The organism is Mangrovibacterium diazotrophicum, from assembly GCF_003610535.1.
GTDB classification, from domain to species: domain Bacteria; phylum Bacteroidota; class Bacteroidia; order Bacteroidales; family Prolixibacteraceae; genus Mangrovibacterium; species Mangrovibacterium diazotrophicum.
Window position 1 is genome coordinate 2,652,885 of sequence record NZ_RAPN01000001.1, and the last position, 57,671, is coordinate 2,710,555.

General features: G+C 46.6%; 31 protein-coding genes and 1 tRNA gene (2 of these 32 cut by a window edge). 8 read left to right on the forward strand and 24 right to left on the reverse strand.

Annotation, left to right across the window (positions count from 1 at the left end; translation table 11 throughout):
* On the forward strand, positions 1 to 644 hold the 3' portion of the coding sequence (locus tag BC643_RS10540; protein WP_120274237.1) for an alanine dehydrogenase. The gene continues 565 nt to the left of window position 1, outside the view; the window shows 644 of its 1,209 coding nt (coding positions 566-1,209); its start codon lies off the left edge, out of view; the stop codon is at positions 642 to 644.
* Between the two features lie 9 nt (positions 645 to 653).
* Here BC643_RS10540 and pulA read toward each other — a convergent pair whose 3' ends face one another.
* The 7 genes from pulA to BC643_RS10575 form a co-directional block, all read right to left on the reverse strand.
* The gene (pulA, locus tag BC643_RS10545; protein ID WP_120273050.1) at positions 654 to 2,591 is read right to left on the reverse strand and encodes a type I pullulanase; all 1,938 of its coding nucleotides are present in this window, start codon (positions 2,589 to 2,591) and stop codon (positions 654 to 656) included.
* Positions 2,591 to 3,130: a hypothetical protein gene (locus BC643_RS10550; protein ID WP_120273051.1), complete on the reverse strand. Its 540-nt coding sequence runs from the start codon at positions 3,128 to 3,130 to the stop codon at positions 2,591 to 2,593. Before BC643_RS10550 ends, pulA begins: the two co-directional genes overlap by 1 nt.
* Before the next feature lie 87 nt (positions 3,131 to 3,217).
* A complete protein-coding gene (locus tag BC643_RS10555) occupies positions 3,218 to 3,967 on the reverse strand; it encodes a LytR/AlgR family response regulator transcription factor (protein ID WP_120273052.1) in 750 nt (249 codons plus the stop codon).
* A 6-nt stretch (positions 3,968 to 3,973) separates the two neighbouring features.
* Entirely contained in the window at positions 3,974 to 5,014 is a 1,041-nt protein-coding gene (locus BC643_RS10560) for a sensor histidine kinase (protein ID WP_120273053.1), read from the reverse strand.
* Positions 5,015 to 5,020: 6 nt separating this feature from the next.
* A complete protein-coding gene (locus BC643_RS10565; RefSeq protein WP_120273054.1) occupies positions 5,021 to 5,722 on the reverse strand; it encodes a LiaF transmembrane domain-containing protein in 702 nt (233 codons plus the stop codon).
* Between the two features lie 73 nt (positions 5,723 to 5,795).
* Positions 5,796 to 6,197 carry a hypothetical protein gene (locus BC643_RS10570; protein WP_120273055.1) on the reverse strand — a complete coding sequence of 134 codons (402 nt, stop codon included), beginning with the start codon at positions 6,195 to 6,197 and terminating at the stop codon, positions 5,796 to 5,798.
* Positions 6,198 to 6,366: 169 nt separating this feature from the next.
* Positions 6,367 to 8,064, reverse strand: a complete 1,698-nt coding sequence (locus tag BC643_RS10575) for a glutamine--tRNA ligase/YqeY domain fusion protein (protein ID WP_120273056.1) — start codon at positions 8,062 to 8,064, stop codon at positions 6,367 to 6,369.
* Between the two features lie 264 nt (positions 8,065 to 8,328).
* Here BC643_RS10575 and folB point away from each other — a divergent pair, with 264 nt between their 5' ends.
* The 3 genes from folB to BC643_RS10590 all read left to right on the forward strand — a co-directional run bounded on the left by folB (position 8,329) and on the right by BC643_RS10590 (position 14,827).
* Positions 8,329 to 8,682: a dihydroneopterin aldolase gene (gene folB / locus BC643_RS10580; RefSeq protein ID WP_120273057.1), complete on the forward strand. Its 354-nt coding sequence runs from the start codon at positions 8,329 to 8,331 to the stop codon at positions 8,680 to 8,682.
* Positions 8,683 to 8,746: 64 nt separating this feature from the next.
* A tRNA-Cys gene (locus BC643_RS10585) sits at positions 8,747 to 8,817 on the forward strand.
* A gap of 472 nt (positions 8,818 to 9,289) precedes the next feature.
* Entirely contained in the window at positions 9,290 to 14,827 is a 5,538-nt protein-coding gene (locus BC643_RS10590; RefSeq protein WP_120273058.1) for a PKD-like domain-containing protein, read from the forward strand.
* A gap of 110 nt (positions 14,828 to 14,937) precedes the next feature.
* On the opposite strand, the gene BC643_RS10595 is transcribed toward BC643_RS10590, so the two are convergent.
* The 13 genes from BC643_RS10595 to BC643_RS10655 form a co-directional block, all read right to left on the reverse strand.
* The gene (locus tag BC643_RS10595) at positions 14,938 to 15,942 is read right to left on the reverse strand and encodes a PorP/SprF family type IX secretion system membrane protein (protein WP_120273059.1); all 1,005 of its coding nucleotides are present in this window, start codon (positions 15,940 to 15,942) and stop codon (positions 14,938 to 14,940) included.
* Positions 15,942 to 16,973 (reverse strand): T9SS type B sorting domain-containing protein, encoded by a 1,032-nt coding sequence (locus BC643_RS10600; RefSeq protein WP_120273060.1) that lies wholly within the window; start codon positions 16,971 to 16,973, stop codon positions 15,942 to 15,944. The genes BC643_RS10595 and BC643_RS10600 overlap by 1 nt, the downstream gene beginning before the upstream one ends.
* A 264-nt stretch (positions 16,974 to 17,237) precedes the next feature.
* Positions 17,238 to 17,495: a hypothetical protein gene (locus BC643_RS10605; protein WP_120273061.1), complete on the reverse strand. Its 258-nt coding sequence runs from the start codon at positions 17,493 to 17,495 to the stop codon at positions 17,238 to 17,240.
* Between the two features lie 175 nt (positions 17,496 to 17,670).
* Entirely contained in the window at positions 17,671 to 18,756 is a 1,086-nt protein-coding gene (locus BC643_RS10610; RefSeq protein ID WP_120273062.1) for a hypothetical protein, read from the reverse strand.
* Positions 18,757 to 18,906: 150 nt separating this feature from the next.
* Positions 18,907 to 19,989 carry a hypothetical protein gene (locus BC643_RS10615; protein WP_120273063.1) on the reverse strand — a complete coding sequence of 361 codons (1,083 nt, stop codon included), beginning with the start codon at positions 19,987 to 19,989 and terminating at the stop codon, positions 18,907 to 18,909.
* Positions 19,990 to 20,196: 207 nt separating this feature from the next.
* Complete coding sequence (locus BC643_RS10620; protein WP_170154522.1) at positions 20,197 to 40,257, reverse strand: HYR domain-containing protein; 20,061 nt, start codon at positions 40,255 to 40,257, stop codon at positions 20,197 to 20,199.
* 668 nt (positions 40,258 to 40,925) lie between these two features.
* Positions 40,926 to 41,927: a PorP/SprF family type IX secretion system membrane protein gene (locus tag BC643_RS10625; protein ID WP_120273065.1), complete on the reverse strand. Its 1,002-nt coding sequence runs from the start codon at positions 41,925 to 41,927 to the stop codon at positions 40,926 to 40,928.
* 3 nt (positions 41,928 to 41,930) lie between these two features.
* The gene (locus BC643_RS10630) at positions 41,931 to 42,974 is read right to left on the reverse strand and encodes a T9SS type B sorting domain-containing protein (protein ID WP_120273066.1); all 1,044 of its coding nucleotides are present in this window, start codon (positions 42,972 to 42,974) and stop codon (positions 41,931 to 41,933) included.
* A gap of 333 nt (positions 42,975 to 43,307) precedes the next feature.
* A complete protein-coding gene (locus BC643_RS10635) occupies positions 43,308 to 44,318 on the reverse strand; it encodes a hypothetical protein (protein ID WP_147377195.1) in 1,011 nt (336 codons plus the stop codon).
* A gap of 169 nt (positions 44,319 to 44,487) precedes the next feature.
* The gene (locus BC643_RS10640; protein WP_170154523.1) at positions 44,488 to 48,537 is read right to left on the reverse strand and encodes a G8 domain-containing protein; all 4,050 of its coding nucleotides are present in this window, start codon (positions 48,535 to 48,537) and stop codon (positions 44,488 to 44,490) included.
* Positions 48,538 to 49,309: 772 nt separating this feature from the next.
* A complete protein-coding gene (gene tpx, locus BC643_RS10645; protein WP_120273069.1) occupies positions 49,310 to 49,822 on the reverse strand; it encodes a thiol peroxidase in 513 nt (170 codons plus the stop codon).
* Positions 49,823 to 50,035: 213 nt separating this feature from the next.
* The gene (locus BC643_RS10650) at positions 50,036 to 50,647 is read right to left on the reverse strand and encodes a hypothetical protein (protein WP_120273070.1); all 612 of its coding nucleotides are present in this window, start codon (positions 50,645 to 50,647) and stop codon (positions 50,036 to 50,038) included.
* Positions 50,648 to 50,870: 223 nt separating this feature from the next.
* A complete protein-coding gene (locus tag BC643_RS10655) occupies positions 50,871 to 51,446 on the reverse strand; it encodes a peptidylprolyl isomerase (protein ID WP_120273071.1) in 576 nt (191 codons plus the stop codon).
* A gap of 134 nt (positions 51,447 to 51,580) precedes the next feature.
* Here BC643_RS10655 and BC643_RS10660 point away from each other — a divergent pair, with 134 nt between their 5' ends.
* From BC643_RS10660 to BC643_RS10675, 4 genes are all read left to right on the forward strand, one after another.
* Entirely contained in the window at positions 51,581 to 52,414 is an 834-nt protein-coding gene (locus BC643_RS10660; protein WP_120273072.1) for a UDP-2,3-diacylglucosamine diphosphatase, read from the forward strand.
* Positions 52,415 to 52,455: 41 nt separating this feature from the next.
* On the forward strand, positions 52,456 to 53,490 hold the full coding sequence (locus BC643_RS10665) for a glycosyltransferase family protein (protein WP_211338036.1): 1,035 nt from the start codon (positions 52,456 to 52,458) through the stop codon (positions 53,488 to 53,490).
* Positions 53,491 to 53,535: 45 nt separating this feature from the next.
* Complete coding sequence (locus tag BC643_RS10670) at positions 53,536 to 54,093, forward strand: SRPBCC family protein (protein WP_120273073.1); 558 nt, start codon at positions 53,536 to 53,538, stop codon at positions 54,091 to 54,093.
* A gap of 108 nt (positions 54,094 to 54,201) precedes the next feature.
* Positions 54,202 to 55,209, forward strand: coding sequence for an SRPBCC family protein (locus BC643_RS10675; RefSeq protein ID WP_120273074.1), 1,008 nt, complete (start codon positions 54,202 to 54,204; stop codon positions 55,207 to 55,209).
* Positions 55,210 to 55,522: 313 nt separating this feature from the next.
* On the opposite strand, the gene BC643_RS10680 is transcribed toward BC643_RS10675, so the two are convergent.
* The 4 genes in view from BC643_RS10680 to crtD are tightly spaced (at most 14 nt apart) and all read right to left on the reverse strand, a layout consistent with a single transcriptional unit that may run on beyond the window.
* Entirely contained in the window at positions 55,523 to 56,239 is a 717-nt protein-coding gene (locus BC643_RS10680) for a hypothetical protein (RefSeq protein WP_147377196.1), read from the reverse strand.
* 14 nt (positions 56,240 to 56,253) lie between these two features.
* Complete coding sequence (locus BC643_RS10685) at positions 56,254 to 56,952, reverse strand: fatty acid desaturase (RefSeq protein WP_120273076.1); 699 nt, start codon at positions 56,950 to 56,952, stop codon at positions 56,254 to 56,256.
* Entirely contained in the window at positions 56,952 to 57,596 is a 645-nt protein-coding gene (locus BC643_RS10690; protein ID WP_120273077.1) for a carotenoid biosynthesis protein, read from the reverse strand. The genes BC643_RS10685 and BC643_RS10690 overlap by 1 nt, the downstream gene beginning before the upstream one ends.
* Positions 57,589 to 57,671: the 3' end of a 1-hydroxycarotenoid 3,4-desaturase CrtD gene (gene crtD, locus BC643_RS10695; protein ID WP_120273078.1), read on the reverse strand. It continues 1,384 nt past the right edge of the window; only the last 83 of its 1,467 coding nucleotides appear in the window; its start codon lies off the right edge, out of view; its stop codon occupies positions 57,589 to 57,591. Before crtD ends, BC643_RS10690 begins: the two co-directional genes overlap by 8 nt.

Here is a 57,671-nt window from a genome sequence, read left to right on the forward strand (position 1 = left end):
TCGGTGGTGTCACCGGGATTTCACCAACTGAACTCGTTATACTGGGAGCGACGACAGCCGCAGAATTCGCGGCCCGTGCTGCAATTGGCCTCGGAGCTCACGTCAAAATCTTCGACAACAATATTTTCAAACTTCGCCAATTGGAGGAACAACTGGGGCACCAAATATTCACCTCGGTTTTGTACCCAAACGTGCTGAAGAAAGCATTGAAATCAGCTGATGTGGTACTTGGCGCGATGTCTGTGAATACCAAACCTTCGTTCCGCGTTTCGAAGGAAATGGTGGCTAAAATGAAAAAAGGCTCGGTCATTATCGACCTTAACGTCAGCCAGGGTGGCTGTTTCGAAACCAGCCGATGTACCGACCTCAACAACCCGACCTACAAGGTGAATGATATCGTTCACTATTGCGTCCCGAATATTTCGTCACTCGTAGCCCGCACCGCATCTATTGCCTTAAGTAATGTGCTGTCGCCGATTATTATTTCGGTTGGAGAAATTGGCGGAATACCCAATTACATCAAATCCACCAAAGGCTTCCGGAAAGGGATTTATATTTACAATGGAATTCTGACCAATTCGGATTTGGGCGATAAACTGAACCTGCCATCGAAAGATATTGACCTGCTTTTAGCGATTTTCTGACGCGGCAGATTACTGCACCAGGATCATCATCGAAACCGGGGGAACAATCACAGCATGTTCCTCCAAAGTCCGCACTCCTTCCAAATCGATCGTTCCACCTTCCGCGATGACTTTCCATCCGTTGTTGTTGGGCAGATCGAATTGAAAGTCTTCTTTGCGCGCATTGAAAACAAGTTGCATGGTTTTCCATCGTTCTTCGCCGGGGAAGTCGGTAATCTGGTAGGCCACAACACCCATGTTGTAATCAGTCGAAAATTTAAGATGTTCGCGGATTAAATCGGAACTTCCCATGCGAAATGCAGGAACTGACTTCCGTAGCTTCACGAGCTCTGTAAAATAGCTGAAAACATCCTCAAATTCCTTCTTCCGCGACCAGTCGAACTGGTTCACGCTATCGGGCGATTTGTAGGAGTTGTGATCGCCGCCTTTAGTTCGGCAAAACTCTGAACCGCCATGCAAAAACGGAATACCCTGCGATGTCATCACCAAGGCAGTCGCGAGTTTCTGCATTTGTTTCAAGGTTTCGGTATCCGCATTGGGGCAACTAAGCGAAAGCTTATCGAATAGCGTGTAATTATCGTGACAGGACGCATAATTGACCGTTTGCCAGGGGTGACGTGCCCAGGCGAAACCCGAACCGCCAACGTAGCTGTATACAATTTGAGGATGATAGCAGGCCGCTACTATTCCAAACTTGATTGCTTCCTCGTGGAAAACCTTTCCGCTGACAAATCCTTCGCCCGAACCATCAAAATTATTTCCTTTTAAGGCATCACGGAAGTCGTCGTTAAAACAGGCCACCCGCTCCAACTGCGAAATGTTCCGTTTCACCGCACGCTGGTTTTCATCCATCGGACTACGGTCGGCCGTCCAGCCTTCTCCGTACATCAGAATGCCAGGCCGAAGCTTGTCCAGGGCCAACCGAATCGCGTACATGGTTTCCAGATCGTGGATTCCCATCAGGTCGAAACGAAAGCCATCCAAATGAAACTCTTCAGCCCAATACAAAAGCGAGTCAATCATGTATTTGTGGGCCATGGCCCGTTCGGATGCAAATTCATTTCCGCAACCACTGGCGTTGGAAAAACTCCCCGAACGTGTTTGCCGGTAATAATATCCAGGCACCGTTTGATTAAACCAAGAACGACGGGTTAAGCCGGTGTGGTTATAAACCACATCCATCACCACGCCGATTCCGGCTTTGTGCAAAGCCATCACCAACTGCTTGAACTCCGTAATCCGAGATGTTGTATCCGGATCTGTTGAATAGCTTCCTTCGGGCGTGTTGTAGTTCAGAGGGTCGTAGCCCCAATTGTATTTTGTCTCCGGCTTCGATTCGTCAACTGTCCAGTAGTCGAACACCGGCAATAAATGAACATGCGTAATTCCGAGTTCCTTGAGGTGATCAATACCAGAGGCTAAACCTTCCGGGGTGATTCTCCCTTCTTCTGTAAAAGCCAGGAATTTTCCTTTTTGGTGCATCCCCGAATTCTCAGCAATTGAGAAATCACGAACATGCACTTCATATAAAATGGCATTCACGGCATTTTCAGTCGGTATCGGTTTATCATCCGACCAGCCTTCGGGATTGGTTTTCTCCGGATGAAAAAATAATCCCCTGCGCCCGTTGGTACCGGTAGCTCTCACATCCACGCCAGGTGTTTCATTTAACCAATCGCCGTCATTCACCCGAATGGTGTAGTACAATCCGTCAAAATCACCTTCGGTATTTAAAACCCAGCAACCGTGATTTTCAGCATGCAACCAATACCGGTGCGTTGTCTTTCCTCCATGACTGTGCTTGTAAACCAGAAATTCTACTTTACTGGCATTAGGAGCCCAAACTTTAACCTGAAAACCGGTTTCAGTCAATCTAACTCCTAGGTCATTTCCACTGTACCAAGGATAAGTTGAAAAATCGATATGGTGAAATTTCCAGTCCCGCATTAAGAAACTAAGCTTTTACGTAAGGTGATGTAATTTGTGGAATAAGTTAGTCCACTTGTATCTTTCAATAAAACGCGTGCCCAATAGTAGGAACGCAGGCTTGAATCGTGTTTATGAAAAACATCTAACTTAATGTGAAGTTCATGCGTTTTACCCGATTCGAGGTACAATGGATAAATTTCTGCCCGATTTATACCTTTCAGCTTAAATTTTCGCACCGACCACAGCTTTCTGATAATTAAAACGGGCGATTCCAGGTCTACAGCGTTCGTCCGTTTGTTGTGAACAACAAGGGTCAACACATCCGGGCGATATTTTCGGTTCGGAACCAGTTCAACTTCAACCTTGCCCTTTCGAAACCATTTGCGGAAACTAAGCTTTCCCCGCTTTCGCACGGCAAACACCAAATAAAGAATTAGCGGTACGCCAAGGATAAATGCAATGGCCAGGTAGAGGAAATAGCTGTCGGGGCCTACTTCAGTTTGTCCGAAGCACAAAAAAGGAATGCAAAAAAATAGAAGCAATAAAACTCGAGGCATAAAAATGTCTTATACTTTCAAAAGTACGAAAAGAAGAAATGCAAGAGCTGAATTATTCCGAATTCTAAGCCTGATGTGAAACCGAGGTTAAAAGTCCAGGACTTCTTTCAGATTCTTATAACCTGACTTACTCACCTTCAGCTTCGTTTTGTCCTTCAAAATAACAACGTATGACTCTTTCTCATACTGCTGAATCTCTTCAATTTGAGAAACACCAACAATGTACGAACGGTGAATTCGGATAAACTCGTGCGGATCAAGATGCGTTTCGAAGAACTTCATGGTATTTTGTTTCATGTGCCGCCCCTCGTTCGTGTAAATCAGCACGTAGTCATCCATCGACTCGATGTAGCGAATGTGGGAAGAAAGAATGATATGAATTTTGTGACGGTCTTTCACCACTACGCGATCCAGATACTCGCCTGTCGCGTACTCGCTCAACCGACTAATCTTTTCCGAGGGACTTTCCTGGTTGCCTTTTCGCTCCAAAGCTTTCTCAACAGCCGACAAAAAGCGGTCTTTTGAAAATGGCTTCAACAAATAATCAACCGCATTAATTTCGAAAGCTTTCAACGCATACTGGTCATAAGCCGTTGTGAATACGATATCCGGTTTGTGATCGAGCAATTGCAACATTTCAAAACCGGTGATCTTGGGCATCTGAATATCCAGGAAAACCAAATCAGGCTGGAGTTCGTTGATCTTTTGCACCCCCTCAAAACCGTTCTCACATTCGCCCAAAAGGTTAACCGAAGGATGATCCTTCAGGTACGATTTCAACAGGTCGCGTGCCAGTTCTTCGTCTTCAACAATCAATACGTTTAGCTTTTCACTCATAACATTTTACTTTTGAGGGAGCAATAATTCAACTTTAAAGCTGGTTTTCAAATCGGTAATCTGCAACAGATTCGGATTACCGTAAATCAGTTCCAGGCGTTGCCGTATATTCATCAGTCCGATCCCTTCACCTTTATTATTAATGGTTCCGGCATCGTATTCGTTCTCAACTGTAATTCGAAAATAATCAGGATCGGGTTTGCAGCGAATAACGATATTCACAGGTTCAGTTGCCTCGTACACCCCGTACTTGATGGCATTCTCCAAAAGCGGCTGCAAAATCATGTTGGGAATCCGGGCTTTCAAACAATTCTCCTCAACTTCAAAAACCGGGTTTAATTTCTTCCCAAACCGAATCTTCTCAATCCCAAGGTACAACTTAATATGATCTAACTCGTCCTTCAGACTCACGGTCTCTTCCCGGCTGTGTTGCAAAGAATAGCGCATAAACGACGACAGGTTGATCACCATTTCCTGCGCTTTTTCCGGGCGGCTGACTGTCAGCGATGAAATGCTGTTCAAACTATTAAACAAGAAGTGCGGGTTGATTTGCGACTTTAAAGCACTGAGTTCCGCATCGCGGATCAGCATCTTCATCTCCGACTCCTTCTTAATCTTATCCTTCAACGAATTGTAGTAATTAACGGCGTAAAAGAAAACTACATAACCGGCATACAACAAGTAACCCGTCAGTACTTTCGACGGCAGCGACCTCCGGATAAATTCAATATGACTTTCAGCAACAACCTTCACTAAAACATAGCTTAAATAAAGCCAGATCATATTCATGATCGTCGCCGCAACAAAGTGGAAAAGAATATTTTTCACCCAATCATTTTCATCCAAACGGTTGTATTGAATGATGAACCAGATGCTCGACCCCATTATGGGGTACAAGCCAAAAATGACAACCGATTCGATCAGGCCAACACTGATGTCCATATCGTACCAAAAGACCTGGATCACGAAGTTAATCAGCCCAATGACGAGCCAAAAAACGACGTAATAAAGGCTTAGGATTCGGTTATTAATGAATGGGTGTTTCATGCCGCGCTACACATGTTTGATTTCCACTCCGCCAAACAAGGTGAGCCCTTTAATAACCACAGTTTTGCTCGGGTCGAATTGTCCGCGCTGAAAGGTATCACCACGCTTGTCAGTGAAAGCGCCGAAGATGGTTGTGACCTCATTCTTCACATTCCAATCCAACGGAACTTTTAATCCGGTGCCTCCAAACAGGCAGGTACAATCAATCACCGCGCCCTGAGGCGACAGACTCGCTTGCCGAAGATCGTACTCAATGCCGCCGAACACGGAAGTTGTTCTTCCGCCCTGCAGTTGTTTGGATGTGATAAAAATTTCGCGGCCGCCAAAAATGACAAAGTCGTCGAATATATCGAAGTTCTTTCCTTCAACGCTTTCATGCATGTGCGGAATTGCTGCCCGTTGCCGGTAAACCATCGCCACACCAACCAGCACTAAAAGCCCCGGCCAGTAAAGACGTCTCACCTCATACGGAACATCAAAGAAATCAGGCAAAATGAAAAAAGTTCCCAACCCAATCAGGATAATCCCCATCACCCGGTTGCCCTTCATCAATGACAATGCACCGATGGCAATCAGCAACATCTGCCAGGAAATCAGGACATCCGATAAACTCCCGGGAATCAGATTCAGTCGCTGCAATATCAGGATTGCTCCGATGGCGATAAAAATTACGCCCAAGTAAAATCCTTTATTCCCTCTTCTTTCCATATTTTTTCATTTAGAAAATTTCAAACTTCAGATTTTCCCTATAACGAATATAAATTAATTCTTTCAAATTGACTTACAATATACTTTTGATCAGCAGAATCCCGACAATGATTAACAACAACGGGAAAAACATGACCATCAGAATACCCGGAACAACAATCCCCGGAATAAAAACCAGCAGGGCAATCAACACCAGCAGCCCTCCTACCCGACGCCTTCCGCTCACCAACAACAAACCGGTTACCAACAACAAAATCGGCAGCAGTAGATCGCCCAGTTCGACACGCAGGAACGAAAACGTTTCCCAAATGCGATCGCGGAAAAATTCCCAGCCCGGCAAATGAATAAACCATCCCGTCTCTCTTAAAATCCAATATATCCCAACCACGATCAAGATAACGCCCAAAACCGATCCTTTGTGTTTCTTTTCCTTCGGACATTGATTCGTTGTTTGATGCCAATCATTCGTATTCATTGCGCTAAAATTAAAATCCAATTCAAATGTAGGTTTTGATTCTTATTAACCGCACGAAAGATCGGTTAACGGAAGCCATGAATCGGCGAAAGTCACGAAACAAAAAGAACGAAGCCTGAATTAAGCTTCGTTCTTTTCTATCTTTGAACGTAATATTCTTCGTATTGGGCTATTGGCCTTTAACTTTGGACCAGGTATCCCGCAATTGAGCTGTACGGTTAAACACGATGTTATCCGCTGTACTGTCCGGATCTACATTGAAATAGCCCAAACGCTCAAACTGGAACGAATCCAAGGCTTTGGCTTGCTTCACAAAGGGCTCAACGTAACAGTTGGTCAACACTTCCAACGAATCCGGGTTCAGAAACTCCAGGAATTCTTTATCCTTGTGTCCGTCCGGCTCTTCATCGGTAAACAGACGATCGTACAGGCGAACTTCTGCCTTCACGTTTTCGGTAACCGAAACCCAGTGCAAAGTCGCTTTTACTTTACGTCCATCGGGCGAGTTACCTCCGCGCGATTGCGGATCGTACGTACAATGCAATTCAACAACTTTACCGTTTTCATCCTTAATTACATCGGTACAAGTAATGAAATAGGCATAACGCAAGCGCACTTCAGCTCCCGGTGACAAACGGAAAAATTTCCGTGGCGGGTTTTCCATGAAGTCATCCTGCTCAATATAAATCTCTCGGGTAAACGGAACGGTACGCGTTCCGGCATCCGGGTTTTCCGGGTTGTTCACTGCTTCCAGCTCTTCAACCTGACCTTCCGGGTAGTTTGTAATCACAACTTTCAATGGGTTCAAAACCCCCATCACACGTTGCGCGTTTTTATTCAAATCTTCGCGGATGCTGTGTTCCAACAGCGCCACGTCGATAATTCCATCAACTTTAGTCACCCCAATACGATCGGAGAAATTACGAATTGAAGCCGGTGTGTAACCACGACGACGCAAACCTGAAATGGTCGGCATCCGTGGATCATCCCATCCGTTCACGTAATTCTCTTTAACCAATTGCAACAACTTGCGTTTACTCATCACCGTGTAGGTGAGATTCAAACGGGCGAACTCAATCTGACGAGGGCGATAGTCCGTGTCTTTCAACTGGTCGATGAACCAGTCGTAAAGCGGGCGGTGAACTTCGAATTCGAGCGTACAAACAGAATGCGTGATTCCTTCCCAGTAGTCACACTGTCCGTGTGCAAAATCGTACATCGGGTAAATACACCATTTGTCGCCGGTACGGTGGTGCGGTGTTTTCATGATCCGGTAAATAATCGGATCGCGCATATGCATATTTGGCGAAGCCATGTCGATTTTCGCGCGCAATACGCATTGACCTTCGTTGAACTCGCCAGCCTTCATGCGTAAGAACAAGTCCAAATTCTCTTCAACCGTACGTGAACGGCTCGGACTTTCCACCCCGGGACGAGTCGGTGTTCCTTTTTGGCTACTGATTGTCTCCGCACTTTGATCGTCCACATAAGCTTTTCCTTCCTGGATCAGCTTCACCGCAAACTCAAAAAGTTTCTCGAAATAATCCGATGCGTAAAACAAGCGGTCTCCCCAATCAAATCCCAACCAACGAACGTCTTCCATAATCGAATCAACGTATTCAGTATCTTCTTTCGATGGGTTCGTGTCGTCGAAACGTAAATTGGTTATACCATTGTATTTCTGAGCAGTCCCGAAGTTCAGGCAAATTGATTTTGCATGCCCAATGTGCAAATAGCCATTGGGTTCCGGGGGAAAACGAGTATGTACTACTCCTCCGTTTTTTCCCGCATTAATTTCTTCTTCAACTATTTGGTGAATGAAATTCTTCTTAATCACCACTTCTTTCTCAGGACTATTTTCACTCATATTAGTCTTTCTTAATTCTCTCTTTTACAAAAATAAAAACCTAGAACAAAAGCTGAATGCTTCTGCCTCACCCTTTCGCGTGATTATTTCAGGATTCAGCCAATCCCCAACCCCATTTAACGAGATGGCCCCGGTAGATTAAGGACAAAAGTATAAAATGATTCCGCACGAAAGCTTTTAACTTTTCACAAAATCAACAACTAAAAAAGAAAAATTAATTTTACACTCCAAATACATCAGTCATATTCAACTAAAAAACAAAGCATGCCGGGAATTATTGAATTAGAAGGAATGGAATTTTATGCTTACCATGGTCATTATCAAACCGAGAAACAGGTAGGAGCCAAGTTTATTGTGGCGGCAACCATTCATACCGATTGCACCAAGGCGGGAGAAACCGACCAACTGGATGATGCACTAAACTATCAAAAAATTTACGACATTATAAAAGAAGAAATGGCGATCCCTTCGGCCTTACTCGAACATGTGTGCACAAGAATTCTGGATCACATATATCGTTCATTTCCAACGATCGAAAAAGCAACGATCAAACTTTCGAAAATGAATCCCCCCATGGGCGGACAGTTAGAAAAAGTTAGTGTTCTGCTTAGTCGCTGATAAAATCGTTCATTCGCTGTTGCACAGCTAAATATTTTGTATAAATTTGCAGTCCGAAAAACAAGGTCGGTTGGCCGAGTGGCTAGGCAACGGTCTGCAAAACCGTGTACGGCGGTTCGAATCCGCCATCGACCTCCGTTTTATTAGAAACCGTTTATAATGAAAATTGTAAACGGTTTTTTCTTTTAATCCATAAGAACTGCAAAACCGCTCTCAGATATCCCTGCAACTGCCATTCCTCAAAACATCCGGAAAAACATTTCGATAAAAATCAATATAACAAAATATTTTTCAAGAAACAGGGTCACCTATCTCCACTTTTCCAGATTAATGGTAGGACAGTACTTAGTAGAGAGGAATTTGAAAGCGGAAATTGAAATTGCACAATCAACGCTTTTTATTTAGTTACCGAATTCAGTTGATCAAATCTTATTCAAGTTGATTCAACTCGTTAGGATTCGTTGGCCATGACTTCTTGTAGTCTTTGCATTATGTTTGATTTTTTCGACCAACGAAATCAAAACGGGAAAGGTATATTCATTCGGTAAACATCAATAACTCCCTAAAAGTACCTCCAGCACCGGGAAACCGGAAGATTTGAAACAATATGCAGCGCAAATTCGGAGGTATCATGGATTGTAATTGGAAACTTTTTTTTCAACTAAAAACCATATTTCTACTGCCGATATTTTTGACCGGAATATCGCAAACAAAAGCCATCCCGCACACTGAGAGCTTGCTGGATAACAGCATGCTCAGTGCGGGATCTGCCTTTGTTATCCCACAAGCGCAACTTGAAGGAATGAGCCTGACCTACGTCAGTAATGACGAAAGCTGCCCTGGCAAAAACGATGGAAGCATTGATTTGACCATTGCGAATGCCAGTTCTGTGCCCCAAATACAATGGAGCACCGGTGAAACCACAGAAGATCTTTCGGGACTCGCTGCGGGAACCTACGACGTGACTGTTACTGACGGTAGTGAAACAGCCTCACTGAGCATTACCATCGGGAACAACCCCGCACCGGTTGCCGCCATCACCGGCGACGCAGTTGCTTGCCAAAACACCGACAAAGTACCCTTTACGATACAAGCGAGTGGAGGAATTCCACCCTATGTAGCGAATTTCACCTACAACGGAGGTCTCACCTTACAGACTCCATCATTTACCGACGAAATAACGATGTACCAGTCAACTACCAATACCGGTACCTATCAATATGAACTGGTTTCCATTGTTGACGGTAATGGCTGTGAATATCCTGTATCCGGAGAAGTAACAATCGAAGTAACCAACGGCGCAACATTGGATAATCCGGGAGATCTGGAATTCTGCCAGGGCGAGACAACCACTCCTGTCGCACTTACCGGTAGTCCCGGCAACGTGGTCTTCGACATTACCGGAGGCGCCTCAATCGGTTTAAATGATAAAACAGGAGTTAGCCAAATACCATCCTTTACAGCCATGTCCGGGTCAGCCACCCTGACCATCACCCCTCGGGCAAATGGCTGTTCGGGTGTTCCGGGAACAGTACAGGTAACGGTAAGTCCAAAAGCAGATCTCTCCGTCTCACAGGTTTTGGAAACGATTTGCACGGGAGCAACGACCAACATCAAGCTCAGCAGCACAACTTCAGGAGCTACATTTGAGTGGTCGGTTCTGGATATTACGCCGACGGGATCGATATCCGGCTCCGGAGACGACACCGGTAATATACTCGCACAGACCTTGGTAAATACCAGCAATGAAGTTGCGACCGTAACTTATCGCATTACTTCTTATAAAAACGGATGTGAAGGTTCTTCTCTTGACATCGAAGTTCAAGTTTTACCAGAACTTCAAGCAACAATTGAAAAAACCGCAAACAGTTGCCAAAACGAAAGTTCGCCCGAGGTTATTTTTACAGCAATCGGAGGAGAAGCACCCTACCTATTCACTTATCGCATCAATGGTGGCACCGAACAAACAGTGACCGAAAGTTCCGGAAACGCAGCGACGATATCAGTTCCCACCGGAACAGCCGGAGATTTTACTTACGAACTCATTTCTGTAGAAGACAAAAATGGTTGCCCCTCATCTGTCAGCGAAAGCGTTACCGTGACAATCTCAGAAAAGCCGGTTCTAACATCCGGACTAAACCCACAGGGTATTTGCAGCAATGAAGTATTTACCTACGTTCCGACCAGCGACATACCGGGAACAACTTTCTCATGGAGCAGAGCTGAAGTTGCGGGTATCAGCAACCCGGCTGCTTCGGGAACCGACGACCCTGATGAATACCTGGAGAACACAACTAATGATCCTATAGCAGTAACATACACTTACACACTTTCGGCAGACGGCTGTTCGAACACGCAGGATGTCGTGGTCATTGTTACCAAGAAACCAGAATTGACGAGTTCGCTCACGCCTCCCGACATTTGCAGTGGAACAACGTTCTCGTACACACCAACCAGTGACATTTCGGGGACCGACTATCCGTGGACTCGCGCTGCAGTTGCAGGAATCGCCAATCCGGCCACATCAGGCACCGGAAATCCGAACGAGGTTTTAATTAATACAACATCGAATCCGATTGGCGTGACTTACTTGTACACCTTGAACTCCAACGGTTGCGAGAACCCCGTAACTTACCCGGTTTACGTGGTTGTCATTCCTGCACCTCAGGTCACTGTGTCAGCCTCCGAAACCGAGATCTGTCCGGGCGAAAGTGTTGATCTGTATTCGTCATCTGACATAGCCAGCAGCTTGCCTTCAACTTTGCTCTCCGAGGATTTTAACTCGGGAAGTGCGGGAGACAAATCCGGGCTCAACAGTTGGACAACCTATTTTAATAATAACAATGCAGCCTGGACCATCCGAGATAATAATTACAACCAAAGCGGAAAAACATTCAGATCAAATGACTCCAGTAAATTTTACCTGGCCAACTCAGGTGCAGCAGGAAACACCAACATCACATCGACTCTGACCTCCCCCGCTATCAACACAGTTGGATATACTTCGCTTGAACTTACGTTTTGGCATTATTACGAATCCGGCGGTAATTCCGATCAGCCTAAAATCAGGGTGTCGACAGACAACAGCAATTGGACCGACATCGAGGAATTCACGAATTCACAGGGGACGAGTACCGACTTCGTAAAATACACGGTGTCTCTGAATGGCTACGTTGGCAACAGCACGTTATACATTCAGTTTTATTACAAAGCGAAAGATGACAAGTATTGGGCAATCGACAATGTTGAATTGACGGGCGAAGGATCATCTGTTGATATGTACTGGACATCCTATCCGAGCGGTTTTTCATCAACGGAACAGAACCCGACCAATGTTTACCCGACCCAAACTACCGATTATATCGCTTGGTACACCGATCCGGATACCGGTTGTGTTGGAAGCGACACAGTTACTGTGATCGTTCGGGAAACTCCTGCGCCAGAGATCACCGCCGATTATTGCAGCTATTCACCCAAAATTCTCTTGACAGCTTCCGATGGCTATACCAGTTATTTATGGAGCACAGGTGAAACAACACAATCCATTCTCGTAGACCTAGCAGCTATCTACACTGTTACTGTTACCGACGAATTTGGTTGTTCCGGTTCTACTTCATTCAACACATCGACAGAATTGCTTATAAACGGAAGTTTCGAAGATGGAAACGTAGGGTTTGTTACTCCTGCAACGTCGGGAAACCAATACACTTATGTCGCAGACGATCCTTCTGTAAGTTCCGAATTGTTTCCTGAAGGGCTTTATGGTATTGGAACGAATGCCCGCAATTATCACAGTAACTTTTGGGGTGTGGATCACACTACCGGAACCGGAAATTTCATGATTGTCAACGGATTTCCGGGATCTCCGCAACCAATCGTATGGCAGGAAACAGTTACCGTCCGCCCGAATACCGATTATTACTTCTCGGCATGGGCCATCAGTTTGAACAATTCAGGCAATTACGCCAGTCTTCAGTTCAGCATCAACGGGACACAAATCGGAACCGTGGCGCAGCTCACTGCTGGTACCAGCAGCAGTGCAAATCCCTGGAAAACGCAGGATCGATTTTACGGAATGTGGAATTCCGGAAGCAATACAACGGCTGTTGTCTCCATTGTAGACCTACAGACAGCTGCCGGAGGAAACGACTTTGGCCTCGACGATATTTCCTTTGGAACGCTCGCGCCCTGGCCTGCAGAAGTAGATCCCACTTCGGCAGGTGACATCTGCCAAGGAGGAACAATTTCCCTCTATGCAAACTCGCAATACGGTCGCGAACCGATAACCTACTTGTGGACGGGGCCGAATGGCTTCAGTTCAACAGAGGAAAATCCCGTTATAACCAATGCCAAAACGGCAAACAGCGGAACTTATACAGTGCAGGTTTTCGATGCATACGGATGTGAAAACGAATCAGGATCGGTTAACGTAACGGTCTATCCTACTGTCAAGGTAAACGCCGGTGCTGACCAAACAGTCTGTTATGAAAATGCTATTGTTTCGCTCGCCGGATCGGTTAGCGGCAGTGCAACCACCGGAAGCTGGTCGGGAGGAAGCGGAACTTACTCACCAAATGCTCAAACATTAAACGCAAGCTATACACCAAGCTCAGCAGAGATAGCCGCCGGGACCGTGACACTGACTCTCACTAGTGACACACCCGACGGCCCTTGCCCCGCAAAGAGCGATAAAATGAAGATTACAGTTCTCCAGCCGTTGGAAATTAGCTTCACTCAAACGCTCCCGCTCTGTCACGACGGCGATGACGGCAAACTTACAGCGAGCGTAACCGGAGGAAAGTCACCCTATTCCTACTTATGGAGCGACGGACAAACGACGCAAACAGCTATTGGATTATCAGCTGGCGTCTATTCTCTGACCGTTACAGATGCCAAAGGCTGTTCAACAACACAGTCAGCTACGCTTTCGGAACCGTCAACATTTGTCGTTAACCCACCTAGTTTTTCGGCCCCTAGCTGCTATGGCGGAACTGATGGAACGGCAACTATTACAGCCACCGGAGGAACTCCCCCTTACCAGTTTATCTGGGACGCAGCGGCAGGATCACAAACAACATCTACAGCAACAAACCTTGGTGCAGGAACTTATTCAGTTATTGTTCTTTCGGATGCACACGGTTGTGCGGCCACGGCTGTAAAGGTGACAATTCCCGAGCCCGAAGCCCCGGAATTAACCTGCCCTGATGATATTTATGCAATAGCTGACGAAGGGACGACTTATGCGTCGAATGTCATCGTTACCGCTCCCGAGTACGACACTTTCTGCCAGAGTATTGAATACGAAATGACCGGCGCTACCAGCGATACCGGCAACGGCCTGGTTCCTTCTCCTTCGACCTTTAACGTCGGAACCACTACGATTACCTACACGGCAGTCAACTTAAAAGGAGAAGTAATTGAATGTTCTTTCCGGGTGATTGTGTCCGACACCAAACCCGACATTACCTGCGCCGATCCGATTTCTGTAAACACAGATGTTGACGAATGCAGCGCGTCGGTGTCTGTCAGTCTTCCGACCATCAACTCGGGAACAGATATTAGCTGGAGCTGGACGATGACCGGAGCGACAGAAGATAGCGGTACCGGATCAATTCCGGATCCCTACAGCTTCAACAAAGGAGTGACGACCATTACATGGACAGCGATGAATGCAATCGGAAGCGTTCAATGTTCGCAAACCGTAACAGTGACTGACAACCAAGCCCCGGAATTTACATCGCCTGATCCGATAGAAGTTTGTGTGGAATATTTGAGAGAGTACACTTACACCAACCAAATCGTACCGAATTATTACACCTTCGAAAATGGGAATACATTACTGGATCTGAATACTGCTTCTTTCTCGGATAACTGCGGACTTAGCGATTGCTCTCCTTTGATTGAATGGCGGATTGTCTTTAGCGATGGATCCAAACTTCCTGCATCAGGGTATTTCACCGGTCAACCTTCGGCATACACCAACAATGGCTCAACCAGTTTCCAATTTCCCGGAGATAATGAGGGGGGTAGCCTTTTAACACATACCATTTATTACCGAATCACGGATTGTTCAAATAACGTAAGCAGTGAACTGTCGACTACGATTACGGTAATTCCACGCCCTAAAATTGTTCAGACTCCATAGTCATACAAGAGCAATAATAAAGCCTTTTTGACTCATGTAGCCTCTCCAATTCAGAAGAAATTTTCGCCTAAATTTGAGGAAACTTGAAACTTATAACTAAAAATTTGGAACTAAAAATATTGTTTTCGGGTGTATGGACGGCGGTAGAAATCGAACTCGTAGACCACACGAATTTCATGTGTTTGTAACTGATATTTGAAGATCTCCCGCCCAAAAGGGAACTCCATGGCATATCCGAAACGTATATTCTTCATCATCACAAACTGCGTTACAATGGCCGCTGTATTATTGGTTCGGTACATAGCACCAACCCAAAATTTATCGTAGAAAAGCCAGTTCGCGGAGATATCTGCAGTGACTGGTTCACCAATAGCACCTTTCACAAGAATTGTCGGCTTGAAACGAATTTGTCGTTGACGGCCGAAAAAATAACCGCCCAACAAATAAGCATAGCGGACATCGGCCAGTGATGAGAAGTTAATCACATCAGCGCGGAATTTATTGGATATAATTTGAGGAACTGACAAGCCAATGTAAAAATCGCGGTTATAAACCAAGGCACCAACTCCCCACTTCAACATCATCCCCTGATGGATGTCGGTATCAAATGCAGGATCCGGGTCATCCTGCCCCCAATCCAAATCGTAACGAGTTAAAAGGTTATCGTAGTTGATGAAGCCCACTTTCAATCCCAAACGCAAATAGGTTTTCCAGTCCAGTTTTACCTGGTAGGAGTAATCAGCCGCAACCGTTAATTTATTCTCGTAGCCGATGTGCTCGTTGGTAATATTTAAACCAATCCCGTTGTTATCGTTTTTAACCGGCTTGTACCAGGTTGCTGCAGCCATCAACGGCGCTCCATCCTGCCCTACGAAATAGCGGCGGGTAAACACCTGGATACCCACTTTTTCCCACATACCCGCATAGGCAGGGTTAATAGTTTGCATACCGTTCATGTATTGCGTAAAAACCGGTTCGGTATAGATTTTATGTGAGCGGTCGCGATCAACCTGAGCCTTACTTTCAACAGCGCTAAACAACATCAACACCACTGACAAGGCCATCGCTGACCAATATTTTTTAACCCTGTATGTTCTGTTCGTCCTGTTCATCATTAATTTCCTATTGCGCCCAATCCATAAGCAACCATTACAAATCCGCGTGCCAAGTCTCCGTTTCCTTTGTCAAGAATATAGAGATACACGCCCGGAACGACCATCTTATCTGAGTTCTGATGATGTTTCGTCGTTTGTCCGCCCCACCACAGATCGGCCTCATTATATCCCCAAACATCAACGTTTCCGTAGTTTTTATGCTGATAGAGCAAATATCCCTGCTTGTCGAAGATCATCAGCTTCGCATTCGGATACTGCTCGATACAATCGATCACAAAGTAATCGTGGGCACCATCCCCGTTGGGCGAGAATCCTTCCGGAATAAAGAAATGACAGGTTGTATCCGGCGGAGGTGGCTGATCGTCACAATCCAGATCATCCGGTATATTTATGTAAACCATAGCAGTATCACAAAGCGGTGGATCGGTATCCAAACAGAGCTCGTACATAAACGAATCCTTGCCGAAAACGCCAAAGTAGACCGTATAGCTAATTCCTCCCTGATCGTCGGTTGGGTGCAACTCGCCCTGCGTCGGCCACTCCAAAATATTCACTAAAATGTCGTATGTCGGATCCCAATTGTCATTATCCGTGATATTGACTAACAACGGATCGCAATCAGCCTGATAGTAATCATCGACAGCAATCGGCGAAATGATTTCATCCTCATCCTCCAAAATAACGATCACCCCTACCTTCAGGTGGTTGGTACACCGTATGGCATTAACTGCTGTGACTTTATAAAAATAAGTTCCCGGTTCGTGCCAGATCACTTCAACACTTGGCCCCTTGTTATTACCGTTGACAAATTCTGCCGACGATGAAGAAACAAATCCTGGTGTCGTCGCAAAGTTGACCGTAGAATCGGTGTACAATTCCCAGGTATAAGTATCGCCAGGCAATGGGTCGATACTCAATTTGGTAGTCTGCCCTTGGTACGCACTGAGCTGGGCCGTGACAGACGTCACAGTCAATAGAGCCGGTATAAATACCAGCGCCAGCCTAATGATATGGTACCAAAGTCGCTTCATTTAATTTTTTAAAAATTCATAAGTCCCGAATCACAAGAGTCCAAGAATCATCACATCACTTTGAGCACTTTTAAATTTTGATCTATCTGCGTTTACCTTCTCTTCAGGCATACTTCTCCCGTTCCGGTTAAAACAACCGGTCATCATATCTATCTGATTGGCTCCAGTCCCGGGGGATGGCCCTCGTGGCGCTCCCTTGTTGGGTGGATGCAACCATCCCGGAGGCCCATGTTTGTTACTGATCATGCATGTATCATTTACAGTTCATAAGCTTTCATTTTTAACCGCTGAGGACGCTAAGTTTTCCTTGCGTCCCGGTAAATCGGGATTGTGCTTTTTGCATCCTTTGCGTTTAAATTTCACAACAGACATCGCCCTGTAGTCGCGGAATTCGCTATGCATCATTCTCACTTTTACCTTTCGACTTTTGCCTTTTTCCGGGCATAACTCTTCCATTCCGGCTGCAGCCGGTAACTGGTCCTTTTTCGCGTGAGCCTGGTGAAACAACATCCGCCGTTTCATTTTTAGGTTGCGTCTTTATTTGTCGTATCCTTCCGAATCAAGTCGGAAGCTGAGAGAATTCTACACCAGGTGTTTCTGCCACTCAAACGTGCCGGCAAATCACCGCAAAAATTCCATTCCAGGAACTCCTGCCGCCATATGTACCGACAATAAACATGTTTCTTATACCATCGTACTACGGTGCAGGAGTTTCATTACCCGGGATAAATGGAGTCGGAGCAACTTCCTGAACATCCGGACGTGGAGTTAAGGTTTGTGTCGCTGCATCCATACCGTCATTCAAAGAACCGGCATCACACAACGGACCTGCGTCGGTCAATGTGTTGTTTTGAATATCCCAATCACCTATAGAGTTAACACCGTCTACTGTCAATGTAACATCTTCGTTTGCTAACCCCTCGTAAGTGGTGTTCGTAATGGTAACCCGCACGTAAATTGAAACTCCGCCGGATGTATTGGTCTCGTTCGTGGTGGCATTAACAGAACTCTGAGTACCGGAAACCTCCAAATTTGGAGAACCAAAAGTCATGTCGTAGTCCCACTCGATGGTTGCAGTTTGACCTTCGCCCAAAGCTGACAGGGTAAATGTCGGAACCCAATACCCGGTAAAGTTTGCTGCAACAACCTCGAAGAACAGCACCTGCGTACCGAAGTCGTATTCAATCTCTCCGGAAGTTGGATTGTAGTTAGCACCTCTCACTTCGTCGAAACAAGTCTCTGCTCCGGTATCATAGGCAAGCGGCGTAGTACCATCTGCCGGATCAATATTGCGGATATCAACGATGAAGGCTTTGATCGGAGCAATTTTCCACGCTTCGAAATTGTTGGTACAATCTCCGGTTTGATGAACAGCAACAAAAATCGGTTCTGCCGTAGTAGCCAGCGCCAAGGTTGCATCCGACCAAGTGATCTTCACATTATCATCAGCAGCAGCGACCCCGTAGTTTGCACTGGTAGCAATCAGATCAGTACCTGTAGGTGTCGTGGTTGGAGAAGTAAACATCGTTGAGATATTCGTTGTCGTTACTCCCCCTGAAGTAGAGATGAACGCCATATCCTGCGTTGACCAGAATGTGTAATCACCAGTCTGGTTTGAAGTCGCCTGATAGGTATATTCTTTCCCGGAGATCGGGTTTAGCGGCCCATCGGTACAGTTAACACCACGTGTTGCACTGCCGGCTGTTGCCTGCCCCTGTGCATGGTTGACACCTGCCATTAGGACCAGGGCCAAAAAAGTCTGAATTAGAAATTGTTTTTTCATAATGAATCGTTCTAGAGTTTAGAAAAAAGGTCATATAAATACGTCTTAAATTGTGCCTTCTCATTTTACCGAAGCCTCGCCCCGCTGTACTCAGCAAGCACAGCGGAGCGAAGATATCTTGGTTATGAAAAAGCAATTCTTAGCATACGATTAGTCTCTTGGAGTTTTATTCTCGAACGGACTTGGACTGCTTTCGTTAATATCTGGACGTGGAGTAATCACATAATTAGCATTATCTGTAACCATATCACTAGCACAAGCTGCACCGGATTCGTTTACTTCTTCTAGATCCGGATAGACTCCATCATAAGCACCTGTACTCGCGTTAATCATTTCTCCGTTAACAACAAGATTAATGGTCTCACTTGTAATATTCTCTGTAGAAGTGTGAGTTACAGGCACACGGACTATAATACATTCACCGCCAGAACCAATAAAGCCGTTATTGTTGCTTGCGTAACTTGTAGCTAATACCTCGGTTCCATTTGCATTCCATACACCAGTAGTTGTAGCATCTGCAGGATATGCCCATTCTGGCGCTCCCAAATCACTGGTTCCATCAGTTGTTGCTACTAAATTCGTTTGCCATGAAGTTTGCCAGTTTGCAGCATTAACGGCAAAGAATACATAGTTCACACCGTAGTCAACTTCCAAGTCGGTTCCATTGTATGTTGCCCCCTGGACTGGCGCAACACACTCTGTGGCACCACTATTACCATCATCTAAAATACCGGCGATATCAAGTGTAAAATTGTACTCCGGAATAATCCGATAGACTTCCAAGTTATCCGTACAACCGTCAGCATCAACGGCGTAAGCAACCAACAACACTTGATTTGCCGTACCATCAAATGATTTCCACGTAATATTAACGGTAGCTGAATTCTGGCTAGGGTCGTTATAAGCTGCATTCGCTGCTAAAACGTAATTCCCTCCTGTTGCTGGCTCAATTGCAGTTGTTACTTTTCCTTCTCCTGTCATTACATTTGGGTCTGTTGTTACAAACCAATGAATAGTTGAAGAAGAACTTACAGTAACAGTATAATCATAGGCGACACCAGGAGCTGGACTTAATGCATTCAGTCCAGTACAAGTTAGAGTTGTAGCAGTCGGACAAAAATTTGGAGAATTATCAAGATAATCGACTTCGGTTCCTGATTGTGCATAAGATTTGCCCGGCCCTAGCAGTACGGCCGCTGCGAGCAGGATTAGAAATAAAATTTGCTTTTTCATAATAATTGCTTTTAGAGTTAGAAAAAAGGTTTTGTAAAAATTATTCGTTAGTGTTTATTGTTCGTTTATTACTATTTATTTCAGGGTCCGATTAGGACAAGGTCATTTCGTTTTTTGCAGAGCGATCGACTTTTGTAGTCTTAAGTTTGGTTTCCAGGTAGTACATTTTCCATAGGCTTAGATCTCCGTTTTTATTTTGATTCATATTTAGTTTTGCAGTTGTATTCGTGGTCTCGGTGTTATCGTTATCGTTGTTTCCTGCGGCGCCGAGGTATTCCCCTCGCAATCTACAATCCAGTAAGTGATGGTATGTACCACGTTCGTATAATTCACCCCATCACCCGGGAATTGGATATCGCTGTCGTAATCCGAGGGTTGTCCGACCTCGTAAGTTCCGTCAGCCGGAATGGTCGTTCCATCGGCGAAGGTGATCCGCCAATGCACCTCGTAGGTACATCCCTGGTTACAATTATCGTCGAACAAGGACGGGTCGAGATCCAAATCCAGATCACCGATTTCGAACAGGAAGTATTCCGGACGATCGGCAACCAGCCCAAGCACAGGATCATAGTAGGCTGCTGTTACAACCTGGTGCACGCAATCTTCGAACGGATCCGGTTGAGTCAACACAGGCGCCTGATCGTCGACAATCGTAATGGTCTGCGTACATTCGTCGTAACCCGAGAAGTTCTCTGCCCGCCAGGTTATCGTGGTTACACCAACCGGGAACTCGTAAGGATTCGGACTGATATCGGGAACACTGAAATCATTGCGCACTTCCGAGCCTGTCGCCACCGCATTGCCACCTTCATCCCGGATCGTCCAGGTCCAGGTAATCGGCACAGCCCCTGCGGTTAAAACAGGGTGTCCAGGGTCAAGGGTTTTCGAGCACTTATCAACCTCCGCTGCTTCACTAATATCGGGAGCACAATCAATCTCTGGCTTTGCTGTAATGGTAATCGTAAACGAACAGTTTTCGGTATTACTGCAGGCATCGGCAACCGTGTAAGTAACCGTTGTGCTTCCAACGTTGAATTGGTAAGGAGAAGTAATAAAACCAGTTCCATTTGCTGTGGTCGCTCCTGTCATTGTCCACGTTACCGACAAATCTTCAATCGCCGTGCAGTTGTCCGCAATCTCCGGATCTGTCAAGCTAACCGTACCAAAATTTTCCTCCCAATCTGCCGGTATGGTCTGCACATCGGGGCAAACAATCGTTGGTTTAGTTGTATCGTCAATCGTGATCGTTTGTGTAACTGCAGTCGAGTTTCCGCAAGCATCATAAACCGTGTATGTTCGGGTAACTACTGTTGGACATGAGCCAACCGGAACATTATCCTGGTAAGTGATCGAAGCAATCTTACAATTATCTGAAGCGGAGCCGCCTTCGTCGTTAAACTGGGTTTGGGTGATCGTCACAACCGAAGTGCTATACGCCAGACTCGAAGCGTTCAGCGCACTTACAATATCTGCTGTGCTGCAACCCTCCAGGTTTAACGACGCCAGAGCTGTCACCGTCGGCGCTGTTGTATCATCAACTGTAATGGTCTGGCTGGTACTTGTGTTGTTGCCGCAGGCATCGGTATAAGTCCAGGTTCTGGTGATGATTTCCGGACAAGTATTGCCATCGGATGAATCACTTCCAGTTACTGTTCCTGATCCATCACAGTTGTCCGTCCAGCCAAGGTCGGTCATAACAGGAACATCTGCCCGACATTCAACAGTCACTGCTCCCGGGGCCGCTGCAAATACAGGTGGCGTAATATCGTTAACCGTGATGGTCTGGGTTACCGTAATCTGGTTCAGACAGTCATCCGTTACACTGTAAGTTCTGGTGATTGTCTTCGGACAAGTCAGCCCATTGTCTGAATCGCTCACCCAGGCCACAACCGGAGCGGCCGTACAGTTGTCCGCTTCATCGGTCACAACCGTTACATCAGGTGCCGGTACATCTGCAACACACTCAACATTGATCGCTGTCGGGTTACTGGCCGTTGGCGGTGTCGTATCGTCAACCGTGATTATTTGTGTTGTGCTGGCCGTATTGCCGCAGGCATCGGTATAAGTCCAGGTTCTGGTGATGATTTCCGGACAAGTATTGCCATCGGATGAATCACTTCCAGTTACTGTTCCTGATCCATCACAGTTGTCCGTCCAGCCAAGGTCGGTCATAACAGGAACATCTGCCCGACATTCAACAGTCACTGCTCCCGGGGCCGCTGCAAATACAGGTGGCGTAATATCGTTAACCGTGATGGTCTGGGTTACCGTAATCTGGTTCAGACAGTCATCCGTTACACTGTAAGTTCTGGTGATTGTCTTCGGACAAGTCAGCCCATTGTCTGAATCGCTCACCCAGGCCACAACCGGAGCGGCCGTACAGTTGTCCGCTTCATCGGTCACAACCGTTACATCAGGTGCCGGTACATCTGCAACACACTCAACATTGATCGCTGTCGGGTTACTGGCCGTTGGCGGTGTCGTATCGTCAACCGTGATGGTTTGATCTGCACTCACACTGTTTCCACAGTTATCTGTCGCTGTCCAACGCCGCAAAATAGTACCACAACCATTGACGACTGAATTACTAACTTCAACATAACTAACCGGAACATCGCTGTCACAAACATCCGTTGCCGTTACTGTTGCCGGCACTGGTACCGCTCCGCAATCTACCGTCACGTTTGCAGGAACGCCAACTAACGTTGGTGGCGTCTTATCATCGACGGTAATTGTTTGTATATGTGAAATGCTATTCCCACAATTATCCGTAGCAGTCCAACTGCGAGTAATTGTTCCGCACCCGGCAGTTGCGTTATTCACTTCTGTAAATACAACTTCGACATCCGGATCACAAGCATCTGTTGCCTCTATTGTAGGAATAGCAGGAATGGCATCACATTCAACGGTAACATTTGCAGGCATCAACTGAGCCCAAACCGGCAGGCTATTATCCTCGACAGTAATCGTTTGTGTGTGACTGACTGAATTATCGTACCCATCAGTTGCAGTCCATGTTCTGGTTAGTGTATAGGTATCCGGACATGCACCATCTGTTCTCGATTCGTTGTAGACAACGGTTACTGAATTTCCGCAATTATCGGTAGCCGTTACAGATGCCGGCAAAGCGGGTAAGTCATCACATTCTACTGTTTCATCAGCCGGCATCGACTGAGCCCAAACCGGTGGCTGGTTGTCAACAATTGTTACAGTTTGTGTACAGGTGTAGATATTGCCGGATGCGTCGGTGATGGTCCAGGTAAACGTAGTGGCGCCAACCGGGTACGTGCCGCTGGCATCGGTATCACTTGTTTTATAAGGCGAATTATTACTAACACTATACGCTTCGTTACATGGATTCGAGATCGATGGACCAGGAACTGGTACTGTTGCGATACAAAGTCCGGTTTCCGCATTGGCAGAAACATTGCTCGCTGAAGAACAATCAACACTGAACTGCGGCGCAGCCAGGTTTTTAATCCAAACGGTATGCGAACAGGTTGCTGTTAAACCTGAGGCATCGGTAGCCGTGTAAGTGACAGTTGTCTCACCAACATTAAAACTTTCGCCATCGGCAAAATTAATCCCTGTTGCAACGCTGTTGCGAACGGTTGCACCCGAAAGCGCATAGGTGAGTTTCACCACCGAACAATTGTCATCATAGGTTGGTATCCCCACGGCGGCACTTACCATGTCGCAACCGCCATTGGTAATCAGGTCTTCCACATCATCCGGACAAGCAATTGTTGGAGCTTGAGTATCGGTGATCGTGACGGTTTGCGTGCAGTTATAAACATTGCCCGAAGCATCGGTAATGGTCCAGGTAATGATTGTTTCACCAACCGGATAAGTTCCGCTGGCATCAGTATCACTAGTTCTGTAAGGCGAATCATTGGTAATTGTGAAAGCTTCGTTACATGGGTTTGAAATTGTTGGAGAAGGAACTGCAACTGTGGCTTCACAAAGTCCACTTGCAGCATTTGCCGAAACATCGTTGGCTGGCGAACAATTAACGCTGAACTGCGGTGCCACCAGATTTTTGATCCAAACAGTATGCGAACAGGTATTTTTATTTCCGTGAATATCGGTCACAGTATAAGTTACAGTGGTCACACCAACATTGAAGCTTTCACCGTCGGCATAATTGATACCCGTGGCTAAACTGGTTCCTGTGGTGGCTCCGGTTAAGACATAGGTTAAACTCTCAATGCCGCAGTTGTCAGCAACAGTCGGTTGACCGACCACATCACTCACCAAATCACAACCGCCATTGGTAATCTCGTCTACAGCATTAGCCGGACAAGTAATCGTTGGGATTTGATTGTCGATCACCTCAACATCCTGCTCGCAGGTATAAACATTGCCGGAAGCATCTGTTATCGTCCAGGTAACCGTCGTTACGCCTACCGGATAAGTTCCGCTCGCATCGGTGTCGCTTGTTTTGTAAGGCGAATTGTTGCTGATACTGTACGCTTCATTACAAGGATTCGAGATTGTTGGAGAAGGTACAGATACTGTGGCTTGACAAAGTCCACTTGCTGCATTAGCCGAAACATCGATTGCAGTTGAACAATCAACACTGAACTGCGGTGCTGCCAGGTTTTTAATCCAAACGGTGTGCGAACAGGTCGCCGTCAAACCAGATGCATCGGTCACCGTGTAAGTAACTGTTGTCAAACCAACATTGAAAGTTTCGCCATCGGCATAATTAATACCTGCTGCCGTGCTGTTACCAACGGTTGCACCCGACAGCGTATAGGTGAGTTTCACAACCGAACAATTATCATCAAAGGTCGGTCTTCCGACACTTGCACTTACCTTATCGCAACCTCCATTTGTAATCAGGTCTTCCACATTCCCCGGACAAACAATTGTCGGCGCTTGGGTATCTGTTATGGTGACGGTTTGTGTACAGGTATAAACATTGCCCGAAGCATCGCTTATCGTCCAGGTAACCGTTGTTAGCCCAACCGGGTAGGTTCCGCTGGCATCGGCATCGCTTGTTTTATAAGGCGAATTATTGCTGATGCTGTACACTTCGTTACAAGGATTCGAAATCGTTGGAGCAGGCACCGTTAATGTGGCCTCGCAAAATCCAACTCCTGCATCGGCAGAAACATTGATCGCAGATGAACAATCAACACTAAACTGCGGCGCATCCAGGTTTTTAATCCAAACAGTTTGCGAACAAGTCGCTGTTAAACCGGATGCATCAGTAACCGTGTAGTCAATCCGGGTTTTACCGACAGGGAAAGCGTAACCGGCAGCAGACCCGTTGCCGTTATAAGTTGAACCATCTTCAAAAGTCAAAATGTAGGTCAAAACCGGGTTTGGGCAATTGTCGGAAACAGCCGGATCCTGAACCAGGGAACTGACCTTGTCGCAACCACCATTGGTGATCAAATCTTCAACATCTCCCTGACAAGTAATTGTGGGATTCTGTGTATCGTAAACAACCACCGTTTGAGTACAAGTCGTTGTTTTGCCCGAGTTGTCGGTAATCGTCCAGATGACGTCGGTGCTACCCACCGGGTAGTTTGCGGCAGCACTGGCGGTACCGGTTATGTTATTGGTTATGGTATAGGTAGCGGTAGCACAAGGATCGTTCACAGTTGGAGCAGCCGGGCTAACCGGAGCTTCACAAAATCCGTTTGAAGCATTAACCGGCGCGGGATCAGCAGGACAAGTAATAACCGCCGGAGGAATACTCAATCGTATAATCGTCACCGTGAATGTACAGGTAGCTGTGTGTCCTGCAGGATCAGTTGCGGTGTAAACAACGGTAGTCACCCCGATTGGGAACTCCTGCCCTGACGATATCAGTCCTGTACCGGTTCCTGTCGTTGCCCCACTCAATTCGTAAGATAGGTCGGCGCTACAATTATCGCCATATGTTGGTATTCCAATCGTTACATTCGTTTTCGAACATTGATCGGCTGCAATTTCTTCTTCTACTGAATTTGGACAGAATGTGAAATACGGATCCTGGTTGTCAATAACGGTAATTTTTTGTGTACAGGTCGATGTGTTTCCATGACTATCGGTAACCGTCCAGATCACTGTTGTTTCACCCACCGGGTAGTAGCCGCTGGCATCCGATGTGTTGTTGTAGTTGTTAATAATGGAGAAGACTCCACAAGGGTCAGTCGCCACTGGCGCTTCAACCGTTACATTCGCACCGCACACTCCGGGATCTGCATTCACGGTTTGATCGTCCGGGCAATCTGTGATCACCGGCATCTCGTTATCAAATATCGTTACATTCTGCTGGCAAGTAGCCGAATTACCACAAGCATCTGTTGCTGTCCAGGTAACAACCGTAAGCCCAACAGGGAACTGACTTGGAGCATTATTGGTCACAGTCACAGTCGTACAACCGTTACTTGTCGCAGCTGTACCCAAATTAATTCCTGTAGCATAGCACTTCCCGACATCAGCGGCATTCGTCACATCGGCCGGACAAGTAATCGTCGGCTTAATATCATCCAGAACCGTGATAAGCTGATTTTTAACTGTCGAATTACCGCAATCGTCCGCGACTGTCCAGGTTCGGGTGATAATCACATTACACGGATTGGTTTCGTTGACCGCATCAGCATAGCTAATGTCCAACACGGTCGAACAATTGTCTGTCGCATCCGTCACATTCCCTGTTTTGCTTACCGATGCATCCCAGTTACAATCACCGTCACGGTAGATGGTGATATCGTTTGGCACCGTGAACGTTGGCGGTTGGTTATTATCGGCAACTGTAATGGTTTGGTAGGTTGTAACCGAATTACCACAGTCGTCCACCAAGGTCCAGTAACGGGTAATAACCACTTCGCCTTCACAAGCTCCCGGTAAAACGATGTCTGAATAGGTCGCATTCAAACCGGTAGAGCAATTGTCTGCCTCATCGGTCACATCTCCGGTAACCGCTACCGATGCATCGTACGAACAACTGGCATTTTTCGAAATAGTGATATCTGCCGGTGTGGTAAAAGTTGGAGGAGTCGCATCGAGGGAGCGAATGACCTCCGGCGACTCAGCACAAACCGAAGTCGTATTGGCCGGCGTCGTTCCGCACAAAGCTGAGGTAACATAGCGCGTTTTTATGCTGTAGCCCGCACAATTATCGGCTGTCGGCGGAAGATTAACTCCCCAGGTTGCACCTCCATCAAAGCTGTATTCAATATTGAATCCATCCACATTCGTTGGAGGAGTCACCACAATTGGACCGCAGCCGGAATTTACCGTTGGAGCCGGCGAAGCCGGGAAAACAACAAAACTTTCAGTGTCACTACAGTCGCCCGACGGCGTTGAGTAAGTCGCTTCATAACATCCGGCAGTAGTTGGTGTAAATACACCCTCCGATGTAATACTACCGCCTCCGGTTACCGTCCATGTTCCCCCCGTAACGGCATTCTGCTGTGTGAATGTAACCGTACCACCACCAACACAAGAGTTCTGCGTGGTAATCTCCGGATATTCGTAAACGTTGACCCACACGGCAGTTGCTACCCCCGGACAGCCGGCCACATAAACGGTCAACGTATATTGAGTCGTCGTAGGCGGCAGAACAACAACCGTCTCGCCGGAGTTGCCGGGAATCTCCTGAACGGGCCCCCACTCGTAAGTAACATCTGCCGGAGGTGTGGGTAAACCAATATCATCAATGGCCCAAACGCTGCAATCAACACCATCGTAGATAAAACGAATTTGCAGATTGCTCATCCCAATATAGGCCGACATATCTACACCAACATCGTTGATCACGTTGGGATTCCCGACATTCAAATCACCGGAATAGGATGCTAACAATATATCGAAGTTTTCCCCACCATCAGTCGAAAGCCGAATTTCGGCCGTTGAACCCGATACCAAATGATAGGCATGCGTGAAAGTCAACTCCGCCGAAGACATGGTTGCCGGAAGACTGAAAATTGGAGTTTCCAGCCAGGAATTAACATCACCGTTGGCAATGGAGAATTTTGTATTATCGGACGTATCATAAATATCACCACAGAACACTTTGGGTCCGTTCGTTTCAGCCCATGGTCCGTTCTCCCGGTTGTCACCGGCTGCAGGGAAAGGATGAATTGCGATTCCATCCTCGTAAACGGTCCATCCTTTAGGGTTGGCCACATTAAATGCTCCGCCCGAAATAACACTGTAGCCCGTTGGCAAAATATCGATATTACCTGTTAATGTTACCGGCTCGCCGGCACAAACATTTCCTCCGGAAACAGTAATTTCAGGAGTAAACGCCGGGATCACTGTCACCCTTGCCGGACTCGAATAAACATTACCGCAGGTTGTATTACCTACCAGAACCGAGAACAAGGCCGTATTCGCAAGATCGCTAAAGCTATAGGTCGAAAGGCCCGCTGTATTCGGAATGACCGCCCAGGTATTTCCGCCGTCAAACGACTGCTCCCACTGAATGATATTCCCGGAGTAGCCTTCCAGCGTCAGCGTTCCGCTATTCGTTGTTGTACATACCGTTGAAATGTCGGGAGAAATGTATCCCGCGTCCGGGTAATTATCAACGGTAATGCTTCCGTTTTCCGAATCACTCTGACAAGGTCCCGTTGCAATCACCTCAAAATTGAAGCTTCCCGGCTCGGTAGGCGTACCCGAAATCGTGTACTCGCTTCCGGAATAGCTGCCGGCAACCCCTGCAGGCAAATCACCCGACAGCACCGCATCGGTAGCTGTACCTCCCACCGTGTAACTAATGGTAGCAATCGGCACCCCAATACAGATTGTTTGATTCGGGTTGCCGGAAGCAAGCGCAATTGTTGCATCGCCGGTTACATTCAAAGTCCCCGACAGCGAAGGATTAACACAGGGTGAACCGCTTGTTGTCACCGTATATGAATAACTGCCCGGTGCAGTTGGTGTTCCGCTAATCGTAAATAATTTGCTTGTACTGTTGTAACCTGACGTGATTCCGGCCGGAGTCGAAGGCGTCCAAACAACCGAAGCACCGGTCGCATTACCGCCAACCGAGTAGCTCACTGTCGAGATCGGGTTGTTTACGCAAACCGAAGTTGCCGCGCTTCCACCGGCCAAACTTAGTGTACCAACACCGTCGACCGTTATTGTACCGCTTAACGACGGATTTGAACAGGGACTTCCGGTTGTTGTCACGGTATAATTGTAGGTGCCGGCGGCAGTTGGTGTGCCGCTAATCGTGAACAGTTTGGTCGTTCCATCATACGAACTACTCAGCCCTGCCGGTAAACTTCCACTCAGGATTGCTCCCGTTGCTGAGCCACCTACCAAATAGGAGATGGATGTCAGCGGAGTATTAACACACAAGGTTGGACTTGCCGAACCTGAATTTAAACCGATGGTTCCGTTTGGCGTTACCGTTAAAACCGCTGCGGTCGACGTGGCCGACGAGCAGGTGAATCCTGCGTCTCCAGTGATCACAACGAAATAATCTCCGGCATCAGCTGAGCTAACTCCCGTTATCGTATAACTGGAAGAATTCGTCCCCACAGCCAAATCCGGAGTTCCCTTTTTGTACCATTGATAATTCAACGGAACACCATTGGCACTCGCACTGACACTGAATGTCACATTCGTGCCGATACAGCGGGTTAAAGAGACCGGCTGAGTACTGATGGTAATAGCCGCATCAACATTCAAGGTGACCGTATTCGATGTCACCGGCGAACATGGTGCAGTACCGCTGACGACCACGTAATACCCGGCATCATCATCTAAACTAACTGATGCAAAATGAAGGGTGGAAGCAGTAGCTCCCGGAATTAAAACTCCGTCTTTATACCATTGGTAAGTCGCTCCCGTTCCTGTCGCAACAACAGTCAAATCGGCTGAGTTACCCACACAAGCACCGGTGTTGGTGGGCTGGCTCGAAATGGCCACCGCCCGGTAAATGGTGATCGTTGCCTGGTCGCTAGCTGCAGTACAAGGCCCGGATGGATCATTCGTGGTCAGGGTCAGAATTACCGAACCGGCTGTAATTTCAGCAGCACTCGGTGTGTAAACAGCATTTAAATCGTTTCGGGATGGATTGAAACCAGCGGTTGTTCCTCCGCTCCATGTTCCGGTTGTTGCGCCACCTCCAACTGAACCATTCAATGTCACTGAACTGTTGGAGCAAATTGGTGAGTAGCTTCCGGCATCTGCTGTTGCTGCAGGATTTACCTCGATAGTCCGTTGTACACTCGCCGGAGAACAGGATCCCGGTGCATCTGTTGTTAAGGTCAAAACCACGGTGCCTGAGTAATCAGCAGCTGGGGTGAAAGTGACTGTCGCTGGACTAGTTGTTGCAGCAGTATTACTCAAGGTTCCGCTGCCTGAAGTCACAGACCAGGTTCCTGTTGTCGCTCCACCGCCAATACTTGCACCACTCAGCGTAATAGCCGAAGGCGGGGCCGACTGGCAAGTGACGTCCGGTCCACCCGCAACAGCCGTCGGCGCGGGGTTCACGATAATCGTACGGGTGTCGCTCACAGCCGGACAAACTCCGGGAGCGTCAGTCGTCAACGAAAGGACGACGGTTCCGGAATAGTTGGCTGCAGGAGTAAAGGTCACTGTCTCCGGCGTGGCTGTAGCAGACGTGCTGCTCAATGTACCGCTTCCGGAAACAATAGCCCAGCTTGCCGATGTAGCACCTCCACTGAAAGTCGCTCCGGTCAGAGTTATCGCAGAAGGGCTTGCTGCCTGGCATGTTACATCGGGTCCGCCGGCATCTACCGTTATTACCGGATCAATAGTTATCGTCATTGTTGAGCTGGCAGCATCGCAAGGCCCTGCCGGGTCATCAGTCGTCAAAGTAAGAGTAACGAAACCGGCCGAAATCTCAGCAGCGCTAGGCGTATAAGTAGCCGTTAATGTTGTGTTATTAGGGCTGAACGTTCCTGCTCCGCCTGACCATGTGCCCGAGCTAGCGCCACCGCCCACCGAACCGGCCAGGGTTGCAGAACTTCCTTCGCAAATGTTTTGATCGGCACCCGCATTGGCTGTGGCTTCTTGGTTAATGATAACCGTTGCTGTTGCACTTACTGCCCCACAAGGTCCGATCGGGTCATTGGTCGTCAAAGTAAGAGTGACGAAGCCGGCCGAAATCTCTGCAGCGCTCGGCGTATAAGTAGCCGTTAATGTTGTGTTATTGGGGCTGAACGTTCCTGTTCCGCCCGACCACGTTCCCGAGCTAGCGCCACCGCCCACTGAACCGGCCAGTGTCACCGGACTACCTTCGCATATCGTATAAGGCCCTCCGGCGTTGACGGTCGCTGCAGGGTCGACGGTAATCAACGCAGACTGACCACTGATCGTTTTTGGGCAACTCGGAGCAGCAGCCCAATCAACACTTAGTATCGTATATGTCGTATTGGCTGTCAGCGTACCCGTGTTTAAAGTAGCTGTCCCACTTGCACCAACTGCAATCGTCTGTGTTGCCCCGGCCCCGATCCGATAGCTGATAACAGTATTGGGGTTGGCGTTGAAAGTAATATCTGACGATGAACCGGAGCAAATAACCGTAGATCCTGAAATTGTAGCAAACAAATCAGGGCGAATCGTAAGAATTAAGAAATCAGATGCAGCATCACAACTACCTGCCGGATCCTGGGTAGTCCACGTTAATGTGACAGTACCTGTGGTTTTATCCCCAGAACTCGGCGTATATGTTGTGCTATAGTCAGCGACTTTGCCAAAAGTACCTGTTCCCGACGTCGACCAGATTCCCTTATTTTTCTGGGCTGCTCCACCCGAAACACCTACAATAGATACGCTTGATGTCGTAAAGCAAATGGTTTGATCAGCTCCTGCATCAGCGGTTGCATAGTCGCCAACAGCTACCTGTAGATTTTCACTGGACGCAGTCGTTGTACAAGTGTTGTTGGCCTGAACCGAAATATTATAATTCCCCGCAGAAGTACCCGCAGGCATGGTCACATAGATGTCATTGGTGTTTGCCCCCGACGTAATTGTCCAACCCGAAGGAAGTGTCCAAATGTAACTGGTGGCGTTGGTAACAGGCGTTACTGTATAATGAAGCAATGAGGCCACCGAACAGATTGATTGGTCTCCGGTAGGCGTTTGTGGCGTTTCTGTTATCGGCGAATCAACTTGCAATGTAACTGCATTACTGGTTGCAGGTGAACCAGTCGCACAGAAAGCATTCGATGTCAACTCCGCTGTGACCACCTGACCGTTCGTTGGAGTAAAATTATAAGTGGGTGAATTTGTTCCCGCTGGAACTCCCCCGACATACCATTCATACACGGGACTACTACCACCATTTGTTGGCGTTGCAGTCATTGTCACAGCTGTTCCCGAACATAAAGGATTTGCACTTGCATCAATACTCACACTCACCGGTAAATTCGGATTCACAACAACTGCGAAGGTCGATGCACTGCTTGTCCCACAGGAATTTGACGCGGTAACCGTAATGTTTCCGTTTTGACCGGCGTTGCCTGCCGTTGCGGTTATCGATGTGGTTCCATGCCCTCCGGTAATTGTCCATCCGGCCGGAACCGTCCAGGTGTAGGAAGTGGCATCCGTAACAGCAACAATGCTGTAAGTTAAGTTAGTCGTACCAGGGCAAACAGGTGTGGTTCCGGTGATTGCCCCGGGTGTTGCCGGTGCTGCCGGGCTTACCGTCACCGTTGTGTTGACACAGTTAGTCGTGTTACAATCTCCGGAAGCACGCACCCAATAAGTCGTACTCGTTCCGGCTGGCGGATTTACGGTAATACTCGTGCCTGTACCTGCCGATGTGCCACCGCAAGAACCGGTAAACCACTCCCAATTGGCTCCGGTTCCAAGCGAGCCGCCGGTAACGGTTAAAGTTTTGTTTGTTCCGAAACAGGTATCGTCATTGGTAACGGTAATTCCGGTCGGCTCGACAGAGAGGCTGCCAACAGTTACCGCCAGCAATTGATCATTGCTCGTTCCGCAGTCATTCGATGCAGCAACAAGAATATTCCCGTTTTGTCCCGATGCTCCCGCTATAACGGTTACAGACGTACTTCCCTGCCCGCTGACGATCGTCCATCCGGTCGGTACGCTCCAAACATAGGACGTTGCGTTCGTTACATCGCTGATACTGTAAGTCAAACCGGTTATGCCCGGACAAACAGCGGTTGTTCCGGTAATCGCTCCGGGTGTTACCGGAACGTCGGGTTTCAGCGACATCGTAATGGCATTGGACGTAGCCGGATTTCCGCTGGTACAAGTCTCATTCGAAGTTAACTCAACCGTTACTTTATCTCCATCAGCTGGCGTGTATGTAAAGGTTGATGTGTAGGCGATTTGATTCACGCCGTTCACTTTCCACTGATAGCCCGGATTACTTCCACCATTCCCAGGAGTTGCCGTAAAGGTCACCGGCGTTCCCGGACAAACCGGGTTGTCGCTTTCTGCAATGCTCACGCTTACCGGCAGGTTTGGACTAACATTCATCGTCAGCGTGTTCGAAACGCCTGGATTGACAGCACAGGTCTCATTCGAGTAAACCTTCAGGTAAACCTCATCATTATCCGCTAAATCATTTGCAGAATAACTTGCCCCTGTTGAAACGACTGTTCCGTTCCTGTACCATTCGTAAGTTGGACTTGTTCCCTCACCTGAAAGCGAGAAAATTTCAAAACTAACATCGGTTTCGGCACAAATATCGTTCTCCGACTCGTAGATTGTCACCACCGGATAAACCGATGGGTTCACGGTCATGGTCAACTGGTTACTGGTCGTCGTTCCGGGACAAGGTGTATCGTATGTGGTGACTACCAAAGTAATTTTATCCGTGTTGTTCAGTGTAGTAGAAGTAAAGCTAGCTCCGGTTTCTCCCGAGATAGCACCCCCGTTCAAATACCATTGGTAAGTTGGATTGGTTCCGGCATTGGCAATAGCTGCACTAAATGTAACGGATTCTCCGGCGCAGATCGTTCCCGACGGTGTCCGCGAAATCACAGCTGTAGTGACGGGTTCAACAGCAATGGTAGCTGTTCCGCTAATTGATGTGGAGCAGGCTGGCCCAGTTTGGTATTCAATACTCGACAGGTTATAATTGAAGGTACCGGCCAAATTCGTTGTAGCAGCCACATCGGTATAAGAATTGGCAGCCACATCAACACTCGCGTTTGTTGTACCATTAATCGTATAGGCAATGGTGACTGCTACATCCTGCGGGTTTGTAAAGCGGATATAAGTGACACCGTTGTAGCACACCAAATCGGGGCCATTAACAGCAATCGTCGCTGTTGGCGTTGGATAAACGAATACAGTAACTGTTTGCGGATCGCCGGTACAGGTCGGCGTAAGTGGAGTCACCGAATAAGTAACTGTTTGAACCGACGACGTTGAGTTCGTCAGCGTTCCGCCAATCGAAGATCCGCTACCAGCTACTCCACCTGTCACACCGGCCAGCATCGTCGGTGTCGTCCAACTATATGTTGTTCCCGAAGGAATAATACCGTCCGTTCCGTTGGCAGGTGTCAAACTAAAGGATGAACCGCTACACACCGACGTCGTCATTGTGTTCAAAACCGGTTTAGGTAAAACGGTGACGATAAGTTGGAAATTAGTTCCGTCACAGCTACCGGCTGACGGTGTAACAATATAGGTTGCTGTTTGCGAACTATTGGTCGGATTGACAAGCGTACCGCTGATAACAGAAGCAGCACTACCTGAAGTTCCACCGGTCATGCTACCGGTTACTGTTGGTGCCGACCAGCTGTAGGTAGTACCTGTGGGTACAATTCCATTTGTTCCGTCGGCTGGACTGATCGTGAAATTATCGCCACTGCAGATCGTTTCGGTGATTGGGTTCACCGCCGGTTTCGGTTCAACCTGAACAGTCAGGGTAAAGGCAGCACCGGTACAACTTCCGGCTTTAGGCGTCACTGTGTATGTCGCTGTTTGCACGATGCTGGTCGGGTTGGTCAATGTTCCGCTAATCGCCGAAGCACCACTTCCTGCCGTGCCACCGGTTATTCCGCCTGTTACTGCAGGTGCCGACCAGGTGTAAGTTGTTCCGGCAGGCACAATACCATTGGTTCCATCCACCGGGGTTCGGCTAAAGCTTTCGCCACTGCAAACCGTGGCAGTTAATGGAGCGATCGTCGGTGACGGATTCACCGTCACTGTCACTGTAAAATTCGTTCCGGCACAACCTGAAGAATTTGGTGTAACCGTGTAGGTCGCTGTTTTTGCCGTATTCGTATTATTCACCAAGGTACCGCTAATCGAGCTTCCGCTACCAGCAACCCCGCCCGTCAAACCGGATGACATTGAGGGTGCCGACCAACTGTATTGGGTATTCGCCGGTACCACTCCATTCGTTCCGTTCACCGGAGTTACTGTAAATGTGCCACTGCCGCAAATTGACGTGCTCATGTTCGTGATAGCCGGGTTTGGCGTTACACTCACAGTGACCAAAAACAAACTTCCGCTACAATCACCAAATTTCGGTGTAACGGCATAAACCACTGTTTGTACTGTATTGGTTGTGTTGCCTAATGATCCGGTAATTGTTGAGCCGCTTCCGGCCGCGGCCCCGGTTACCCCGCTGCTTACCGATTGAACTGCCCAAGTATAAGTCGTTCCGGCTGGTACCACGCCATCGGTGCCGTTAACCGGGCTAACGGTAAAGGTACCACTGCCGCAAATCGTAGCCGACATATTCACAATAGACGGAGTCGGTTCGACTGTAACCGTAGCGGTCACCGGATCTCCGTAGCAGCCGTTTGCTTTGGGTGTGATGATAAAGCTGACGGTAATCGGAGCATCAGTCAGGTTATTCAGCGATCCGGTGATTGTTCCTGTTCCCGAAGCCGGCATCCCCGACACATCACTGGTGTGATCGCGTATCCAGTCGTAAGTAGTTCCCGAGGTCGCGCTGGTAGGTACGATATTCGCAAAAGTTACATTCGAACAACGCGTCTGCGATACCGGCGTCACCGTCACAACCGGCTTCGGATTAACAGTTACCGAAGCTGTAATACTGGATCCCGGGCAGGTGTTTGCCGTTGGAGTGATGGTGTAAACCACCGTTCCGGTTGACGTTCCCGTCGTACTTAAAGCCTGGCTGATCGAATTTCCGCTTCCTGCTGTTGCTCCCGTTACGTTCGTTTGTGCCACCGTCCAGGTAAAACTGGTTCCCGCAGTACCACTACTCAATGAAATTGGATTATTGAATTCGCCCGAACAAATGGCTTGTGAAAGCGGTGAGGCGACAGCTACCGGCAGTGGATTGACCACAACGGTGGCTTTGCCTGAAAGGGCAATCACACAATTCGGTGCCGACTGAAAACCGACACTAACCAGGTTGTAATTGAAAGTTCCTGCTGTTCCGGTAGGTGCTGCAACCGTACTTGTACTGTTGGCTGCAATGTTCACCTGCTGCGAACTTCCGTTATTAATATTGTAAGTAACCGTAATCGGCAATGGTCTTGGGTTGGTAAAAGTAATAAGAGGCGAAGTGCTACCTTGACAAACCGTTGTCCCTCCGCTAATGGTTGCTGTTGGTGTCGGGTTAACATTAATGGTATAGGAGAGCGGCGTACCGGGACAACCGTTCGCTGTCGGGGTGACAGTCACCGTTCCCGAAATAATACCGGTTGTGGTATTCGTCGTTGAAAATGCCGGAACATTCCCAGATCCGCTGGCTGCCAACCCAATGGATGGGTTGCTGTTGGTCCAGGTAAAGCTTGTCCCGCTAACCGGTCCTGAAAGAACCATTACCGGGGTCGACGTATTGTTACAATAAATCTGGGTTGCAATCGGATCAACGGTCGGCGTGGGGTAAACTGTGATTGTTGCTGAGCCACTTAACACCTGGGTACATGACGGTGTCGATTGATAATCGACACTCTCTAAATTATAGATGAAAGTTCCATCAGCACTAGTTGGTTGTGAGATAACGGCCGAACTGTTCGCTCCGACATTCACCGTCACTGTTGTTCCATTATTGATGTTATAGCTAACCACAACCGGTAGCGCCATCGGGTTCGAAATGGTCACCGATGGGTTGGAAGCATTCTGACAAACTTGAGTCGTACCGCTGATCGTTGCAGTTGGAGTTGGCCTAACTGTTGTCGAAACCGAAGATGTTGCGGTACATCCGTTGGTGTCTGTAACTGTGACAGAATAAGTTCCGGTAGCTGAAGTCGTAATACTGTTAATAACCGGATTCTGCAAACTCGAACTAAAGCCGTTCGGGCCTGTCCATGCGTAACTGTAATTTGACGTCCCCCCCAAAGGAGTCGCTGATAACGTTAGATTATCGCCGTTACAAATTATGGCATCAGATACGTCAGCAGTAACCGTTAAAAGATCGGGAACCGTAATCTGGTAACTGCATTGATTTTCATTACCGGCTACATCCGTTACCGTGTATGAAATCGTTGTCGTTCCTCTACCAAAGGTGTAAGCTCCGATCGCACCACTACCCGAAGCAGTCGTTGTTCCGGTCATCTCCCAATCAATACCGGCAACAGCACAATTATCGGAGTAAGTCGGAGCCACAACCACAATCGCTCCGGTACATGCTGAATTACCTGTTGCCGTAAAAGAAGGTGGGCAGGAGATGGTAGGTAATTCGTTGTCGTTAACAGTCACGGTAAATGAACAGGTTGCTGTTCCGTTATTGGCTAAATCGGTGTATTCATAAGTTACTGTTGTCGTTCCTCTCGGGAAAGCGGAGCCCGAGGCAAGACCTGAAACCAGTATTCCTGTCAAACCGCTGCCATCACAGTTGTCTGCAAACGTTGGCATTGTATAAGTAACCACAGCCTCACAAACATCGGCATCTGTTCCTACTGAAATATTCGATGGACAGCTTGCTACTTCCGGAGCCTGATCATCTGAAACAGTCACGGTAAATGAACAGGTTGCTGTTCCGTTATTGGCTAAATCGGTGTATTCATAAGTTACTGTTGTCGTTCCTCTCGGGAAAGCGGAGCCCGAGGCAAGACCTGAAACCAGTGTTCCTGTCAAACCGCTGCCATCACAGTTGTCTGCAAACGTTGGCATTGTATAAGTAACCACAGCCTCACAAACATCGGCATCTGTTCCTACTGAAATATTCGATGGACAACTTGCTACTTCCGGAGCCGTTGTATCATCGATTACAACATCTTGGCTCTGTGTGATCGAATTGCCATTTCCATCATTATAGGTCCAGGTCACAACGGTTGTTCCCTGTGTTGTGATTGGCAACGTAGCATCATGGGTACCGCTAATCGGTCCCGCACAATTATCGGTTGCCGTCGGTGCAGTTAAACTGGTCACTTCACACTGAGCAATAATATCTGCCAATGTTGCATTATCTGCGACTGGAGCCTCATTATCTTCGACTGTTACCGTAATCCCATCACTTGCTGTCAAGCCGTTACCATCTGTTACGGTCACAGTATAACTGGTTGTTGAACCTGGGCTCGCTGTTGGATTGGCCAATCCAGCATCATCAAGCCCAGTAGATGGACTCCATGAATAGCTATACGGACTTGCCCCAGTTACCGAGGTTAACAACTGAACTGATGTTCCCGGGCAAATTTCAACCGGCTCGGCATTGGTGATCACTATCGTAGGCGCTTCGAAAGCCGAAAGAGAGGTTAAGTTTGAGCTTAAACCGGTAATGTTTATTTGATCGTTCGTATCGTCAACAGTGCCGTTATTGGTCCAATTTGTCCCATTATAAGTTCCTTCAATCAAACTTGCTTCATTCCCTCCGACAACATCAGTATCCAGATATTGAGCAGTTAAATCATAGCTATACCCGGTGATTCCGGTCAATGTGACCGTCCAGTATCGATTGAGGTAATTTGAGCTATTCGCATTGTTTGTGTCTTGTCCTTCAATCATGGTCACGGTAATCTCAGATCCCGCAGAAAAGCTAGCTCCGCTTAAATCGATCGTAACTGGCAGTATTATTCCCGAACCAACATCAAACTGAAAAGTATATAAGCCATTATAGTTCGCAAACAAGGTGATTGAACCATCCGTCTCCGCTTCACTCTCAAAAACGATGGTGTTATTATTCGAATTCAGGTTGGTTAATGCAATCGCTGAACTAACCACAAACTCTTCACCTCCGGCAGAATCTCCAAATACGAACGATCCTCCGGTTATTGATTTTGTTCCATTTCCGCTTGGTGTGTCAATCCGAAGGTCAATATCTCGCGTCGCAGAACTGCTTTTAATAAAATTGATAGTACCTCCGCTAAAATCGAAATAGCCCGCTGAAGTTACATCCAAGCTTCCGGTATCCGATGATCCATTTCCGACAGTCGCCAGGTTTATTGTTCCTCCAGTAATCGTCAATCCCACCTCATAGCTCGTGCCTAAAAAATAGTTACCATCGCCTGCCGAGTTATGCAAACGACCAGCTATATTGACTTCTCCTCCGTTGACAACAAAAGCGCCATCAACCGAAGTATCCACACTGTTGCCGGATTGCGTTCCGAAATTTGCAATCCCTTGCACGATATGAATTAATCCTTTGTTGTTGATTGTATAGTTCCCGGTAGTTAAAACAGCACTTGCGCCATTTACTTCCAGGCCCGCTGTCTGTGGAATATCATTAATTGCTGAAATAGTTGTCGTCCCGCCGGTGATCGACAAAAGCCCATTGGTAAGAACAAGAGAACCAATATTTATCGAAGAAGATACGGAGATAACCGAACTTACATTGGAGCCGGCATTTATTTGAAGCGTAGAAAAGGAAGTTGTGGAAGTTCCGGAAACTGATTTCCCGGCACCGGTCATCAACACAGTTCCGGAGTTTGAAGTAAAGGTGCCGTTGTTAATCCAGTTTCCACTCAAGGTGATGGAAGATCCGGAGAATGCAGTAAGCGTACCAGAGTTTGACAGATCGCCGGTAACTGTCAAGGTACTCCCATTCTCGAAAATGACAGTCCCCCCGGATTGAATTGTTAAGCTAGCACAGGTAACATTAGTCCGAATGGTCACAGTAGCACCTGATGGTACGACTAAGTCATAGGTATCATCAATAGTAGCCCCACCCCAAGTAGAAGCTACATCCCAATATCCTGTTCCTGAAGCAGCAGTTGCTGTTGGTGGCGGCGGCAATGCCAACACCAAAGGAGATAGTCGAAGTGAATTGCCTTCAGAATGATAATTGATTAAAAGATCCTCGAAGCGAGAGTGAATTGAATTTCCGGCTTCGGAAGCAATTGCCAGGAAGCTCTCGTTACCGGAAGAACCTGAAGCTGAATCGAGATTTAAAGAATTGTTTGAAAACGGCTGGTAATTGTCACCGGAAGTTAAGACTAATTGAGACATATCTTCTCCATTAGGAGCATATAATGATAAGCTACTTCCGTTAGTCCTCTTTGATGCACAAAAAATAAGAATGGCAAACAGCAAGCATCCCACGCACATCTTACAGACGTATCTCACCTCGCTTTTTTTCATAAGTTTAGAGATATACCAACTCTCTCTCCGACAAACAAGTTTACCCTCTTTCTTAATTCGCCTGTTTGAATCAACAATTTACAACATATTAACCGATTAGACGCAAATAATTTCAGATATATCTTGATCTTCAATTATTTATGGTCAATAAGCTCATTTTTATCTACGAAAAAGCATTTTTCATAGATAAAAAAGCAATATCAATGTGTAAATCCGATTGCAAATCATCTAAAATCAATTCAAAAATGGCATTTCAACCAAACATAAATCGCGAAAATAGAGTAAACATGCCATGCTTCGATTACTTAGCGACGTAAAAACCCGAAACAATCTATACAACTGCTCGTATCACGCGCGCAATTAAAATTGTGATTAAAGCCAACATATCACCTATAATACACGGAATCATCCGAATAGGTTTTACACTAACAAAACATTTTATACTTACGTTCAAAATAGACAATCCAATTCCTCAGGCAGGCGGACCAAGCCTGTCCTTATTTTTAATCGGGGTGGTTTAAGAAAGTAGCGTACAATCAAAAATATTGCTTCCGGGTATAGGGTCTGCGATAGAAGTCGAATTCGTAGACTACGCGTATTTCGTGTGTTTGGAGTTGGTATTTAAAGATCTCTCGACCAAAAGGAAACTCCATCGCATAACCGAAGCGAACATTTTTCATCATAACAAATTGGGTTACAATAGCTGCCGTGTTATTGGTCCTGTACATGACACCTGCCCAAAATTTATCGTAAAAAAGCCAGTTGGCTGAAAAGTCAGCGGTGAATTCTCCACCAATGGCCCCTTTGAGTAATACTGTTGGTTTAAAACGAACTTGTCGTTGGCGTCCGAAGAAATAACCTCCCAATAAATAGGCATAACGCACATCTGCTAAAGATGAAAAGTTGGTCACGTCGGCCCTGAATTTATTGGAGATAATCTGCGGAATAGACAAGCCTATATAATAATCGCGGGTGTAGATCAAAGCACCTACCCCCCACTTCAACATCATATGCTGGTGAATATCGGTTGCGAAAGCGGGATCGGGATCATCCTGTCCCCAATCCAAATCGTAACGGGTCAACAAGTTGTCGTAATTGATAAAACCAACTTTCAAACCCAAACGCAAAAACGTTTTCCAATCAAGCTTTACCTGGTAAGAATAGTCTGCGGCTACCGTTAATTTGTTTTCGTAACCGATGTGTTCGTTGGTAATATTCAAACCAATACCGTTGTTGTCATTTTTTACAGGCTTATACCAGGTGGCGGCAGCCATCAGCGGCGCACCTTCCTGCCCGACGAAGTAGCGCCGGGTAAACACCTGTACACCCACTTTTTCCCACATGCCGGCGTAGGCTGGGTTAATGGTCTGCATACCATTCATGTATTGTGTGAACACCGGTTCAGTATATATTTTATGCGAGCGGTCGCGGTCGATCTGTGCAAAAGCGGAAGAGGCACCAAACAAGCATAGTGCTCCCCAAATCATTCCCAACAGGATGACCTTTTTCAATCCATATGCTCGCATTTCCTTTTTCATTTCCTAATTCCCTGATTTTGCATTTCCATAGGCTACCATGACGAAGCCTCGCTCTAAATCGCCGTTTCCTTTATCCAGAACATACAGATAGACACCGGGGATCACCATTCCATCAGCATTGTGGTGATGCTTGGTTGTTTGTCCACCCCACCACAAATCAGCTTCATTATAGCCCCAAACATTGGTGTTACCGTAATTTTCTTTTGAGTACAGCAGATATCCCTGCTTGTCGTATACCATTAACTTCGCTTGGGGATATTGCTCAATACAATCTATCACAAAGTAGTCATGCGCCCCATCACCGTTGGGTGAAAATCCTTCCGGAATAAAGAAGTGACAGGTCGTGTCGGCCGGTTCCGGCAGGGGTGCAGCCGGGTCACAATCCAAATCATCCGGGATCGTGATGTGAACGGTAGCCGTATCGCACATGGATTGATCCGAGTCAAAACATAGTGTATAAGTGAATGAATCTGTACCATGGGTAAAGAAGTCAACTGTGTAACTGACATTCCCCTGATCATCCATCTCATGCAGTATTCCCTGACTAGGCCACTCCAAAATGCTTACAAAAATACTTTGATTGTCATCGTATTCGTCGTTTAACGTTAACACGAAAAACTGCTCATTGCAATCAACCTCATAATAATCATCGATAGCAACCGGTGGATCCAGGGTCTCCTTCTCTGTTTCAAGAATGACAATCTTACCAACCTGAATATTGTCCGTACACTGCGTCTCGTTCAGGGTGGTGACCTTGACAAAATAAGTTCCGGGCTCATACCAGATAATGCTGACACTCGGGCCAGTATCTATACCGTTTACAAATTCTGCGACGGAGCTCGGCACATTACCTGCGTCGATCGCAAAATCGACAGTCGAATCGGAATAAAGTTCCCAGTAATAGGTTTCTCCCGGTTGCGGATCAATAGTTAGATTGGTGGTTTGACCGCGGTACACAGACATCTGGGCCATGGCGGAAGCCGTAGCCAAAAGCACCGGTATTACTACCAGTACCCATCTGATGATATGGTACCAAAGTCTGTTCATTAAATTAGTTCAAGCCTATTTTTCTGTTCTAAAAACTCCTGTTTAAATGTTTGACTTTTGTCTTCTGATTTTGTCTTTTCCGTTCCAAATGTTCCGCCAGATCAATCTCGGGGCGGTCTTTCTGGTTGTTGGTCACTAAAGTGACTGTCATTCATTTTCCTCTTACAGCGTGCTTCAACCAAACTCTTTCTTTGCGCTACGCTGAAGCACCTTCAACGACTCTTTTTCAAAATCTGCTCATTCATTCCCAAAGCCTCGGCCAAGCCCAACCTTTCTTTGCGGAAGGGCTTGGCGAGGATATTTTGGATTATGAAAAAAGCATTAAATCAGAGATTAGATATTAGTTGTGTTACCACCTAAGAAATTAGGAGATGGCATGGTTGAATCATCATTTTCAGGTCTTGGATCGATGGTTGATTTAGCTGAATCAGCTTGGTCTGCACCTAAAGGATCATCACATGTTGAATTAACAGTATCGAAAGTGCCGTCGCCCAATTTACCATCCAGGTACATTGTTAAAGTCTGTCCACTCAAGTTCTCATAGCTGTTATGATCAACTTTTACACGCACGAAGATCGAAACACCACCATCGGTATACGTTCCTGCAGGTGCTATTTGTGTTGATCCAGACGTCAGGGTATTCCAAACAGTTGATGCTCCCCAGGCATCAGGGGTTGCGAAAGTATATTCATAAGTTGCAGTCTGTTTTGATGCAAGACCTTCCAAACTAAACACCGGAATCCAGTAGTCTGTGAAATTGGCTGCAATGAATTCAAAATACAAGTAGTTATCACCATAGTCGTAGACTAAGCCGCCATTCTCATACTTCAACGACTCTACGTTATCAACACAGGTCGATGGAGTCACGTTATACTTATCTTTTGAAGAGGCCAAAGCCGCCGCATCCATCGCAATAATGTCAACAATGAAAGAGTTTTTCGGATCCAACTCCCAAACGTGGATGTTATCTGTACAACCAGCGGCATTCTCATAGTAGGCAACCACAAAGAGGTGCTCAACTGTACCATCAATCACTGAGTTCAACAAGCCTGAGGTCCACGACAAGTCGATATTACCATCGGTATTTGCACCAGAAGTACCAATCTCAATGTTGTAATCGCTCGAAGCTGTAAGAATCTTGTTAGTTCCTACTGTCAATGCAGTGGCATAGTTAAACTGAGGTGTACCAGAATTATCAACAAGGAAATTGGTATCCGTGGTAGCCCAGAAACGCCATTGTCCGTTTGGTGTACTTGTTGAGATAGTAGGATCGTTAGTTACATCTGCGGTATAGGTGTATTTCACACCGGGAGCTGGATGCAACGCATCGGTTGTACAACTCAAAGTTTGCGATGTAGACCAATGTACTGCTTGAGCATTGGACTCACTAATTCCTGCAACTATTGCGAGCAGGAAAAGACCTAAGTTTAAAAATTGCTTTTTCATAATAATTCACTTTAGAAATCCAGTTAAACTTTATTTTTTATTTATCTCTTTCTTTTTCATTCCGCCCTTAGTTCATCAGCACGAATCCCGGGCGAGGGATAATTTCAATTGAACCCTCCTGCACGTTGGAAACATTCCCGCACTGATCTTCCACCCAGTATCGGATAGTGTAATATTCGCTCTCCTCACCGGAGCTCTCGAAAAGAATATCAACTCCCAGCGTACTTGGCAGTCCGCTCATATTTTCCAGTAGGTTTCCATTGGCGTCTTCAACCGTATCGCCATTCGAATCGACAATTGTCCAATGCAAGGTCATTTCGGATGCTGAACTGCAATTGTCTGAAAAATGGCTCGTCGGATTCAGATCCAGATCGGTACTTCCGGCTTTGAACGTGTAATATTCAGGGCGTTCCTCGGCGATGTCTGTATCCGGCATCGACAATCCATTGAATGTTGCCCATCTCAGTCGGTCAACACAATAGCTGCGAGCTGAAACCGGCTGCAGAACAGGTGGAATAAGATCGACCACCCGGATCGTTTGCTGCTGATCCGCCACAGCATTACCACAATCGTCAACCAGGCTCCAGGTGCGGGTAATCAAAACCTCGCAAGGGTTTGTATTATCAACTGCATCTGAATAAGTTGCCTGCAAACCACTCGAGCAATTGTCGCTGATATCTGTTGGGTAACCGGTTACTTCCGGCAGAACACTGTACACACAGAATGCATTTTTCTCAACAACAGCATCGGCCGGCTTCGTGAAGCTTGGAGCAATATTGTCGATCACCGTAATATTTTGTGAATATTCAAAGTTGTTACAAGCATCTTCGAAAGTCCAGGTACGGGTAATCACCAACGGGTCGTCCGGGCAACCACTTCCGCCATTATCTGTTTCTTTAGCTGTTGGTGTTTGGTCGGGCAAACAAGGATGAGACAATGTTAACAGCGCTGCTGCAGGTACATCATCAATACATGTCACCGTAAGATCCTCCGGCTCTGTGGGTATTGTATACAAATCCCTGTCGATAACCGTCACGTCCACAGGATACCATTCTCCCCAACAACCGCCAACACTACCGCGAACCATAAAACGAACTACCGGGCAATCACCTGATTGGTGTGTCAATTGCACTGAAATAGTTGAACCTGTACATGGATTCGACTCATCGCAACTTACATCCCAGCTTGCACTTCCCGACAGGATTGTTGGATACCATTCGTATTCCAATCGGCTATTGGCAATTAAGTTAGCGGGATCCTGATTATCTGTTGAAACCAGCTGAATATTAGTGTATTCGCCAGAGCAAACAGTTGTATTTTGATATTCCACAACAGGAAGCGGATTCACAATAAATTGAATGGGCTCGCGGCAAGTACCATAGTCACAACCGACATAGAAAGTCCATGTTCCCGGAATGTCAGTTCCTGTCAATCCAGTCTGATCCGGATAATCCAATGGGTTAAATGTCGGTCCACTAGCCAGGGGGGTATCTGTCAGGTCATCCGACAAATACCAGTTCACATCCACAAAGTCTGTAGAAGCCTGCACTTTGTCTGCAGCAGTAAACCAAAAGTCAGAACAAACCTCCGTATCTGCATCCGATGAGTTCAGTACCAGTACATAAATTGTTTCAGGATCCAAATCATCAACAACTGCCGATTGCGGACAAACATCATATACTGTTTCTACATAGTTATAATCGGGCTGATTCGGATAAAACGGATAAACATAAACCGAATAGCTGGCATTTTCATCTTTTATTTTACAGTCTTTAATGGAGACTTTCCCCGTAGTCGGTTTAAATGTACTAACCACTGCATATTGAACCAAATTACCGGCGTCATATGCCTCCCGCCCACTGGAAGCGGCAGCCATTGTATAAGTTTGACTTCCGTCGGTACATCCATCAAATTGGTGATCCTTTCCACTCCATTCGAAACAGTAGGAAAGTGCTTCCAGGACATCATCTTCGGTCAAAACCTGCCCCTGACAAACTTCCAGGTCAACACCTGTTACGGTCTTTACCTCAACCTCATCGGACAGGGAAGACTCGCACGACGGCCAGGCAGCGTTGCGGGCATAAACCGTATAAAGACCATAATTCAATCCTTCGAACAAAGTAGTTGTACTCCAGTCTGTGTAAGTATCGTTTTGAACATCGTATAACCGGTACTCAATATCGCCGCTCGCCGGATAGCCAATCTCGCCACTCATCTGAATGCTTCCATCATCTCCCGACGAACAGCTCGTCAACATCGATATTTCAGGAACAGTATAAATGGTTGCGGTAAATTGAACTGTCGCACTGCAGGCTCCTGAGTCGTCACCACTAGCACTAATCGTGTAGGTAAACTGCCCCGAATTATGATGTCCTGTTGTTTCTTCCGGTACAAATTCGAAAACACCAGTGGTATTGGCCGTTTCGTCCGGCATTGGAGCACTCGCATCATCACTCGAAATGGTGTAAGTGTAATTTGAAGAGTTGCCACTGGTTACTTGAGCCGTAGCACTATAAGTTTCTGTATCACAAATTTCGATGTCGTCAATATCCGCCAGCGTTGGTACATCAAAAACCTCCCAACCAATGACGTTACTGATTCCCGAGCATTCTTCTCCGTTTACATTGTAGCGTGCTACGCGTCGGTACCAGGTGCTTCCGCTAAGTGTTGGCGGATTGTAACTGGTTGATGTCACTCCCAAATCGGAGAAATTGACACCATCGTAACTTACCTCCCAACGATAACCGGCAAAAACAATGTTCGGATCGCTCGATGCCGACACCTGACTACCGGAAATGGTTGTCGGGTTAAACACTTCACAAACGTCTCCTTGTGAGTCTGTTGTTGTCAATACACCGGCATCCAAATCAGAAACGGAAATTGTTGCTGACCCGGACACTACTCCGGACGTATTTGCATCGCTTACAGACACTAACGAGTAAGTCGTACTAACCGAGGGACTAACCGAAAATGTGTAAGGTGAACTCGAAATATTATTAAGTGTAGTTTCCTGTGTTCCGTCAGAATAAACAACGTCCCACGGACCGGTTCCTGTCAAGTTCAATGTCAAATCAAACACGGTTCCGGGACAACCGGAGCCATCTCCTGATAAAACAGCGGTAGGCAGAACAAGGTCCTGAACAGCAGACAAAGTCAAGGTTGCGTTAGCCGATGTCGAAAGCGTACCAATGTAAATACTTGAACTATTTACCGAAGCGCCTGTCACTTCACTCCAACTACTTGTTGAACTATCCAGCGTACTAACCTTCAGATCGCTCTTGGCAACATCGGTCAAAACATAGGCATCGTCCGCCACAAAAGCCACAACAGTGAAACTGGCGTCTTGGGAAGTTGTGATCTCGTAATATCTGTTCAGGTAGTTATTCGCATCAGGATTGGAAGGAGGAGCGCTTTCTACCATTCGGAATGTAACTGTCGAACTGGGTGAGAAATTACTCACACTAAATCGAGCATCTCCACCATTCTGATCACGGACATATAAAATTTTACTATCAGAGATATTGTTTAATGTAATGGCATGTGAATTTGTTTGTATGAGATTGGATAAGCCCCAGCCCATCGTTTCGGCAACAGCGATGTCCGCATTCAAAGAAATGTATGCGGCTCCAACTTTTAGACCGAAGAAACTTATCGATGAAGAGCCGGCAATAACAGCACCGTCTCCGTTCATGGTTACAGTTCCGGTTCCGGCCTCAAAAGTTCCGTTGTTTGTAAAATCGCCTTCAACGGCCAACGTAGCTCCAGAAGCCATCACCAAAGTACCGCCAGCTTCAATCGTTATGTTTTGACAAACAGCGCTACCATTGATGGTGATTGTTGAACCTGATGGAATGATAACGTCATCGGCACTGGTTGGAACAACTCCCGAATCCCAAGTTGACGCGGTATTCCAATCCATCGAACCGGTTTGGGCAGTTATGTTTAAAGGAAGAGCAAAAAGATATTCGGTGAAGCTGGACACTGTCTTCATTTCGCCTGCTGCAGCCAAAGTCAGATCAGTTCCTTTTACCAGAAGAGAGATCCCTGTCAAAAGGGCGATCAACATCGTCCTACGAGGGCTCAACCAACTGCTATATCTTCCACCACTTTTTGCCATTATACCACGATTTTTTCCACTGCTTGAGCAAGTTGTTTGGGCAACCTGCATCTATCTGTTTTGATTTAAATTCCTTGGAGACTTTGATTTGATCATCTCCGAATAACTGTCGAAATTCGAAGACACCACAAGCGCTGGTTCATTCCGAAACGCAGCACTTTCAATCAAGAGCTACAACTGAAAGACTTTAAATGGAATTAAGCAGCCTGGATGTACTTTAGGCTGATGGCTTAAAAGAAGCACTACTGAATTGAAGTAAATTTTTCTCATTGCATTCCTTGACGTTGATTCCTCTAATTAACTCTTAGCTCCACAGAAACAAGCTTTACAATTTCACTGCTTCTGTTTCATCCAGTGCGGTCGGTTCTCTGTTTTTTCTTTTTTCTCTTCCAAAAACAGAATCACCAACATTTTCTCTTTCACTACTTAATTACCCATTTTGATAATTGGTAACCCTATTTTGCTATTCAAAAATACATATTTGGTAATTTTAAAGAGTAAAACCCTATAAACTCGCTAGTAATAAAATACTTATTTCTCTTTTATTTAACACGAAAAATAATACGACTACCAAAAACGAAACATTCATTCTAAAAAGAGAGCTGGGGAAGACCTATTTTGTATCGGTGCTGAGGAATAGCCGGAATGGGCATAAGACGAGTATACTTCAGGAACTATTGAAAGGGACTGCGGCAAGCGAATAAAAAAAATGACAATAAAAAAGCAGACCCCAAAAGGAGCCTGCCTATCTGTCTTAAAAAACGAATATTTACTACAGTAATTTTTTCACCACTGCCAAAGCAGCTTCGTAATCTGGTTCGTTCGTCACTTCCGGACAGAACTCAACATACTGCACAGTACCTTCTTTGTCAACAATAACAGTTCCGCGAGACAGCAAACGAAGTTCCTTGATCAGGAAACCATATTTTGTACCGAATTCAACATCTTTGTGGTCTGAAGCAGTAATCACTTTATCCAAACCCTCTGCTGCACAAAAACGGCTTTGCGCGAAAGGCAAATCGCAAGAAATCGACAGGATAACTGCGTCACCTAAATTCGCAGCTTCAGCATTGAAACGCTTGTTTTGTAATTGACAAACACCTGTATCGATAGATGGATAAATCGCTAAAACACGAACTTTCCCGTCGTAATCGCTCAATTTAATTGGGTTCAGACCAGCACCAATCACTGTAAAATCTGGAGCTTTTTGTCCTACTTTAACTTCCTCACCCAAAAGTGTTAAAGGTCCGCCTTTAAACGTAATTTTTCCGGTTGTTTCTTTCATTGTAGTTGATTTTATAACATTTATGCAAGCTTCCGCTTGCCGATTCACTAAGTTAATTAAGAATCGTCAATCAGGCAATCTGCTTGGCGATCAATTGACGAAACCTTAAACAACCAAAATTCACTCTTGTTTGGAAGAGCCCACGATTTTTTTGAGGAATATCACTAACCTGTCGATATTCCAATGGCTATAAAACTGAAACAATGAAGACTATTAAAGAGATAGCGTTAAGCCAATAGAAACGTTATTGATTGCGGCCTCGCCCCAGGCAAACCATTTTCCTTCTCCTAAACGATAGCGGGCTCCCAAATGCAAATCTGCCTGCAAATGTTTTTCGTGCCAATCCCGCGTTCCCGGCCCAATGGCGATTTCGCCATTAATCCCCACATAGATATTCCACGGATTTTGACGACGGTGCGTCTTTGCTTTGAGCAAATGATAACTCAACCGGGCTCCAACATAGTTTGAATAAAACTGGCCTTTTGAGCTCGGCCCTCTGTATGACGACATCTGTGCTCCGATCGAAACCAGGTCTGCGACCATGTAGTCAAGAACGAACTTTGCCCCCATCGGGCTGGAATAGTTGAATTCGGTGGAATATCCACCGGACAGAAACAGTGCTCCTGCATACCGGTTCCAAAAAGTATAACTCGGATGATATTGTCTTGGGGATGACATCGAAGACACAGCAGCACTTCCGCCCAAATCAGACGAAGCACCTGTGCCATCATCGCTCGGGTAACCAAGCTGCGTTAGCACCACAAAAAATCCCAATAAAAAAATACGAACCAGCAATCTCCGCGTACGTGCAGATAAGGTTTCCATGAATAGTTCCAGTGTTCAATCCGCAGCGCAGGCCCAGAATCGGTCGCCCCCGCCGGACTGCATTCTACAATTTTTCTCTTTCACTCAACAAATGATAATACGTGGTGAGTGGTCAAATTATTGCATTCGAAGCTAACTTTAACAATTGAAGAAATTACATCCGTCTGCCAAACAGCAGAGCTTCAACCGAGAACACATTTTCTCTTCCACCCGGAAACTAAAACTATTTCAGACGCTTGATATTGTAAATCAAAACAGGCTCCCGCAAATATTGCTTATCATCATTTAGCTGCTGAATCTGCAGCACGACATCCATTCCTTCAACAACCTTTCCAAAAGCAGCAAATCCCTGTCCGTCCGGATTGCGCTTGCCTCCAAAATCGAGCTCCGGCTGATCTCCAACACAAATAAAGAATTCGGTACTTGCCGTTCCCGGTTGGTTACGCGCCATCGAGAGCGTACCGTCCAAATGTTTCAAACCGGTCTTTTCGGTCGTCTCGTGCTCAATACCCGGATATTTATCAATTAAGTTGTCGTCCATCAGACCTCCTTGTATCACTTCAATCTTCACAGGGCTTTGCGGTTGATTATCCATGCGCACAACCCGGTAAAACGATGCATTTAGGTAAAGTCCCTGATCTACAAGTTTTAAAAAATTGCCTGCCGTCAGCGGAGCATGCACAGTATCTATCTCCAACACCAGATTCCCCATCGAACTTTCCACCTCAACCTTTGGTAAATCCTTTTTCCCGCAGGCTGCGAGCGCAAAAAACAACAAAACAACAGCAATGTACTTCATAATTAATTTATCTTATTTTGACTTACAGGATACAAACTTAGTGGTTTTTAGACGTTTTCGTGTTTATTATTTCATTTTAGCTTAATCGCTAATTAATAAGAAAGGGGCAACTTGCGGTAGTTATTTAATGGAATATGAAAGCGAGAAAGCTTGAGGTGTCGGTTGTGTCCGACTTTCACCTGGCTACAAGAGCCTGCAAAGCAAAAACAATTTTGAAATACCTGAAATCGATTAACCCAGGTATTTTGGTTCTGAACGGAGACATCATCGACTCCTGGCGTTTCAGCCGCAACTACTTCCCCAAACCCCAACTTAAAGTGGTTCGGCAGATTATCAAGATGCTGGAAAAAGGCGTTCATGTATTTTACATCACCGGGAACCACGATGAGTTTTTGCGAAAATTCAACCAGACAGAGATTGGCAAGTTAAAAATCGTCAACCAATTGGTACTGGATCTGGACGGCAAAAAGACCTGGATTTTTCATGGCGATTTGTTTGATCACGTCATTCACAAAGCCAAATGGCTGGCAAAAATCGGAGCTGCTGCCTACGGACTGTTAACGGTCATCAACCACGGCATCAACCTTTTATTACGCCCATTCGGTGTAAAAGAATTCATTCTTTACAAAAGTTTCAAAAAGAAGAATGACAAAGACAGCCGACCAACGGCCTACGAAAAAGCAATTGCCGCAACGTCGGCGGCCCGCGGTTTCCAAACCGTTATTTGCGGCCACACCCACGTGCCGAAAGATAAGATTGTAATGATGCCGGGAGTACCGGTTCGTTACATCAACTGCGGCGACTGGGTTGAACATTTTACCGCAGCTGAGTATAACGAAGGAAAATGGGAACTGCATTATTTTGAAGACAGTGGCGAAGAAAATACGGCCGACGAGCCTGACATTCCGGACCACAAGCAAGTTTATCAATCCTTATTTCGGGAACTGGCCATGGCAAACTGTCTGTAACCTGAAACCGAAAAAATTGGTAAACTTCACACAAAAAACAAATGAAGAAAACAAACTTGAAGATTCTATACGCCATACAAGGTACAGGAAACGGGCACCTGGCCCGAGCAACCGAAATTGTTCCAATGTTGAACAAACTGGGCGATACCGACGTGCTTGTCAGTGGCATACAAGGCGACATTCAGTTGCCATTCCCCGTCAAATATCATTTTTACGGTCTTAGTTTCATTTTTGGCAAAAAAGGAGGCGTCAGCTTGTGGCAGACGGTTCGCCGCTCGCGGCCATTCCGACTTTTACGCGACATCCTGAAACTACCCGTGAACGACTATGATTTGGTGATCTGCGACTTTGAACCGGTAACCGCCTGGGCTTGTAAAATACGCGGAAAAAAATGCGTTGGGCTGAGCCACCAGAATGCGGTTCTACATCCCCAAGCGCCAAAACCAGCACACCACGACCTCATGGGTCACTTTATCCTGAAGTACTATTCGCCAGCCTCCGTGAAATACGGGTTCCATTTTAAAGCACTGGACGAAAAAAACTTTACGCCTGTGATTCGCCCGGACATCCGAAAAAAGAATCCGACCAATAAAGGTCACTACACCGTATATCTTCCGGCCTACAGCAACGAAGAAATTGAACTAATTCTAAGTCAGTTCCCGCAATACAACTGGGAAGTTTTCTCGAAACACAGCAAAGAAAGCTACCGCGAAGGTTCCATCTGGTTTCGTCCGGTTTCGCTGAACGATTTCAGTGAATCCTTTGTGAGCTGCGCCGGAATCCTCTGCACTGCCGGATTCGAGACACCGGCTGAAGCCATCCACATGGGGAAAAAGCTTTGTGTGATCCCCATGAAAAAACAATACGAACAAGCCTGCAACGCGGCTTTCGTTGGGAATATGGGCGTCCGGGTACTCACCAACTGGCACGAGTCCCACAAACAACTGGCTGATTGGCTTCAATACGACGAACCTCTGAAAATCAATTATCCGGATGAAACATTCCGTATTCTTGAGCGACTTGTAGAAGATTGCGAAGCGGAACTATGCAAAAAAATGGCCGCTTCAATCGACTGACATTCAAACAAACAGACAACAGAATTACACGAAAATCTACCCCAAATGCAACGGAAGTATATCTACCTTCTTCTACCCGTCTTCACGTTCGCGGGTATTGGCTTGTTGCTTCCCCGCGAAGTAAAAGTTGAACGATCAGTGCGTATCAACGCCCCTATTGAGTCGGTATTTCAACAGGTTTCCGATTTGAGAAGCTGGGACGAATGGTCGGGACTGATGCCTACCGACTCGGCAATGAATCTCGAATTCCTGCACGATGCGAAGGCTGACACTGGCTACTGTTGGCTGACCAAAGAAATCGTTCCTCAGAAACGTCGTCTCCTGGTAACAGGAACCGCATGGTGCGACTCGCTAAGCGCCAAAATGAGCTTCGACAAAGACGATATTGCCAGCAGCTGCTTCCACTTTTCTGAACAAGACGGCACAACCGTCGTGCGCTGGGAATTCCGAAAAAAGCTCGACAACAATCTGATTGGCGCCTGGGCTGGCCCATTCATTCATAACATTGTAGCTCCGGACCTGGCAGTTGGGTTGAACCGTTTAAAATCGGTTAGCGAAGAAAAAGAGCACGACCGTCAAATTTCGGAATTGCAAACCAGGTAATTCTCTGTACTACTTTTGTACTCGGTTGGTAAGCTGAACAAAATAACTAGTCGGCTCGTTTAAGGTGATGATTAACAATAAGTCGACACCTTTTAAAACTCAAACCCGATGAAAATCCTGAAAAAAATACTGCTGACAGTCATTATTCTGGCTCTAGTATTTGTCATTATTGCCTGGTTTTTACCACAAAACATTGAAATTAATCGCCAGATCAAAATAGATGCGCCCGCTCGGGTTGTTTTCAACCAGGTGAATGATTTGCGGAGCTGGCAAAAATGGGCTGTCTGGAACCAGATTGATCCGGACATGAAAATCAGTTACGAGAAACTCGGAATTGGCCAGGGCGCAGGCTATCATTGGGAAAGCGAGAACGAACAAGTCGGTAAGGGCTCCTTGTTTATCGAAACCTCTGTCCCTTACGATTCCATCTTAATTCAACTTTCATTTGACGGACACGGCGACGCTCAGGCACCCTTTTACTTCACCGAAGAAAACAAACAGACAAACGTTTCCTGGAGTTTCAAAACCGACCTTGGCAACAACCCGCTCCTACGCTGGATGGGACTCCTGTTCGACAGTATGATCGGACCCGATCTTGAGAAGGGATTGGAGAACCTGAAAGTTGTAGCAGAAACCATTTACCAGGAGAAACAGCCACTAGTTGAACTGCAAACACTGCCGGAAATGAATTACATCAGTGTCCGCGACAGTGTTGTGTTTTCCATGATCTCAGCAGAAATGGCGCGCATGTACGGCGATTTGTATGCTTACCTCCAGAAAGAAGGGTTGCAAATGGCCGATGTGCCTTATGCCATTTACCACAAAATTGACGGCGATATTATTGACCTCGAATGTGGCATCCCGGTTTTGGGGAAAGTTGCCGGCGCTGGCGATATTCTGGCTGGTACTATGCCAAGTCGTACTTATGCTGAAGCCGATCATATTGGCGCTTACGAAACACTGGGCCAAACACACGAATTCATTCAGCAATGGCTAAAATCGCACAACATCGTATTGGCCGGTTCTCCAATGGAAAAGTACCTCACCGATCCGTACGAAGTAACAGATACCACCCAATGGATTACCGCAGTCTTTTACCCGGTTGCGGTGGAATAGTCGTGAGTTATCAGACGTGAGTTGTGAGACGGAATACGTGGTTCGCTGAGAGTGTATAAGGTGGAGTGATCAGTGGTTAGTCGCAGTGATCAGGACAGCAACTAGTCATGAGTATTGAGATGTGAGTCACAGAACTGAATGCATGGAGCACGGAGAGTGTGAAGATGAGAGTGATCAGTGGTCAGTCGCAGTGATCAGAACAACAACTAGTAGTGAGACATGAGACTGAATACCTGAAGTGCTGAGAGTCTGCAATGGAAAAAGTGAGTGAAGTTTCACTCTAAACCCGAAACACATAACTCGAAACGACTTCCTATTCTATCACTTGGCTATCCAAAAACTTATTGATCCAGGAAAGCTCCCCATGGTTTTTGTGCAAGCTGACTAGCAACGTATCGAAAGCTTTTTCATCGTCGGTTTCATAGTATGCTTTCAGCAGAAACAGCTCGACCATCATTTTAAACCAGCAACAGTCCGGACACTTTTGCTGCCCCATCAGCTCCAAGGTCTTTTGATAAAGCTGAATAGCTTCTTTTTTATTACCGCCCAGCAAACGAGGTTTATAAAACAACATGTTCGCCTGCTCAAAACTCAGCAAAGGCTCCGACTCATTCAGTTCTTCCGCTTTTCGAAGGGCTGCCTGGTGACGCGCATAATAAACCGGTGCCTGAACCATCGACAGCGCGATTTGATAAGCGTGCAAACAAGCATCAATGCAATAGAATGCTGCCTCTTTGGGATATTTTAATTTGGCACGTTCCACCTGCTCAAACGCAAGAGTCAGTTCGTCCCGGGCTTCGTCTTTTCGTTCATTCCCCAGGTAGTAACCAATCAAGCCATAACGAGCTAACAGGATTTCCTTTTGCGCTGAAACGGAAGAATCGCCCAGCGCCTCCAGTTGCTCAATCAAACCGGGCCATTGGTCCATCCGGTCATCAATATACGTGCGATACAATTCGCATTGTAAATCGACAATTTTCGTCTGAGCAAAAACGCCAGCATTCGTACAAACCAGAAAGAGAATTATCATTATCCAGCGCATCTTCAGACCTCCTTCTGTTTTTGCAACGATTTGTCCTTTTCGCGGTAGAGTTGCCACCAGGGAATCCGCGGAATTTCGTGATGTTCCCAATGGTAGCCAAAAAAATAGCAACTCAGCATCGCCCACCAATGCGGCCCTCGCTGGCTGCGCGCCTGGTGCGGACGCATCTCGTCGCTGTGCGGTCTTCGATGCGGCAAATAGGTTCCAACGAAAAACAACTGGAAGCTCGCAAGCACGGCAGGAACAATCCAGAAAACAATCAACCGGGGTACCTCAACCCAAATCTTCAACACATTGAAAACTATGGCCATGAACAGGAATTGCCAAATGGTAGCGTAGCGTTTCAGAAAAACAAACCACCAAACTAATACATTTTGAGAGCGCGTGTAATAATCGGGATCCTTTTCGGTTGCCGGAAATCGATGATGCAAATAATGATTGGCGCGCAGCTTCTTGTACGACAATCCCGCAAAGAACACCGAAGCCACCCAGCCAAAAAAGTCGTTGAGTTTCCGGTCCGGACTCACCAGGCCATGCATCGCATCGTGACCGGTGATAAACAAGCCGGTGTACAAATAAGCCTGGAGCAATAGATGAAAATACATCCACAGAGAATGAATATCCACCGGCGCATAAAGCAAGCTCCAAACCAGGTGCCCCAGCCAACAAAGCAAAATCAATATGGCGATAAAAACTCCCATCAGGCAATGTTCAATTTCAGATGAAGTGCCAAAAAGAATAGAAACTGGCACACAACAATCCAAACAGCAAGCGGATTCCGGATGTTCAGTTTCAAGTCCTTCATTCCGGCGAGCAACAAGTACGACAGCAAAAACCAATCGACATAATTTTTGAACGGAATAGCTCCGTTCTCCCAGCTCCACATGTCATACCGAATGGCGACCGGCTCCATGACGAAGTCGAACAAAACCATTAGTAAAGCGCCAACTACCGGCATCCACCATTTCAATTTTAAAGCTGATAATCCCACAAAAACACCGTAGCACAAAACCAGCCAGTTTACGCCAATCAACAGCGGCGTTTGCCAAAGTTTCAAACCCAGCACCAGGCCGTAGGTGTAGTGACCAAACAACAAACCCGTTTGAGTACCCACCAATTCAGCGGCGAAACCCGCAACCGCGACAGCCAGCAGAGCAAGGAATACCCGAACAGACAATGATGTCTGAAAATACAGCAACACCAGAAAAGAAAATAAAAGGTTCCAGGCGCTGAGCTGCTTGAAAATACCTTCCGTTTCCGGAAGGCTAAAACCAACGATTCCGACGAAATAAAGAACGGCCACAACAATTCGAGCCGACCAAATTAGTTTGCGTCTGTCAGGCATAACTTCCCTCCTTTTCTTTGATCAGATCGGCCGCTATTTTTGCCGAAGCCAAACACAACGGGATGCCTCCTCCTG

What these genes read in the sequence shown, in the direction of transcription:
- pulA (WP_120273050.1), bottom strand. Translation starts at nt 2,591, where the DNA reads ATGCGGGACTGGAAATTTCACCATATCGATTTTTCAACTTATCCTTGG.
- BC643_RS10550 (WP_120273051.1), bottom strand. Translation starts at nt 3,130, where the DNA reads ATGCCTCGAGTTTTATTGCTTCTATTTTTTTGCATTCCTTTTTTGTGC.
- BC643_RS10555 (WP_120273052.1), bottom strand. Translation starts at nt 3,967, where the DNA reads ATGAGTGAAAAGCTAAACGTATTGATTGTTGAAGACGAAGAACTGGCA.
- BC643_RS10560 (WP_120273053.1), bottom strand. Translation starts at nt 5,014, where the DNA reads ATGAAACACCCATTCATTAATAACCGAATCCTAAGCCTTTATTACGTC.
- BC643_RS10565 (WP_120273054.1), bottom strand. Translation starts at nt 5,722, where the DNA reads ATGGAAAGAAGAGGGAATAAAGGATTTTACTTGGGCGTAATTTTTATC.
- BC643_RS10570 (WP_120273055.1), bottom strand. Translation starts at nt 6,197, where the DNA reads ATGAATACGAATGATTGGCATCAAACAACGAATCAATGTCCGAAGGAA.
- BC643_RS10575 (WP_120273056.1), bottom strand. Translation starts at nt 8,064, where the DNA reads ATGAGTGAAAATAGTCCTGAGAAAGAAGTGGTGATTAAGAAGAATTTC.
- folB (WP_120273057.1), top strand. Translation starts at nt 8,329, where the DNA reads ATGCCGGGAATTATTGAATTAGAAGGAATGGAATTTTATGCTTACCAT.
- BC643_RS10590 (WP_120273058.1), top strand. Translation starts at nt 9,290, where the DNA reads ATGCAGCGCAAATTCGGAGGTATCATGGATTGTAATTGGAAACTTTTT.
- BC643_RS10595 (WP_120273059.1), bottom strand. Translation starts at nt 15,942, where the DNA reads ATGATGAACAGGACGAACAGAACATACAGGGTTAAAAAATATTGGTCA.
- BC643_RS10600 (WP_120273060.1), bottom strand. Translation starts at nt 16,973, where the DNA reads ATGAAGCGACTTTGGTACCATATCATTAGGCTGGCGCTGGTATTTATA.
- BC643_RS10605 (WP_120273061.1), bottom strand. Translation starts at nt 17,495, where the DNA reads ATGAAACGGCGGATGTTGTTTCACCAGGCTCACGCGAAAAAGGACCAG.
- BC643_RS10610 (WP_120273062.1), bottom strand. Translation starts at nt 18,756, where the DNA reads ATGAAAAAACAATTTCTAATTCAGACTTTTTTGGCCCTGGTCCTAATG.
- BC643_RS10615 (WP_120273063.1), bottom strand. Translation starts at nt 19,989, where the DNA reads ATGAAAAAGCAAATTTTATTTCTAATCCTGCTCGCAGCGGCCGTACTG.
- BC643_RS10620 (WP_170154522.1), bottom strand. Translation starts at nt 40,257, where the DNA reads ATGTCTCAATTAGTCTTAACTTCCGGTGACAATTACCAGCCGTTTTCA.
- BC643_RS10625 (WP_120273065.1), bottom strand. Translation starts at nt 41,927, where the DNA reads ATGAAAAAGGAAATGCGAGCATATGGATTGAAAAAGGTCATCCTGTTG.
- BC643_RS10630 (WP_120273066.1), bottom strand. Translation starts at nt 42,974, where the DNA reads ATGAACAGACTTTGGTACCATATCATCAGATGGGTACTGGTAGTAATA.
- BC643_RS10640 (WP_170154523.1), bottom strand. Translation starts at nt 48,537, where the DNA reads ATGGCAAAAAGTGGTGGAAGATATAGCAGTTGGTTGAGCCCTCGTAGG.
- tpx (WP_120273069.1), bottom strand. Translation starts at nt 49,822, where the DNA reads ATGAAAGAAACAACCGGAAAAATTACGTTTAAAGGCGGACCTTTAACA.
- BC643_RS10650 (WP_120273070.1), bottom strand. Translation starts at nt 50,647, where the DNA reads ATGGAAACCTTATCTGCACGTACGCGGAGATTGCTGGTTCGTATTTTT.
- BC643_RS10655 (WP_120273071.1), bottom strand. Translation starts at nt 51,446, where the DNA reads ATGAAGTACATTGCTGTTGTTTTGTTGTTTTTTGCGCTCGCAGCCTGC.
- BC643_RS10660 (WP_120273072.1), top strand. Translation starts at nt 51,581, where the DNA reads ATGAAAGCGAGAAAGCTTGAGGTGTCGGTTGTGTCCGACTTTCACCTG.
- BC643_RS10665 (WP_211338036.1), top strand. Translation starts at nt 52,456, where the DNA reads ATGAAGAAAACAAACTTGAAGATTCTATACGCCATACAAGGTACAGGA.
- BC643_RS10670 (WP_120273073.1), top strand. Translation starts at nt 53,536, where the DNA reads ATGCAACGGAAGTATATCTACCTTCTTCTACCCGTCTTCACGTTCGCG.
- BC643_RS10675 (WP_120273074.1), top strand. Translation starts at nt 54,202, where the DNA reads ATGAAAATCCTGAAAAAAATACTGCTGACAGTCATTATTCTGGCTCTA.
- BC643_RS10680 (WP_147377196.1), bottom strand. Translation starts at nt 56,239, where the DNA reads ATGATAATTCTCTTTCTGGTTTGTACGAATGCTGGCGTTTTTGCTCAG.
- BC643_RS10685 (WP_120273076.1), bottom strand. Translation starts at nt 56,952, where the DNA reads ATGGGAGTTTTTATCGCCATATTGATTTTGCTTTGTTGGCTGGGGCAC.
- BC643_RS10690 (WP_120273077.1), bottom strand. Translation starts at nt 57,596, where the DNA reads ATGCCTGACAGACGCAAACTAATTTGGTCGGCTCGAATTGTTGTGGCC.